Here is a 57,671-nt window from a genome sequence, read left to right as displayed (position 1 = left end):
ACTAAAAATAGTTATGAGAAATCCACCTTTCATGACTGAGGTCAGATATCCGAATAATGAATAATGAATTTTTAAACCAAATTTTATAGATATGAAAACGTTAAAACTCACATTCACGATGCTCTTAATTAGTGTAGTCTGGTCATACGCTCAAACTATTCCAATGACCATGTTCGAAAAAATCAAAGATCAGCAGGTTCCTGCAGCAGTACTCAAAACATTTGAGACGGAGTTTGGCCAAATCAAGAGCAGTATTCAAAAAGGGGCATGGTATGCCCACTTCGAGCATACAGTGAATAAACCGGCCGATCAAGGGACTGCGGGAACATCACGGGCGATTCCGTTACACTATAGTTATATAGGCAAAATCGATGGAAAGAAAGTTGAAATCAAATTTACACCTAAAGGAAAGCTAGCCGCTACCAAAGGTGTAGAAGAGAAAACGTCTAACTGATAAATTAACAGGTCTCTTTTCAGGGGGTGTTAGAAGATAGACTTTTCTAACACCCTTTTTTTGTAATAACGAGCTAGTATTTGGCCGAAAACTGGATCACACGAATTAAAAGATTGGCAAATCACCTCCTGTCATAATTTCTTAAATCATTGCCATAATATGGTAAACCGGGGGTAAGTCCTTTTCCTAATTTTGAGAAGAATTACCGAGTACTCAATACTAATAAAAAAATAATATTATGAAAAATCTTATCAAATTATTTTCAGTTTTCTTTATGGTCCTATTATTGGCCGCTTGTGATAACGACAAGGTCGAGCCTGGTGACCCTGTAGTAAAAGACAATGTATCCCTCGAGCTGGATATTCAACCCATTCTGACAGCTAAATGCGCTACCTGCCATAATCCAACAGAAGTCGAACCGGATTTTAGAGAAGGTATGGCCTATGCCTCGTTTGAGGAGTTGATTGACCTTGGGGACGTCATACCTGGAGATGCAGAAGGAAGTGAGCTAGTCGAAATGCTGGAATTTCGCAGTGAAGATGGTAATAACATGCCTCCCGCTGGCCCTTTGACACCCACGGAAATTGCGCTCATCAAGAAATGGATCGATGAAGGGGTAAAGGACAACTAACCGTATTTATAGCTAATTACTAGTCACATCAATTTTACTATTCACATTAAGTATATGAAAAACACTACCTTACTTCTCATGCTGTTTTGCTTTATGACTTTTACAGTAGCGGCTCAGGAGGAGGATTCCATTCAGTCAAAAAAAGTAGATAAACCCGAGCGAGCAGCTTTTCAAAGCGGTTGGTTGATTGACAATCCTACAGGATTGATAAATTCAAAAGGCACCTTTCAATTCGACATCCAGCACCGGTTTGGGGTCATAGAAAGTGGAAATCGCGACCTTTTGGGGATGTGGGGGCCAGCCAACATTCGTTTGGCACTAAGCTATGCCATTTCAAACCGAATAACCCTGGGATTCGGGACGTTGAAAGATAGCCGTATGCAGGACTTCAACTTAAAAGCCGGCCTGCTACAACAGACCCGTTCCGGTAGTGTACCGGTAAGTCTCGCTTATTATGGCAATGTGGCTATAGATGCACGGGAATCGGAATTTTTTCCCGAGTCTTCCAACCGGTTTGCCTACTTTAATCAGCTGATTTTTACCCGTAGGTTTAATAGAATTGTCTCTATGCAAATTGCTCCCAGCTACTCTCATTACAACCTGGTTTCCCCAGAACTTGATAACAGTCAGTTTGCGGTGGCTCTGGGAGGCAAAGTCAGTATCAGCGACAAAACATCTATCCTCATTGATTATAGCCAGCCATTAAGTCAAAACACTGACAATCCAGGCCTTTCGCTGGGTATAGAAATGTCTACAGGACTTCATGCATTCCAGGTCTTTGTCGGTAATTATAACGGGATTTTACCTCAAAGAAACTATATACTGAATAAGAACAGGCTCTCCGAAAACCAATTCTTGATTGGGTTCAATATTAATCGACTATGGTTCTAAAAACAAATGACTTATGAAGTCAGAATCTAAAAACATTCAGATCTCCCGAAAGAAATTCTTAGGCCTTAGTCTGACGTTGCCGTTTTTGAACGATGCCACTTCTCTGGCAGCGGAACCTGCCCGCCAACAAGCGAAGGACGATGAATTCATAACGATGCTCACAGCAGATGGCAAAGCTGTGAGAGTGAGAAAGGATGCAGTTAAAAACGCAAAGGTGATCGAAAAGAAGATGTCCAATCAGTCACTGCTGAACTGGCTGAAGCCAAAAGATTTCACAAAATAAGAATAAGCATGGTACCCGAAAAAGATAATCAACAAGAGTCGAGACGCACTTTCGTGGAGCAGAGCCTTAAATATGGTTTGCTCACGGTGGCCAGCGGGGCATTGCTCGCAAAGGTTTTTGGCAAATTGGAAAGTGCGGAGTCAGAAGAGACCATTGAGGTGATGTCAACAGACGGAACGCTGATGCAAGTGCCTGCTTCAGCAGTGTCGCATACTCATGAAAGCAAATCGGCTTACAATCCGCGGGAAGGTTTTGCTAATCGCAAGTTTGTGATGGTAGTTGATCTTGCCAAATGCCGCAATGCCAAAAAATGTCAGAGTTCGTGCAATAAGAACCATTACATCACGGGCGAAAATGCATGGATCAAGATCTATAAAATGCAGGAAACGGAGAAGACCGCACCTTACTGGCAACCAACCCTGTGCCAGCATTGCGACCAGCCTCCGTGTGTCAAAGTATGTCCGGTAGACGCTACTTTCAAAAGACGTGACGGGATCGTACTGATCGACAATAACAGGTGCATAGGCTGCCGATTCTGCATGGCTGCCTGCCCTTATTCCGTAAGAATATTCAACTGGTCTGATCCTTGGCAGGGAGAAACAGCCGAAAATATGGAGTATAACCCTGATCATGCCGGTGTGCCTAGCCAGAAGGGCACAGTAGATAAATGTGATTTCTGCCCACACATGATTGATAAGGGAGAATTGCCGCATTGCGTAAGCGCATGTCCGAACGATGTATTCAGCTTTGGTGATATGTACGAAGACACGGTGACAAATGGCAGTGGAGAGTCTTTCAAACTCAGCAAACTGCTAAAAGACCGGGCGGGTTACAGACTGATGGAAAGCTTGGGAACCGAACCCAGTGTTTATTATTTACCGCCATCCAACAGGGTTGTTGACTTTGAGGAGGGCCTGGACAATTATACCGAATTTGAATCAGTGGATAAAGCGGAAACACCATGAACCCATCTTACGATCAGTTAATTCAAGACCTCTCCCCTAGAAAATTTGGGTGGAAAGGTAAGGTGTGGATCGCCGCTCTTGTAGTGATCATTTTTATTGGATTGTACTCCTATATCCAGCAGCTAAGGCAAGGGCTCATAATAACCGGTATGAGAGACTATGCACTATGGGGTGTCTATATTTCAAACTTTGTGTTTTTTGTAGCTATCAGCCTCGTTGGGTCTCTGGTCACCGCCATTTTGCGTTTGTCAGGCGCGCAATGGAGCACCCCACTGACCCGTATTGCAGAAATCATCGCTGTTGCTGCCATCATTATGGCTGGTCTGACAATTATCATCGATATGGGGAGGCCCGACAGGATGTTGAACCTGTTTGTGCATGGCAGGCTTCAGTCACCGATTATCTGGGATGTAATTGTGATCACCACCTACCTGGTCATCAGTATTTTACTACTGTACTATCCGTTATTGCCTGACTTCAACATACTAATAGATCGACCCTCAACTAGCGAAAAAATGAGAAGATGGTATAGAAGGCTTGCGCTGAACTGGACAGGCAATGAGCATCAGCGTAGAATTTATGCCCGGTCTATCAAAGTCCTCTCCGTATTGATCATACCCGTTGCTTTTGCTATACATACCGTCACGGCCTGGCTATTTGAAACCACCTATCGGCCAGGATGGGACAGTACCAATTTTGGTCCCTACTTTATTGCCGGTGCATTTGTAGCAGGGGCAGGAGCCGTGATTGCCGTGATGTTTGTCTTACAAAAGGCTTATAAGCTAGACAATTATATCACCGATGATCATTTTGACAAAATGGGAAAAATCCTGGTTTTACTGTGTCTGATCTACCTGTACTTCAACATCAACGAGTACCTCATTCCCTTCTACAAATCTACTGAAGAAGAGGCCGTCCATCTCCAGAGCCTGTTTTCAGGACAATATTCGGTACTGTTTTGGACAGCCATTATTGGTGGGCTCATCCTTCCTGTGGTTATATTGTTATTCCCCCGGGGAAGGAAGCCTTTACCTCTCTTCATCGTAGCGCTTGCAGTAGTGGCGGGCGCCTGGTGGAAACGGTACATCATCGTTATCCCTACGCTCAGCCACCCTTTCCTGCCTATAGAAGGAGTACCTGAGTCATGGCGCCATTATTCTCCTACATGGATGGAATGGTCCATTACCTCTGCCACCTTGGCTGCAGCGCTGCTCATCATTACGTTGCTCATTCGGTATTTGCCCATTGTGCCCATACACGAAACAGCGGAGGAAAGAGGATTGATCTATTCTACCCAAACAACTCCGCAACCATGAGATACCCATCAAAATTCAAGGCCTCATTCTTTGTACTTCTCCTACTGGTTGCAAGCTTTTCTGCCTACTCACAAGATGAAAAGTACAGGGCAAGGGTCTCCCTGGAGCACGTTAAAGTGATGAATGGTGAAGCCTATATCGACATTTCGGCTAAGTATAAGGGAGAAGATGGTTTTGAGACGGCCACCGATCTTGAGTTCAACGTTTATCGGCTGATGAATGAAGACTCACTGATGTACCTTGGGCAGGCAAGAACAAATGATGCAGGTAGAGCAAAATTTTTCTTGAAAGACACCATGAAACACTCAGATACTACCGGTATTTACACATACACGGTAGCTATAGAGGACAATGACAGATTCAGGGATACCGACCAATCCATTAGTTTTTCAGAAGCCGGTCTATCGGTTGATATCACCATGGTCGATAGCGTTTACTACATGTCGGCTATCTTAACAGATGCCGCCGGCAATCCGCTGCAAGGTGAGTTTCTTAAAGTAGGCCTTATACGATTGTACGGTTCATTGCCCATAGGCGAGGATAATTATGAAACGGATGAAAACGGATCCATTCTTGTTCCAATCGAGGAGCGGATGCCTGGCCTGGGTGGCGAACTTACATTTGAAGTAGTCTTAAAGGAAAGCGAAGCTTATGGAACAATCAGAGCTGCGATCAGCGCTCCTATAGGAATTCCGATAGTAGATGAATCTACTTTTGATGAGAGAACCATGTGGTCTCCCCGTGTCAAAACCCCATACTACCTTTTGATTTTTCCAAATTTAATTATCTTTGGTGTGTGGATACCGATCGTATTCCTTATATTTAACTTGTACCGAATTTTAAAATCTAAAACGAACCAATTATGAACAAACCGACACTATTTACGCTTGCCATTTCCCTTACCCTGGTGCTTTACTCCTTCATCCTGCCAGATCAGTCCACAGACTGGGTGGTACCCGAATCGGCTAAAAAAGTTAAAAATCCCACCGATGCGCAGGACAAAGAAAACCTTGCTATCGGTAAGACATTGTACTCCAAATACTGCCAGTCCTGCCATGGCAAGGAAGGGTTTGGCGATGGACCCAAGGCCAAAGAAATGAAGGGTGACATGGGTGATTTCTCCTCAAAGGATTTTCAAACGCAAACAGATGGCACATTATTCTACAAGATCACAAAAGGAAGAGCTGATATGCCAAGTTTTGAAAAAAAGATCATTGATGCGGAAGATCGGTGGCTAATTGTCAATTATTTGAGAACGTTGAAAGAGTAAGGCTACTTCCGCTGAGTTCGAAATTCCTTAAAATATGAAAGAATCAGGTTCTAAGATATCCCGTGCTGAGATGGCAGACAAATTCATTGAAGTGGCCAATGAATTTATCAAATCAGAATCAAAAGAACGGATAGGTGCCGCTATCATGTTTGCTGCCGCCAGGTACAACGCATTTGAAGCGCACTCTAAATCAGACAATTTAGTGAAAGATAAAATGGATGCCCTGGAGTGGTACAGTAACGAGTATAAACGGATGTTGGAAGCCAATCTGGATGATCTTATTCAAACAATGGGTTAATCAAAATGCATCAGAATAGGGAACCAATATGCCAGCCAGTCTTAAATATATCATTCTGGGATTTATTTTACTTATTGGCAAAGTGACGCAGGCACAGCACAAAGTGAGTGCCCCCAAAGCCTCAGCGAGCCAAAGCTTATCGATACGAATTGTAAACAAGGCAAGTGGTTTCCACTTGTCTGTTGCTAATGAAAGTTCTCCTGAAGAACGGAAAACGGAATTTAGCATTGATATTTTTAGCGGGGCTACTTCTATCGTTACCGGCCTTTCTCTAAGCAACAACGGAATTTACCAATATCATTACACGCCCACTTTTGGTTTTGCAGGGGATTTGGGATATCCCCTTACATCCGAACTCTCCTTGCATGCAAGTTTAGGTTACCTGCAGCGAGGGGCTGAATTCGATAGTGTAGGCTTTGCTGACCAAAGCCGCTACCGCCTATCCTATATTGACTTGTGGGAATACCTGGAATACGCTTCTGGCAGCCAATCAAAGTTTACTTTTTTGGTGGGCATGTCTCAGAGCACCCTGGTGGCCGCCAGTTTGAGTTCTTCGGATAAAAAGAATAATGCGATGGACGATTTCAAAAAGTTTGATGTGGGATTGGTGGCTGGTCCGGGAATTCTCCTCCCAACTACACAAGACAATAAAATTCGTTTGCGCTTCATTTTTAGCTATGGCTTCCGGGACGCTTTTGCAGAAGGCCACTTTAATGATGATATCAAAGCCCATAATCATGCAATCCTGATTTAACTGGGTTATGTGTTTAACTGATAAGATGTCATTTCTTTTACGTAACTGATAAATCGGGACTACCCGAAAGAAATATGTTGGAAGGAACCCCATTTGAAAATCAATGCACGATACTTTATAATCATCATTTTCCCACTCCAGGTAAACGTGATGGCCCGATGGCGACCACAAGTGTTACCAGATAAGCCTCATCAGGAAGGGTATCCTGCAAGTTGTAGGAGGTTTTCATCTACAGGAAAAATTCCGTCAATCATTGCCACAATATGATAAAACAAGATGTCGGCTTGGTAGTAAATTTAATTGAGCTCAATGTAAAAGAAACGATTATGAGACCAGTCATCTTTTTTATCAGCATTCTGTTTTTGCAAGGGATCTTATCCTACACTGCCCATGCACAGCGTACCTACATTACCCGAAAAGGAACGCTGGTTGCCAAAACGCTCAAGGGAGATTCATTGGTAACACATGAGTTCAATAACATCAATGTGCTGCTGGACTATGACAAAGCCGAAGTAGTCATAAATTTCAAGCTGGACGACAGCCTCGATGATCACATCCCTTCCAACCGGTTTTTTTATGACTATGATGTCGCCATCAATTCCAGGCTTTCTCTTTCTGAGATAGAAACCCAATCCCACCCGGACCGGAATTTTAATATACAGGGTCATCTGATCTACAACGAGGCTGCCTACTACCTCACAGGCGATGGTGTACTGGAGCATATTGAAGGCGGTGAAGCACTTGCCTGCCTGCTGACCATGAATATCAAGCTGATGGAGGGAACCACCCTCGTGCTGGACAACTACGGACAGGTGGAAGATATTTTCCTCTTACAAACTGTATTGAACCAGGAAGTACTGGACGAGTGGGGAAAAGTTGGGTATTGATATGAACGTGGTGAAGTACTCGGGCGAATCGGAGCTGTTTTCGGAAGAAAAGCTGGCAAGGAGCCTGCTGAATTCAGGAGTGGATGATCATCAGCTCGCATCGATCATATCAGGGATTAAGAGCGACATCTACGAAGGAGTAACCACAAAGAAGTTATTTCAGATCGCCACGAAATGGATGAAGAAATATGCTCCATCCTCCGTGCCCCGTTACAAGTTAAAAGCAGCGATCCTTGAACTGGGCCCCTTAGGTTTCAGGTATTTCATCGGCGAACTGCTGAAAGACCAGGGATTTGACGTAATGACGAAGCTTTCCATTAAAGGCAGATGCATTACACATGAAATGCCCATGAGAATGGCTTCTCACACAGGGGAATGATTATCTAGGGCATTCCATCTGACCATTGAAAATCAAATTATAAACAGATGAAATTGACATGGTTGCCGAAAAAGCAAACCAACATTTCATGATTGGGTGTAAGTTTCACAACAGGCCAAGGATGGCCTCCTCCCAATCTATGCCAGGGTCACCGTTGATGGCCGCAGAGTTGAAATATCATTGAAACGCTGGATCAAACCAGGTGACTGGAATGGCAGCAAAGGCATGGCCAAGGGCAGCCGGGAAGAAATCAAATCGCTCAATCATTATTTGGATGAGGTCCAGGCCAGTATCATGGAATGCTACCAGGAGATGCAAGTACAAAAGCGACTGATCACCGCAGATGCTATCAAAAGCATGTTCCTGGGTACAGACCAAAAGGACTTCACCTTATGCAAGCTGGTGGATTATCACAACCAGGCTATGCGAGATACACTGGCTTGGGGCACGATGAAAAACTACTTCACCACTCAGAAGTACATCCACAGATTTTTGAAAGAGCGGTTCGGTACAACTGACATGTTCCTTTCGGAATTGTCGTACAAGTTCATCACAGACTTTGAATTCTACCTCCGTAACTACAAACCCAAGGATCACCAGAAACCACTTGGGAATAATGGAGTGATGAAGCACTTGGAGCGTTTCCGGAAAATGGTGACCATGGCCGTAAAAATGGAATGGGTAAGCCGGGATCCATTTGATAAGTACCAACTCAAATTTCACCGAGTGGATAGAGGATTCTTAGATGCTGAAGAATTGGAAACATTGGAAAGCAAGGACTTCAAGATTGTTCGTTTGCAGTGGGTAAGGGATCTGTTTGTATTCAGCTGCTATACCGGACTGGCCTACATCGATGCTATGAACCTGACGCCTTCCAACATCACCATAGGCATAGACGGAGAATACTGGCTCTCCACCTGTAGGCAAAAGACTGACCAGCCAGTAAGGGTTCCTATCCTTCCCAAAGCCTGGGAAATAATAGAGAAGTATAAGACCCATCCAAGGGCATTGCAGAAAGGATCGGTATTTCCAATGATCTCTAACCAAAAGTTGAACTCTTACTTGAAAGAAATTGCCGACCTGTGCGGGATTGAAAAGAACCTCACCTTTCATCTGGCCAGGCATACATTTGCTACCACTGTTACCCTTTGCAATGGTGTGCCTTTGGAAACTGTGAGCAAGATGCTGGGTCATTCAAAAATCACCACTACTCAGGTTTACGCCAAGGTGGTGGAGAAGAAAGTGAGTGAAGATATGCAGGCTCTCCGTGAAAGGCTGGCAGCACCAAAACTGATGAGAAGGGCAAAGTAGCCCTTTTCCGTATTTAAGTGCTTGCTTAAATAAATTTCATTCCATAGCTTTGTTAAGCAAATGCTTAAATAAAAAGTTATGAATACATGTATCCGTGTCTTTGCCGATAGCGACCAGATCAATAGGTGCAGGGAGGACTTGAAAAGCAAGGAGAAAGGTCTTTTAGAACTGGCAGATGTACTGAATCTTGCCGGTAATGCTGTCCGCCTCAAAATCCTGTACCTCTTGAAACAGGAAAATGAACTTTGTCCGTGCGACTTGTCAGACATCCTGGGCATGACCGTGCCGGCCGTCTCCCAACATCTGAAAAAGCTGAAGGATGCAAGAATCGTGACGACTAAAAAATCGGGACAAACCATCTTTTATTCAGTGGAAGGGCAAAGTCAGCGAATCATTTCGTCAGTGCTCGATTTGTTTAAGCTCCCAAATTCAATTCCTACCTTATGAAAAATTCCCTTTTAACCAGCGGCCTTTTAGCTGCTTTAGTAAGTTCACTTTGCTGCATCACCCCGGTGCTTGCATTAGTGGCCGGTGCAAGCGGGATTGCGTCCACTTTCTCATGGCTCGATCCGGCAAGGCCTTTTTTTGTCGGCATCACAGTGGTTGTATTAGGCTTTGCCTGGTATCAGAAATTCAAACCAAAGGCCAAAGAGGAAAAAGAATGTGCCTGTGAGGAGGACCTTCAGCCCTCCTTTTGGCAAACAAAAAAGTTCCTTTCAATAATCACGGTCTTTGCTGCCCTGATGTTGGTGTTCCCGCTTTATGCTCACATTTTCTACCCTAAATCTGAAAAGCAAGTGATCATCGTTGATAAGTCAGACATTCAGACCGTAAATTTTCAAATCAAAGGCATGACTTGTCAGGGGTGCGCAGCGCATGTAGTGCATGAAGTAAATAAGCTCAGCGGCATCCTGAATGTAACCGCCTCCTACGACCAGGGCAATGCCATCGTGGAGTTTGACAAGTCCAAAACAAGTATCCCGAAAATTGAGGAAGCCATCAACTCAACCGGATATTCCGTGACCAATAAAACAGAGAAATAAATGGAAATCATATTAGAATCAACCATCACCTGCCCCAATTGTGGCCATCAGAAGGAAGAAACCATGCCCAATGACGCCTGTCAGTATTTTTACGAATGCGAAAACTGCCACCAGGTGCTAAAACCAAAAGAAGGAGATTGTTGCGTGTATTGTAGTTATGGAACAAAGGCTTGTCCTCCGATTCAAGAGGGTAGTAAAAAAACTGCTGTTAAACGGCAAGGATTATGGAGGCCTTCAGATTGTTTTTTAAAGACGGTATTGGTGTATATTCAGGACATGTTGCCACTACTAAACTTCACGCACATCATGCCACAGAAATAATCTATTGCACTCAGGGTCAACATAAAATAATTGATAATAGTGGCAAAGAAAATTTTAGCGTTTTGTCTATAATCCCTCATGACATAAAACATCAATTTAGCTGTCATGGAAATAGTATTCCTGTTTTCATTTTTATGGATCCTTTCCATCAGTTTTCAGAACGTTTAAAACAGACATATCAACTTGATAAGGAAATTATTGGTCTTCAAAAATTACCGAATGAACAAATCATGAATGAATTCAAGCATTGGATCATGGGCAAGGAGATTGATGTCATGCATTATACCAGACTATTAGTGGATCAATTGACTGGTCATCATACTTATTCAACTCAATCAGATCAAAGGATTGTCAATTCCATTCAACACATTAAAGAATCACTTAGTCAGGAAATGAGAATTGAAGACATGGCTTCAAAGGTTCACTTGTCTGCGTTAAGGTATGCTCATTTATTTAAAGAGCACGTGGGAATTCCATTTCGGAGGTATATTCTGTGGGCAAGAATGCAGTCCACAGTCGAATCAATCATATTAGGAAATTCATTGACCATAGCTTGTTATGATGGTGGCTTCTCAGACCTTCCACACTTTTCAAAGACGTTTACTGAAATGTTTGGCGTTGCGCCTTCCAGTGTTCTGAAAGGTTAGCAGGTTTATACAAGTAATTCAATTTAAGGCTATTCATCTTTGTAGGGTAAAAAATCTACAGGATGAAAAGAATACTGCAATACAGCCTCTACCCAATATTCATGCTTTCGGCTTGGTGCCTGATACTGTTGGGTGTACAATCAGGGTTGAACCAATACCTTGTGACTATCCCGATCATTGCCCTGTTTGGCATAATCGCTTTGTTTCTTGAAAAATGGATGCCGTTCGAGAAAAACTGGCTGGACGGCAAAGACTGGAATCTTGATTTTACCTATTATATCATAAACTACCTGATCAAAATATCAGCGCAGTTTAGCTTTATCTGGGTCTCTGCTTATTTTACTTTCTTCAAATGGTTCCCTACGAATATATCACTATGGATACAGGTAATATTTGCACTAATAATCATTGATTTCTTTTTATTTTTTGTACACTGGCAAAGTCACAAGTACCAATGGTTGTGGAAGCTTCATGCCATTCATCACAGCTCGGAACGGCTATATTTTCTCAATGGCGAAAAACGCCATGCACTCCATCAGATATTAGAAGGTGGTCCGGGAATCATCGCTTGTCTGATTATTGGTGTGCCCCAACAAGTTGTTGTACTCGCACTTGCATTCCTGGCAATCAATATGATGATGCAACATACCAATCTGGATTATAAAGCAGGGATACTAAAGAAGTTCTTTTGTGTGGCAGAGTTACACAGGTGGCACCATCGAGCTGACTTCAAGGATGCACAGGTAAATTACGGGGCATGGTTGACCATTTGGGACTACATCTTCAAAACCAGCTTTGATGATCCGAAAATTTACACATCCGAAGGTATTGGGGAAATTGGTATAGCAGAAGAGCCAAACTTTCCGAAATCTTATCTAAAGCAGATAGCATATCCATTTCGAAAATAGATAGCGACTCTCTTTATCATCTTCACGCACCTGTAACAATCCCAAAGAGTACTGATTTCAGTTGGATAAACCCGCCTTTGTTCAAACATGATGTAAGTCATGTTTTGACATGCGCAATGTCATAGCCCTCTCAATAACCGTTGCGTACTTTTGAGTCATATTGAAGGGGATACAAATGGATGCCCCTTCAATGGATGGCATTTTCCATCAAAAAGGCTCATGAAACGCAACTTATATATCGTCCTGCTCATTGCAATGCTCCTCCCTGGCAAAGGGATGGCAGTGTTTCAACACTTTTGCGGGGGCGAACTGATTAGCTTCGAGCTTTTTCTAAAACACCACGAACCATGCTGTGACGATCACAGCAACCCTTGTGATGGTTGTGAGGATCAGGAAACCATCTTCTCTCTCGATGATTTCAGGACACCTCATTCTGACATTCCTGTCATTGCTTCTTCACCAGCGGCAATGGCTCAGCCATCTTTCCATTTGCCTTCTACACATTTTTTCGAGTCAAGAAACTACACAACTCCTAAAAAGGCTCCCCCCGGCTGGTCAGGGCGGTATCGCTCTATCCTGTTCCAGTCATTTCTTCTTTAGCTGACATCTGATTATCAGTTAGTTGCCTGGGTACGAAACCTTTGGACAATGTCGGAAATGGTTCTGTGTAATATAGCTGTTCCGGGATATTCGAACAGCATTAGACACGATCTATCCGACAAAACTATCATCAAGTTTCTTTAAACAGACTTTCAACAAAATGTTAAAATCATGAAAACGTTTTATAAAATTCAATTGGTATTCATTGCCTTGACACTGATGGTGATCAATACCACATACTCCCAACAACCAGGCTTGCAGTATTTCAGGCCAAACGATAAAAACGGCCTGAATGTATTCGAGCCCTCAAAAGAGGATACAGTTATCTTTGATGGATTAAAAGTGAGGGTTGGTGGCGATTTCGCCATGCAGTTTCAAGGTATTAGGCAAAGCAATACGGCAGGTAACCTGACCAAACTGGGATCAGACTTCAATTTGCCGTCTGCCAACCTCAACCTGGACGTCCAGGTATTGGACGGAGTTCGCATGCATCTTAGGACCTATCTTTCTTCCAGAGCACACAACGAAGCATGGATTAAGGGTGGATACATGAGAGTGGATAATCTTGACTTTGTTAAACCTGGGTTTCTGGAGGGAGTGATGAAATATGCAAGTATTACCATAGGGTTAGATGAGTTCAACTATGGGGACGCACGTTTCAGGAGAACAGACAATGCCAGAGGTATTTTCAACCCCTTTGTGGGGAATTATCTTATGGATGCATTCTCGACCGAGGCATTCGGAGAGCTTACAGTTCAAAAGAATGGTTTATTGGCGGTGGTTGGGCTCACAAACGGTAAGCTCAATCAAAATGTAACGGTTACCGATAATACCGACAACAAGCCATCATTTTATGGCAAACTTGGATTTGACAAGCAACTTAATGAAGACTTCAGAGTGCGGTTAACAGGTTCCTGGTATATCAATAATGGTACATCAACTGGAACCTGGTTATATGGTGGTGACAGGGCAGGGACCAGGTATTATAATGTATTGTACACATTACCTGATGCCAATGGAGTTGCTGAAGGAGGTCCAAGAGATGGAAGGTTCAATGCCAGATTCACAAAACTTACCGCCTTACAGATCAATCCATTCATCAAGTACAAAGGCTTGGAGTTCTTTGGTATTTATGAGTTGGCCAATGGTAATAATGAATTTACCCAACCTGGGCCTGATACTGAAGGAGGTTTTACACAGCTTGCCGCTGAACTCTTGTATCGTTTTGGTGCAGATGAAAGGTTTTACATAGGTGGAAGGTACAATACAGTAAATGGCAAGATGAGAGAAAGTGCCACTGAAAACCTGGATATCAGCAGACTCAATCTTGGTGGCGGTTGGTTTATTTCCAAAAATATCCTGACCAAATTGGAATATGTGAAGCAAAGCTATAATGGCGAGGCATGGACTGGCAGATTTGCCGGTGCACAGTTTAATGGTGTAACACTGGAAGCGGTGATTAGTTTCTGACGGAACTCCCGTGTGGGTGACTCATCCACACGGGATTCTTTTTACTGCTGTGTAAAAGATAATGACTACAAAAATAAGTGTCAGGAGACTAAGATTTTTCAAGAGAAATACAGCATGAAAATTCACATATTGAAGTATTTGAAATACAAACCATCATTTTTGATATTAAAATCGAACATTCTGAAATAAATTCCGTAGATTCGTATTAGACTTTCTCCAAACTGCAACGTTTTAGAAAAATATCGGCCATAATGCTTTCAGCCTTGGTGCTGCTCAGTTCCACGAGCTTCACCCTTGGTATGCATTTTTGCATGGGGCAGTTGGAGAACATTGCATTCTTTTCAGGAGCTGAGCCATGTGAAATGGTCACACAGAAATCACCTTGTGCCACGGATAAGCATGATCCAGATTGCGAACGTCAGCAGGTCACTAAAAAGGGTTGCTGTGAAGACCAGACTTTAGTAATTGAGGGTCATGAAGATCTTACGCAAGTGTCCAAAGTTGCGGTTCCTGATTTTCAAATGATCGCAGTTTTCTACGCTGTGGTATCCTTTCTTTTCAGCGCTCCTGCAGTTGATTATTATTCGTATAACAATTATTCCCCCCCTCTGATTGAGCGTGACATTATTGTACTCGTTCAGTCCTTCCTTATTTGATTTTTGATGACCTGAACCTCCGATAATTTGATTACCGGCCGGGTTCAACTATGCTACGTGGTATGTTGGATTTATTCCATCAGAACATCAAATCATTGTATTCATCACAAAATCAAAATATGCTCAATTCCATTATCAAATTCTTTCTCGAGAATAAGCTCGTTACCGTTCTCGTATTGCTACTCATTGTAGCCTGGGGCATAGTCACTGCTCCTTTTAACTGGGAGGCAAGTTTCCTCCCACGTGATCCCGTACCCGTAGATGCCATCCCGGATATTGGAGAAAACCAGCAAATCGTTTTCACCGAGTGGATGGGTCGTTCCCCGCAAGATGTGGAGGATCAAATCACCTACCCGCTTACCACTTCCCTACTTGGCTTGCCCGGTGTAAAAAGCGTTCGAAGTAGTTCTGCCTTTGGCTTTTCCAGCATCTACATCATCTTCAACGAAGACATTGAATTTTACTGGAGCCGGTCAAGGGTACTGGAAAAGCTCAACTCGTTACCTGCCGGCTTATTGCCCTCGGGTGTCCAACCCAAGCTTGGTCCTGATGCCACCGCCCTGGGGCAGGTGTATTGGTACACGCTGGAAGGCAGGGACAAGGACGGAAACCCTACCGGAGGATGGGACTTACACGAACTGCGCACCATCCAGGACTATTACATACGCTACGCCCTCACGGCAGTGGAAGGTGTGGCCGAAGTAGCTTCTGTAGGTGGGTATGTCCAGGAATACCAGGTGGATGTGGATCCTGCTGCCCTCAAGGAGCATGGGGTTTCCCTGGTGGATGTGTTGCAGGCCGTAAAAAACAGCAACATCGATGTTGGAGCCAATACCATTGAGGTCAACCGGGTAGATTATTTCGTCAGAGGACTCGGGTATGTTAAAAAACTAAGTGATTTGGACGAGGCAGTGGTAAAAGTCACGGATAATGTACCGCTTCGCATAAAAAACATTGCAAAGGTCAATATCGGCCCTCAACCACGGAATATGAGCGGCTTACTAGACAAATCAGGTGCCGATGCTATTGGTGGAGTGGTAATCGCCCGATATGGTGACAATCCGCTTAAAATCATTAATAGTTTAAAGGAAGAAATTGAAACGATAGCCGTGGGTTTGCCCACTAAAACCCTGGAAGACGGTACGGTATCAAAGGTTACTATTGTTCCCTTTTATGACCGTTCCGGCTTGATTTACGAAACCCTGGGTACACTTAGCGAGGCAATAAGCTTACAGATACTCATTACGATCATCGTCATTATTGTGATGTTGTATAACCTGAGGGCCTCTATTCTCATTTCCGCTTTGTTGCCTCTGGCGGTGTTGATGTGCTTCATTTTCATGAAATACGTTGGGGTAGATGCCAACATTGTGGCCTTGTCGGGTATCGCCATTGCCATAGGTACTATGGTTGACCTGGGCATTATCCTCAATGAAAATATACTCCGTCACATGGATGAGGCTCCTGATGGCCAATCCAAACTGAAAACTGTCTATGACGCTACAACAGAGGTGGCTTCCGCCATCCTGACAGCAGTAAGCACAACCATTGTCAGTTTTTTACCTGTCTTTACACTTCAGGCAGCAGAGGGAAAACTTTTCGGACCATTGGCCTACACAAAGACTTTTGCATTGGTATCGGCTCTGATTTTTACGCTCATCATTATGCCCGCTTTTGCCCATTGGATTTTCTCTATGAAAAAAGGTAAAGGACGATTTGGGCAATATTTCAATTACCTTTTGATAATAACAGGCCCTATTGTAGCATTTACGGTTTGGAACTGGGCAGGATGGGTACTCTTTGGTTTTGGGGTAATCAATGTATTATTACACCATTTTCCGGAAAAATTCGGAAAACACCGGAACCTGATGCTTGTCGGTTTTACGGTAGCCATGGTTGCCTGGCTACTGACTGTCGAATGGGTTCCATTAGGTGTTTCCAATAGTTTGCTAGTCAATTTCCTATTTATTGCAACCATTATTGCAGTGGTGCTGGGGGGCTTTTCCTTGTTCATCCGCCTATATCCCCGAATACTGATGTGGTGCCTTGATCATAAAGCACTGTTTTTTACACTTCCCGCCATCATTCTTTTACTTGGAGCCACTATATGGATGGGTTTCGATAAAGTATTTGGCATCATTCCAAAAGCAACAGAAAAAATGGGCTGGGATATAAGAGAAAGTTCTGGCTGGTCAGCGATGGCAAAAGCTTTCCCTTCAATGGGCAAGGAATTTATGCCTTCACTAGATGAGGGAACCTTCCTGCTAATGCCAACATCTTTGCCTCATGCAGGTGTGGAAGAAAACAGGGAAGTATTGAAAGAGCTGGATATGCTGGTAACCGCTATTCCCGAAGTAGAGATGGTAGTAGGTAAGGCCGGTCGGGCAGATACGGCAATTGACCCTGCTCCCATTTCCATGTTTGAAAATACCATCAGCTATAAAAGTGAATATGTTTCTGATATCAATGGGACTAAACTTCGCTTTAAAGTTAATAGAGATGGGCATTTTGAACTGAAGAACGGAGAGCTATACAACCATGAAACCATGTCTCCAGAGCAAATAGATGTCGGGATGCTCATTCCTGATTCAGATGGTGAGTATTTCCGTCAATGGCGTGACCATATTAAATCCCCGGATGATATATGGAATGAAATTTTAGGGGTGGCCAATATTCCGGGAGTAACCTCCTCTCCCAGATTGCAGCCCATTGAAACCCGCCTGGTGATGTTACAAACCGGAATGCGGGCACCTATGGGTATAAAGGTCTATGGGCCGGATCTCGCAACTATTGAAGGATTTGGACTTCAACTGGAAAAATACCTGAAAGAAATCCCTTCTGTTAAGGCCGAAGCAGTGTTTGCGGATCGAATTGTAGGGAAACCCTATTTGGAAATTGATATCGACCGCATACAGATTGCCAGATATGGTCTAAGTATCAGAGATGTTCAGGACTATGTGGAAACAGCCATTGGCGGCATGCAAATCAGCAGGACTGTTGAAGGAAGGGAGCGTTTCCCCATCAGGGTACGCTACGCAAGAGAATGGAGAGATGATCCTTCTTCCATAGAAACCATGCAGGTACCAACCCCCACAGGATCATACATTCCACTGGGGCAATTGGCCAATATTACTTACCGTCCAGGCCCTGAAATGATCCGTGGGGAAAACACTTTTCTGGTTGGGTACGTGCTGTTGGACAAAAAAGAGGGATTTGCAGAGGTGACGGTAGTGGAGGATGCCCAGCGGTATCTTAAGGAAAAAATAGATTCGGGAGAATTGACAGTTCCGGCCGGGGTACGATACGTTTTTTCGGGCAGTTATGAAAACCAAATCCGCGCAGAAAAACGTCTGGCCATTGTAGTCCCCCTGTGTTTGATAGCCATTTTCCTCATCCTGTACTTCCAATTTAAATCTGTGGCTACCAGTATGATGGTTTTCACTGCCATCGCAATGGCCTTTGCAGGAGGTTTCATGATGCTCTGGCTCTACGGGCAGAGCTGGTTTTTCGACTTTTCAGTCTTTGGTACCAATATGCGGGAATTGTTCCAGATGAAAACCTACAACCTGAGTGTGGCGGTCTGGGTTGGCTTTATTGCCTTGTTCGGGATTGCCACTGATGATGGTGTGGTGGTGGCCTCCTACCTCACACAAAGCTTTGAAAAGCACAGCCCGAAAAATATCAAAGAGGTACGAAAAGCAGTTTTGGAGGCGGGTATGAAAAGGGTAACGCCATGTCTGATGACCACTGCCACAACCCTGCTGGCGCTGCTACCTGTACTCACTTCTTCAGGCAGGGGTTCAGACATTATGATTCCCATGGCGATACCATCGTTCGGGGGAATGGTGGTTGCCTTAATCACCCTTTTGATTGTACCTGTTTTGTATAGTTGGTGGGGGGAAAGAAGGTTAAGGAACAATCCTGAAGTATTTTCGGAATCATAAAAAAGAAGACATGAGAAAATTAGTAATAATAGCGCTTTTCTGTCTGGGGGTACAGGTTCCCGGACTTTCACAAAGTCTGGAAGAATACCTTCGGATTGCCGCAGAAAATAATCCGGAGCTGAAGGCATACTTCAATGAATACCTGGCAGCTATGGAGAAAGTGCCTCAGGTGGGCGCATTGCCCGACCCTGAGTTGAGTATGGGCATTTTCATTCAGCCAATGGAGCGCTTTATGGGCAACCAGCAGGCAGACATTCAACTGATGCAGACGTTCCCTTGGTTTGGGATGCTGAAAACCCAAAAGGATGAAGCCAGCAAAATGGCTCTTGCCCGGTATGAGCTCTTCCGTGATGCCAGGAACAGCCTCTTTTTTCAAGTAAAAGCCACTTGGTATGAGCTATATCGGCTGGAAGAGGAAATCAGGATTACCGAAGAAAACCTCGAAATCCTGAAACAGTATGAGCGACTGGCACTTATCCGTTTTCAGAGTCCAGGTACAGGGGGTGGTTCAAGTTCTTCCGGTATGTCGGGGAATGCTACGATGAGCAGTGGTAACTCCACCTCATCAACATCTTCTACTGGTGGTATGGGAGGAAGTATGAACAGTGGTTCTACAAGTAAAAACAGCGCAAAGAGTAATTCTTCGATGAACTCATCCGCATCAATGGGCGAGGGTAAATCTGGTATGAGTGATGTGCTTAGGGTAAGGATCGAAATCAAGGAGCTGGAAAATACACTGGCTCTACTAAGAGATTCCAGGGTACCACTTGTCGCAGAATTCAACCAACTCCTCAACCGTAACTTCGATGAGCGTGTGTCACCAGTGGATTTACTGACTGATACAGCACTGCCTTTGGAACGATTGGCAATACTGGACAGCATCACCCAAAACAACCCGCTGCTGAAAATGCTGGATGCCGAGGAACAGGCGTATGAAGCACAAAAGAAAATAGCCAGACTGGAAGGCAGACCCATGCTGGGGGCTGGGGTAAACTATATCCCTTTTTCTCCACGAATTGAAGATGGTATGCCAATGGGTGGCAATGACATGGTGATGCCTATGGTCAGGTTAACCATACCCATTTACCGTAAAAAGTACAATGCCTTGCAAAAGGAGGCGGAGCTAAGGCAATTGGCAGTGCAGCAACGAAGAGAAAACACGGTCAACCAACTCTCAACGCAATGGTCAAGCGCCATGCGTGACCTGGATGATGCAAATAGGAGAACAAGGCTGTACAGAGAGCAAACCGATCTGGCAAAGCAAACCCTGAACCTGCTCATGACCAGCTATGCCACCGATGGGAAGGATTTTGAGGAAGTGCTAAGGATACAGCAGCAACTATTGGACTATCAGCTCAGCCTGATTACTGCCATTGCGGATCAGCACACCACCATTGCTACACTGGAAAAGCTTGCTGCTACCGAACTATAATAAATCATTATCAAAAATACAAAACGATGAAATCGAGCATGTCAAAAATTACACTCAAAGGCATGAGTATAGATATGCGAGATTCCATGTGACAGTTAAAAAACAAAATATATACACATGAAAGAGTTATTTAAAAATAAAAAAGTCCTCCTCGCCTTGCTGATGGCATTAGTGATCGGAGGCACTTTGGGTTGGTTAGTAAAACCTTCTCCAAATCATGAGGATACAGAAATGGCCGTTCATGATCACGATGAATCTATCGATGAAGTTTGGACATGTTCCATGCACCCACAAATCAGGCTCTCGGAACCGGGGAGCTGTCCGATTTGCGGAATGGATTTAATACCTGCTGCTACCAGACGGTCATCAGCCAGTTCGAATCCATTGGTTCATGAAATGACACCCGAGGCGGTGGCCATGGCCAATATCCATACCTCCAGGGTTACAGGAGTGTCACCTGAAGGTGAGCTTTTCCTTACCGGTAAAGTGAAGGCCGATGAACGCCAGTTGGCTTCCGTTACGGCAAAATTTCCCGGGCGAATAGAGCAGCTCTTTGTAAACTTTACCGGGCAGGTGGTACGAACCGGGGAGCGATTGGCCACCATTTATTCGCCTGAGTTGGTTACAGCCCAAAAGGAATTATTGGAAGCTGCCTCTACTAAAGAGACCTACCCAGAACTTTACACTGCTGCACGTGAGAAGCTCAGGCTTTGGAAACTCAATGAAAACCAAATCGATGAAATAGAAAAAACAGGAAAAGTAAGGGATCAATTTGATGTTCTCGCAGACAAAGGAGGTATAGTGACCCAGCGAAACATTGCAGTAGGCGATTATGTAAACACCGGATCCATACTGTTTGATGTTGTGGATTTGAGCAGGGTGTGGATCATGATCGATGCATATGAAACAGACCTTCCGTTTGTGAAGATTGGTGATGAAGTGAGCTTTACTGCCGTTGGCATTCCAAGTCAAACATTTACAGCCAGGGTAACTTACATCGATCCGGTCATCAATCCCGGCACCCGGGCAGCCTCCGTTCGGGCAGAAGCTAATAACAGAAGTGGAGAACTGCGGCCTGAGATGTTCATCAATGCACGGGTAAAAACTACGCTTCGGAAAGGACAATCATCTTTGGCCATACCACGTACAGCTTTGCTTTGGTCAGGAAAACGATCCATTGTGTATGTAAAAGTGCAGGACTCAGAGTTTCCAGTATTTGAAATGCGGGAAATCACCATAGGTTCCCGTATGGGCGAAATGTACTTGGTGGAAGTTGGCCTTGAAGCTGGAGAAGAAATAGTAACCAATGGAGTATTTTCCATTGATGCTGCCGCACAGCTTTCAGGGAACTACAGCATGCTCATGCGACCAAAAACCAAAACTATGGAAGTTCCCCAGTCTTTCCGTCAACAAATCACAGCCTTGGCTGATGCATATTTCAAAGTAAAGAATGGTTTGGTCGCTGATGATGCTAAGGCGACAAAATCCGCATTGGAACAGTTACGGGAAGCCTTGAACCAAATTGCCATGGACGAACTGAAAGGCCAGGCACATGATCATTGGATGGCTTTGAAACAGCAGCTTTCAGAAGCAACTAAAATGATGCAGGATGAAGAAAACCTCGATGGCCTGCGGCAACACTTCTCGATGCTTTCAGAAAGCATACTGGAAGTGACAGAGTCCTTCGGGTTGGAGAAAGATAAAGTATACAAAGATTTCTGCCCCATGGCTTTTGACAAGAAAGGGGCTTTTTGGCTCAGTGAATCGGAGGAAATCCTGAACCCCTATTACGGAGAGGCCATGCTGTCTTGTGGAGAGGTGAAAAAGACTTATCTCAAAGGCCAAAAAGTCTTTGAGGAAGGAGAGCCAGCCAAGCAAGTAGCTGGTGGGCATAATCACTAAAGCAATGAAATCTTGCTGCAAAACAGGAGATGAATCATCTCTATCTAAAATAAAAAAATGGGGCAGCCGGATTACTTGGGGAATAGTCATTCTTCTGGTCACTGGTCTCGCACTGATTCAAGTATTTAACCTTTAAACAAATAGAAAAATGAAAAAAACAATGATCATGCTATGCCTGGCTTTAGTAAGCTGGGGAGCAACCGCACAACACGACCATGCAGCGCATGGCGCACAAGCAAGCAGTGAAAAGATGGAACCCATGTTCAAAGACAAGGCGCTGGGATCTTCCTACACGCACTACATTCATTTGAAGAATGCTTTGGTGGCCTCTGATTTTCAGCAAGCAAAATCTGCTTCTGAATCTTTGGTGAAAGCTCTTCACAATGTAAAAGGAAGTGATAAAGTCCATATAGAGGCGGCCAAAGTTGCACAGGCAGGTTCACTGGAAAACCAGCGAAAGGCTTTTACCGCCTTAAGCAACGAAATGGCCGCATTGGTGAAAAGCGGGAAACTCACTAAAGGAAAAATCTACCTGGACTATTGCCCCATGGCTTTTAACAACCAGGGCGCCTACTGGCTCAGTGAAACCGAAGAGATCAGGAATCCTTATCTCGGCGAGTCCATGCTGAAGTGCGGTGAGGTGAAAGAGGCTTACATCAAGGGACTGGGAACTTTGGAAAAGAAAGAACCCATGCCGATGCCATCGGGAGGTGGGCATAACCATTAGGATCAAAATACCAGGAGAAAAGGCAGCCACGAAGGAGTTTCTGCTCCTTCAGGCTTTTTAACAAGCAAATTTCTAGATCATGCGAATGGCCACAGCTAATTTCATAATAAAGAACAATAAGGAGTTGATCCTCCATTCCCTGTTTGGATTATTAATTGGGTATTTCTTTCTACATCCGGTAAGTATGGTCATCCATTGGGTGGAGACGAACAACTCGGCGTTCAGCTGGACTGAAGTGGAACGGGTTTTCTATGATAGCATGGTTCATTCTTTCAGCTTTCACATGATGCCCATGTCCTTAGCCTTTACAACTTTGGGATTATTAGGCGGTTTGGGATCAGGTATTTATTACAAATCCATCAAAAAGAAGAAATATCTTTTGTATGGAAGGCACCAATTGCTTCAGCAAAGTATCCCCAGCCTGATTGCTAACGGAAAAACTGAATTTGTTGAATTCAAGCCCTCTTTACGGCACGATTACAGACAGGTAAAAACCGACAAAAACATTGAATTGGTTGTATTAAAGGAAATTGCCGGCTTCCTGAATGCAAAAGGGGGAACTTTGATCATCGGGGTAGATGATTATGGTGAAATACTAGGACTTGCCAATGATTACTGGTCTTTAAAAAAGCAAAATAAGGATGGATTCCAGGAACGTATTATCCTGCTGGTGTCCAATTCATTCGGTAAAGATATTTGCTCAAGGATCCATTTTGCTTTCCACACCATTCAGGACCGGGAAATTTGTGCACTCTATATTGATCCCTCCTCGCGGCCGGTTTACCTGAGCGAGAGGAATAATACCGTCTTCTATCTAAGAGCAGGAAACGTAACAACCCCGCTTACAACAAGCGAAACTGTCAAATACCTGCAAACGAGAAGGAAAATTTAAAAACGAGAGACATGCATGAAAGATGCAAAATCCTGTAAATCAAAAGTGAATTCAAGTAAAATAATATCAAGATGAAAACAAGAACTTATAATTATTTGTTGTTATCCTTAATTTTTTCCCTAGGACTGTCAGCCTGTTCGGTAGTCAAATCAGGTCAACAAGCCATGAAATGGAAACCATATGGTAAAGGTTTGATCACGGAAAAAGTTTACAAGGATGGTATCGTATGGAACTGGCCATGGAATGGTATGGTAAAATACAATGTTCAATGGCAAACCTATAAAGAAAATGTGGCTGTTCTGACCAAAGATGAACTCCATATAAATTTGACCGTCTCAGTTACGTTGCGGCCAATAGAAGCCGAATTGCCGGAACTGGAACTGGAGGTCGGACAGGATTATTACAACAAGGTTGTTCGTCCGGAGTTTATCAGCCTCACCAGAAATGTGTTTTCCAATTACAAGTATAGTGATGTTTCACCTAAAAGTCCGGAGATAGAAAAAACAGTTTTCGAACGATTGGTTGAAGATACCAGAGCAAAGCACCTGGAATTTGATAATGTGACAGTCGATCACATAGAGTATCCCGAAGTGGTAACGAGCGCCGTCAATAAAAAACTGGCAGTCGAGCAGGACATAGAACAGAAGGACTATGAAATGAAAATTGCCGACAAGGAGGCTGAAATCCAGAGGATCAGGGCTAAGGGGCAGAGAGATGCACAGCAAATCATTGATTCAGGTTTGACTAAAACTTATCTCCAATATAAGGCCCTCGAGGTTCAGGATAAATTAACTGGCAGCAATAATGCAAAATTTTATTTCATACCTGTTGGAGCTGATGGTTTACCTATCATCGTCAATACTGATGAGTAAAGCAAGTATGAGTACTTAAATCAAAAAAAACAATAATTAAAAATCAAAAAATGAAAAACAATGAAAACGATAGTAATAATAATAGGATTATTAACGGCAGCATTTACCCTGAAGGTAAATGGTCAGCATGAGCATCATAATATGGATCATTCATCCTTGGATCACGGCGATATGGTCATGAAACATGATGTGGACAAGGCTTTTCGGGAACAGCTCGCCAGTGTCATGACAGCCAATCAAAAGTTGAACGACGCTTTTGTAACCGGTGAGGCCGAAGACGTTAAAAATGCAATTGAAAATGTTACGACAACTTTAACAGCCGTGGATATGAAATTGCTTTCAGGTGAGGCACACATGGATTGGATGAATCAATCAAAAGTTCTGAAAAGCCAAATTGAAGCTATGAAATCTGCAAGTTCGATTGAGGATCAGCGAAAAGTTTTTATCACTTACAACGAAACATTATATAAAAGTGTAAAAGCATTTGGAACGGAAGATCAAACAGTTTTTTATCAGTATTGCCCAATGGCCAATGGTGGTAAAGGAGCTACATGGCTGAGTCTCATTCAAGAAATAAAGAATCCTTATTTAGGACAAAAAATGCTAACCTGTGGCTCTGTAAAGGAGACTATTCAGTAAGCAGATCATTGTCCATTGAGGATGTGATTTATATGACAGTCAAACATAAAGAGATGAAAAAACATTTCATCATGAGCATCGCGTTCCTGGTAGGAATGCTGCTCGCAGCAAGTATTTCTTTTGCCCAGCAAAAGAGCGGTTATAAAGCGCATAATTACAAGCTTAGAAACATTAATGCCCAAGGAGAGATCCTGGACGAACATGGGACAAAGCTTGGTTACATCAGCAAAGAAGACATTGTGTACAACAATGAAGGCAAAAAATTAGGTTTCATTGAAAATGGCAAGGTTTACGATGCCGATGGAAAACCTCTCGGAAAAGCAAAGAAGAACGGAAGCTATTACAACAATCAGGGTGAAAATGTGGTAACTGTGAAAGGTAATTCGGAGATATGTGAAATTCTTGATCCGGAAGGTCACAAAAAAGGCACGGTACACAAAAACTATAAACTACATGCGTGTGCTGCTCACTGTTTCTTCTTGGAACAGGAAATGAAAAAAGAGGAAGATAAGTAAAATTAAAGCCCTGTTGGAGAGTGGCCCTTGTGTAGGTTGTCATTCATACAATCCTGCCGCCACTCTTCCATCAGGCACCAAACGGAAAAGTCATGAAGAAGAAAAGCAACAAAGACAACCCTAAGACATCTACCCGGAATCTGGTGTATGTCTACCTGACCATTGCGGCATTATTAGTGACAGCCACAGCATTGGTGTATTGGATTAACCATCAGCAGCTACAGCCTTCTATAGGCTATAGCCCAGATGAAATTGAGCGACCGGTGGAACCAAGCCTGGTATGCATGGTGAATGACGCCTACATGGGCAAGCCGCAAATCCCGGTACCGGTCAATGGCAAAACCTATTTTGGTTGCTGCGAAATGTGCGTGGATAAGCTCAACAATATAGAAAGTGCAAGGATCGCCATCGACCCTTTTAGTGGTAATCCGGTAGATAAATCAGAAGCATTTATAGTAGTGACTAACCCGCAAGGTGCAGTTGCCTACTTTGAATCAGAGGCCAATTACAACGCATTTAAGAAAAACTAAAAACAATCCTGTAACCCCAAATCTATGAAATTGAAACTGCTTTTTTAGGTCTTGCTGCCATAGTGGCCGTGAAGACTCAAGCGCAACAGTCGGATGAAATTAACCAGGTAAAACAAGTCCTGGAATCATACAAACAGGCCATTGAAAGCCTCGACACAACGGGCACAGGTAATTTATTTGTATCGCAATCAATTGTTGTTGAATCAGGCAAAGTTGAAGGCCGATATCAGGACTATCTGGCTAACCACCTGGGCCCGGAGCTCCATCATTTCGAATCTTTCAAGTTTAGTGACTATGAAGTAGCCATTGAAGTCGCTTTGCCATTTGCCTTTGCCACTGAAACCTACATATACACAATTGTGATAAGCAATGACAAATCAGTTATTGAGCGAAAAGGTGTTGCCTCCAGCATTTTGAAAAAAGAAAACGGTCAATGGAAAATATGGCAAACCCATTCATCAGCAAGAAAACCACAGACCAATCATTAACCAACTAAATAATATGACAATGAAAAATACTCTAAAAGCAGTTGTACTGGTACTATTTGCTACAGCAACCGTATCGGCTCATGACGGCCACAAAAGCAAACAAGACAGTACCGCCCAACAAGCGGATACCGTGATGAATGCTCATTCCACCGAGGAAGGGCATAAAGACCACACCCATACCAGCGAGGCAGACAGCCATGATGCGCATCCACAAGATGCACACCACGAAAAAAAGGTTACGGCTGACCTTGCGGATTTTCCTACAATCCACCCGCTAATTGTCCATTTCGCTATCGTATTGCTGATTGTGGGAGCCCTTCTGGCGGTTGTCAACATCTATTTCATCAAAAAGGAATTGGCGTGGACAGCCTTTGCCCTGGTGCTGGTAGGTTTTATTGCTGCGTACTTGGCCGGCAGAAACTTCCATCCGCATACGCACGGACTAACCGAACATGCCAAGCTCGTGCTGGAACAACACGACTTCTGGGCTGACTGGACAATCAATCTTGGATTTATCGGCTTGCTATTGCAAGGAATCAACCTGTTCATTTTCCAATCAAAAAGATGGGCTATGGCTATTGTGGCAGTTGTGTTATTGAGCGCAGCTTATGCCGTGGCACAGGCAGGACATTACGGAGCACAATTGGTACACATAGAAGGTGTAGGGCCGCAAGGTAATTTTTTGGAATTGGAACATGGACATTAACTGATTTTAAATCACCTGTATGCCCGGATTGTTTTTTGATTCGGTACTTACCTGTCCGGTATGCGGCCAGCAGCAGGTTCGCAGAATACCTTATAACGAGCAGCTAAATAGCTTCTATTGTAAGGGCTGTGAATGTAAGATTACTGTTCAGGGTGATCAGTGTTGTATTTTTTGTGCATTTGGTTCACATAAATGTTTGGTCTACCAAGGCTGGGAGAAATTAGAACAAAAACAATTGAGAGAAAAAATGAAAGATCATGTACATAAAACTGAGAAGAAATTCATACCCGCACTCGGGTATGATTTTCTTACAGCATGGTACGATGCTACCATACGCATCACCATGCCGGAAAAGAAATTTAGAAACGAGTTAATTAACCGTTTAAAACCCGAACCTCTGGAGCAAATTTTTGAATTTGGTTATGGTACAGGAGCCAATCTGGCGATTGCCTCTTCACAGTCTCCCAACTCTTCATTTTTCGGATTGGACATTGATCCGAAAGTAAGGGAAATAGCTTTTTCAAAACTCAAAGACAAAGACATCTTGGTTGACCTCCAACTCTACAATGGAGATATTTTTCCCTATGATGATGCTGTTTTTGACAAGGCTTACAGTTGTCTGGTATTTCACCAATTGGATGATGAAACCAAGGCCACATTGTTTCAGGGAAATCTACCGTGTATTGAAGCCGGGCGGCAAGCTCATCATTGGCGATTGGGGCAAAGCAAAGAACCGATGGATGCGCATGGCCTTTTACACTGTGCAGTTGCTGGATGGTTTCAAAACCACTACGGCCAATGTAAAGGGTTTGCTGCCTGATTACATACGTGAGGCCGGTTTCTCAGATGTGAGGGAGACTGGCTTTATTAATACCCGTATCGGGTCATTTTGCTATTACGAGGGCACTAAATCGTTAACAATCAAAAATCAAATTTAATTACGGAAATCATGAACTTAAGATTCTACTATATTTTGACCATTTCTTTTTCGTTGCTTAGCCTGTCTACGAGGGCACAAAACCTCACTGAAAAATCAGTCGAAGGCAACACTGATAATCTTCCTGTAAGAGAATATGCCATTTCCATAAATGAGCTGGCAGTGAACAAGGCAGGCAAAGAAGTCATGGGAATGGCCATTAATGGCAGTGTCCCGGGACCCACACTTACTTTTACTGAAGGTGAATATGCCGTAATATATGTAAAAAACGAGATGGATGAAGAAACTTCCATTCACTGGCACGGTTTGTTGTTGCCAAATTTTTATGACGGGGTTCCTTACCTCACCACTCCGCCCATCGCGCCTGGGGAAACACAGAAGTACGAATTTCCCCTGAAACAAGCCGGTACCTATTGGTATCATTCACATACCATGCTACAGGAGCAGAGTGGTGTTTTTGGCTCTATTGTCATCCATCCCAAAGAAGAAACCCTGGCTTACGATAAAGAACTTGTCATAATGCTATCTGACTGGACAAATGAAAAGCCCATGAACGTACTCCGTTTTTTGAAACGAGGAACTGAATGGTACAATTGGCGAAAAGGTACGGCTACCCCCTTAAATCAGGTTATTGCCAGAGGCGCTTTGGCAGCACAGTTAAACTTCTGGAGGCAGAGAATGGAAAGTGCTGACATTGCCGACATTTATTACCCGGCCTTTTTAGTAAATGGAGAACAAATTCAGGAATATCCCAATTTCAAACCGGGAGAAAAGGTTAGGCTAAGAATTATTAACGGGGCAGCTTCTACCTCGTTTTGGATGACGTTTGGTGGTGAGGAGCCCACTTTAGTTGCGGCTGATGGACTAAACGTTGAGCCGGTCAAGCGCAATAAAACATTTATTGCCATTGCGGAGACCTACGATTTTATTGTAAATATTCCGGAAAGTGGAAAGATGGAATTTCGGGCCACCGCTCAGGATGGTTCGGGAACAGCCTCTGCTTTTTTGGGCCAAGGTGAAGTTTTAGCAGCCGAAGATGTTCCCCGCCCTGATAAAATAGGGATGATGATGCAAATGGCAAAAATGGACATGCGCATGGGGGCTCCTGCCCTAAAATTTAATCCTAAAAAGGACGATCCCCAAAAAATGATGGAGAACTGGGGAATGCAAATGAAAGGCGACAAAAACCCGGATAATGATATGCCGGGTATGAATATGGCCGGAAATAAGGAAGAGGGCTCCAAAATGGATCATTCCGGAATCAATATGTCTAATGATAAAAGCTCCCAAATGGATTCGTCAAGTGACCCTATGGCTGACATGGCCGGGATGGAAAACATGGAAATGTTTTCAGAATACAATTATAATTACCTCAAATCACCTAATAAAACGGTTTACGAAAAGGATGTTCCAGTCAATGAAATCCTGCTCAATCTTACTGGGAATATGAACCGCTACATCTGGAGCATGAATGGGATTCCACTGTCAGAAACTGACAAGATAAAAATCAAAGAGCGGCAAATTACCCGAATCACCCTCAATAACCTGACTATGATGCACCACCCTATGCACTTACACGGCCATTTTTTCCGTGTCATCAACGAAAACGGGGACTACTCGCCCCTGAAGCATACGGTGAATGTACCCCCGATGCAGAAAGTTACAATTGAGTTTTACGGGAACGAATATGGAGATTGGTTCTTTCATTGTCATCTTCTTTATCACATGATGGGAGGAATGGCACGTGTAGTCAGCTATGATACCCCGGAAGACCCTAGAATGAAACCCTTTCCCATTTCCAAACTGATTCACGAAACCAACCGCTTCTATAGTTGGGGAATGGCAGATGTTGCTTCACATAATACAACCGTAAATCTGACCACCTCAAACATCCGCAATCAATTCAATTTATCAATGGAATACGGATGGAATCAGAACCTGGAAGCTGAATTTTCTTATGAGTATTATCTGTACGATTATTTGAGGGTTTTTGGAGGTATTAATGTTGAGAATACCACCAGGAATAGTTTGGATGATATGAAGACAATTGCCGTGGCTGGTATCCGGTGGTTTACACCTTATATGTTCAATGTTGACCTAAGGATAGATAATGAGCTTCGGCCTAGAATTGGAATCGGTCGATCGCTGATGATATTTCCGAAGTTATCAATTTTTGGCTATTACGAATATCAAATTGATGCAGGATTGGTAAACGGTCTGGAGGCCGGCCAAAATTACAAAGAAGAAATTGTATGGAGTGCCGGTGCACAATACATGCTTTCTAAGAATTTTTCACTGATGACAAGCTATGACAACCGCTTCGGAGCAGGGGGCGGATTATCTGTCATGTTTTAATTAGGAAGTTATGGAAGAAAGTTATAAAAAAGGAAGTTTAAGTTTATTAGGATCAATTGCTTTAGGCACTGGTGTAATGATCGGTGCAGGAATCTTTGCATTATTGGGCCAGGTGGCTGAACTGTCAGGGACCTGGTTTCCTTACATTTTCGTTTTGGGAGCTCTCATTTCAGCATTTAGTGCTTACTCCTACATCAAAGTTTCAAATACGTATCCTTCGGCTGGGGGGATAGCCATGATTTTGAAAAAAGCTTATGGTAAATCAACCATAACAGCTTCTGCATCATTATTAATGGCACTATCCATGGTAATCAACGAAAGCCTGGTTGCCAGAACTTTTGGCTCTTATACCCTACAACTGTTCGAAGTTGAAAACAAGGAACTTTGGATTCCCATATTGGGTGTTGCTCTTTTGGTTAGCGCTTTTTTGATTAACATATCTGGCAACAAGCTGATAGGAAAGTCATCACAGTTCATGTCATTTATCAAAATTATCGGAATTCTGATTTTTGCCATAGGAGCTCTCTGGGCAGTGGGCTTTTCTCTGGAAGGGTTGATACCAAAAGCCATCGAAAACACTGATTATTCAGCAACCAGTTATATTGGGGCCTTAGCACTTTCCATTTTGGCCTACAAAGGATTCACTACGATTACTAATAGTGGTGGCGAAATTACAGAACCCAAAAAAAATGTTGGCCGGTCTATTATTATTTCTTTATTGATATGCACAGTGGTGTATTTTATGGTTGCTTTCGCTGTGAACTCAAGCCTTACAATCTCTGAAATTATTCAGGCCAAAGATTACTCACTTGCTGAAGCTGCCAAGCCTGCTTTTGGAGATTTTGGTCTTCATTTTACCGTTGCTATTGCCATAATAGCTACTATTTCGGGAGTGATTGCCAGCATTTTTGCAGTCTCTCGTATGACGGCTATGCTTACAGATATGGAACTTATTCCACATAGTCATTTGGGCATGTCAGGCCGAATACAGAAGCATATGTTGGTGTATGTGGTGTTTATCGCTATCATCCTGACTATTTTCTTTGATCTGTCCAGAATTGCTTCCATAGGAGCCATTTTTTATTTGGTGATGGACATCATTATTCATTGGGGTGTATATAAGTATTTGAGGAAAGAGGTGAAAGCCAATGGAACAATTGTACTCACAGCGATGGTGTTGGATTTCATCGTATTGGCAGCTTTCTTATGGATCAAGGCATCATCTGACCTTTTGGTTCTTATTGTTTCTGCATCTGTGATGCTACTAGTTTTTGCAGGTGAAAAATGGTTCTTAAGTCGAGCAGATAAATCTACCCAAAAATGAAACGAAACAGAAACTACTACATCCGAAAAACACACCGGTATCTGGGGATTTTTATAGGCATTCAGTTTATTGGGTGGACGGTCAGCGGCCTCTATTTCAGTTGGACGGATATTGACGAAATCCATGGAGACCAGTTCCACCATGAGCATGTCACGACCCATTCACCCCGGAACCTGATCAGTCCGGCACAATTGGATTCAACGATTGGTATTTCATCCCTTGAGCTTCGCTACATCAATCACCAACCGCATTATTGGGTCAACGATAGTCTGCTTTACAATGCCCTGACCGGGCAAATCAAAAAGGGCATAACCGAAACGGAGGCGGCCGAAATCGCACAGAACCATCTCGTGAAAAACCTGGAAATCCTAAAAACAGAATGGATTACTGAAACCGACAACCATCATGAATACCGTGGCAGGCCGCTACCAGCCTGGGCTGTCCACTTTGAGCATCCCGAAAACCTTACGGCCTACGTAGATGCCCGTAACGGCAACTTCGAACGGGTACGCCACAGCCGTTGGCGTTGGTTCGATTTTCTTTGGATGTTCCACACCATGGATTATGCCGGGCGGGACAACTTTAACAATTGGCTGCTCAGGGCATTTTCAGTCTTTGGCCTATTTACAGTGCTATCAGGCTTTACACTTTACGCAGTATCCTCTAAAACTTTCTTAAAAACCACTTCAAAACTTAAAAAGAATAAATGATGAACAAACTAATTTACACACTTGCACTGGGATTGCTGATCGTATCCTGCCAAAACAAAAAAGGTGAAAATGGTGGTCACGAACACCATCAGCCGGAAGCCGCAACCTCTACGGTCGACCAATCGGATAATTCGAAAAAGAGCATCCCTCAGGAAGCGCATGGCAATGTGGGTGATGCCCACGTTTCTGTGTACTACCACTCACCTGCGGTTCGAAGTAGGGTCATTTGGGGCGGCCTGGTACCTTTTGACGAAGTTTGGGTTGCGGGTGCCCACAGTGCCACCAGCATAGAATTTTCCAAAGCAATCGAGATAGAAGGTACGACCATACCCAAAGGGAAATATGCATTCTTTACTATCCCCGGACAGGAACGCTGGACGTTGATCCTAAACAAAAACTGGGAGCAGCACCTTGCTGATGATTACGATCAGGCAGAGGATATTATCAGGATCGAGGTAACACCTGAAACAGAAATGCCGCTATCAGAACGGCTTACTTATACCATTGAAGACAAAAGAGAGGGTTCGGGCGCTATCCGCATGTCTTGGGAAAAGCTAAGTGTTTCCCTTCCATTTAAAACAGATTAACCACTAAAATTTTTACTCATGGAAAAGCATAATCACGAACATCACAAGCACCATCACCACGATGATGACCACCAAAAGAGCCAATCATCAGATGATCAAACCGTCAACAAATCAGACCATCAGCATGGACACCACGACCATCATGCCATGATGATCGATGATTTCAAGAAGCGTTTTTGGATTTCTCTGGTGCTCACGGTACCGATCCTGGCATTATCTCACATGATCCAGCAATTACTGGGATTTGAGCTGACCTTTTTTGGTGATCAGTACGTCCTTTTTGGGCTTTCTACTATTGTCTTCTTTTATGGGGGCTGGCCTTTTCTTAAAGGACTTTGGGACGAGCTAAAAGACAAAAACCCGGGTATGATGACCCTGATCGCAGTGGCCATTACCGTGGCTTACGTATACAGCTCGGCAGTGGTTTTTGGTTTGGAGGGAATGGACTTCTTCTGGGAGTTGGCGACACTGATTGTCATCATGCTGCTAGGGCACTGGATCGAGATGAAATCAGTAATGGGAGCATCGAAGGCTCTCGAATTATTAGTACAGATGATGCCGTCCGAGGCGCATTTGGTACAGGGTGACGATATCAAGGACATCAAAGTGGATGAACTGAAAAAGGAGGATATCATCCTGATAAAAGCCAATGAAAAAATACCTGCGGACGGTACAGTGGTGGATGGGGAAAGCCACCTGGACGAAAGCATGCTCACCGGTGAGAGCAAGCCGGTGAAAAAATCCAAGGGCGACCCGGTCATTGGCGGATCAGTAAATGGCAGCCAATCCATCAAGGTGAAAGTGTCCAAAACCGGGAAAGAAAGCTACCTCAATAAAGTGATCACGCTGGTGGAAGAGGCTCAGAAAGCCAAATCGAAAACCCAAAACCTGGCCAACATTGCCGCCAGATGGCTCACGTTCATCGCCATTGGTGCCGGTACAGCTACGCTGGTGACCTGGATCAGCTTGGGTAAGCCTTTAGATTTTGCATTGGAACGAATGGTGACCGTCATGGTTATATCCTGTCCACATGCGTTGGGTTTGGCCATACCACTAGTTGTAGCCATTTCCACTGCTGTTTCAGCAGGAAAAGGCTTGCTGATCCGCAACCGTACTGCTTTTGAAAATGCTCGGAAGATTACCGCAATGGTGTTTGACAAAACAGGCACGTTGACCGAAGGCAAATTTGGTGTCTCACGATATGAGAGCCTTTCTGATGATATGAACAAAAATGAACTGCTGTCCTTTGCCGCTTCGCTGGAGCAGCAATCGGAGCACCCAATTGCACAAGGCATTGTGAAAGCAGCGAAAGAGGCAGGCCTGGCATTGAAAAAGGTTGAAAATTTTGAATCGCTGACGGCCAAGGGCATTCAGGGCAAGATCGATGGACAAAACTGGAAAGTGGTCAGCCCCGGCTATCTGAAAGAAAACAACATAAACATCCCTGAACAGGCAGGATCTGATGCCGCAGAAACCATAGTTTTTGTGCTTTTGGAAGAAAAGTTGATTGGCTTCATAGCCTTGTCCGATCAAATCAGGGAAGAAAGCCCTAAGGCCATCGAAACGCTTCGGGAAAAAGGCATGAAGCTCTACATGGCTACCGGGGACAATGAGAAAACCGCCAAGGCAGTCAGTGAAAAACTCGGGCTGGATGGCTACTACAGTGAAGTACTGCCCCATCAAAAAGTGGAAATCATTAAGAAACTCCAAAAAGAAGGGCACTTTGTAGCCATGACGGGTGATGGGGTAAATGATGCCCCTGCACTGGCACAAGCCAATGTGGGTATTGCTGTAGGTTCAGGTACCGATGTGGCAGCCGAAACAGCCGATATCATATTGGTTAACAGCAACCCAAAGGACATTGCCAACCTGGTACTGTTTGGCAGAGCCACCTACAACAAGATGATCCAGAACCTCGCCTGGGCTACCGGCTACAACGCAATTGCATTGCCTTTGGCCACAGGATTTATTCCGGGTCTGGTGATTAGTCCTGCTATAGGCGCAGTATTCATGAGCCTGAGTACGGTCATAGTGGCCATTAATGCGCAATTGCTGAAAAGGAAGATGTTGTTATAACGCTGCTATTTTTTTGAAATAAGGATAGTGCAATGGTAGTGAAAAAAATGCACTACCCTTGCACCTTTATTTTGCGTATATTTGCAGGTAAATGAATTCCATCTTATCCATATCGTTCAGTTTTCTGTTCCTGATGCAGGCAATGGCACCTGGTATGGATTTATGTTGCGAGCTGCAAAAGCTCCCCAACCTTTTTGATCACTACGAAGAACATCAGGAATTTGATGGGGATTCATTTTTGGATTTTTTGGCTGAAGTTTATTTCAATGATACGGGTGATGCTCAAGGGCACCACGATGATTCTGATCACGATGATCTACCCTTTCATGGCCAGCACCAGTGCTGTCACGTCCACATTTTCATGACCCCTTTACTGGGGCAGCCAGAAATAGCCACTTTACACTTTTCTACCCAAACCAAGGGTAGTCATTATAATTTTTCTCTTTGTTCTGAGTACTCAGAATCTTCTTTCCAGCCCCCCAAGGCCTGATTTACCGGACACATTTAAATGACTTTTACTTCGTTGCACTGCGTAATGAAGTAAAGTGTAGTTTTTCTATTGCCGTCCGGCATTCCACCGATGGGCATTTTTGCCCCAATCAATTCATTAAATCAGGATTCAAAATGCAAAATAAATGCTGGATAAAATCATTCAATTTTCAGTCAAAAACAAACTGATCATTGGCCTGCTCACGCTGGGCCTGGTCATTTGGGGAGGCTACTCGCTTACACAGCTTCCCATTGATGCCGTACCGGATATTACAAACAATCAAGTACAGGTTATCACCTCTTCCCCATCTCTGGCGGCAGAAGAAGTAGAACGTTTAATCACATTCCCCATCGAAATCACCATGGCCACCATCCCAGAACTGGACGAGATCCGTTCATTCTCCCGTTTTGGGCTGTCTGTGGTGACCATCGTGTTCAAAGAAGATGTGGATGTGTATTGGGCACGTCAGCAGGTAAACGAACGCCTGGCCGATGTGCAAGCCCAAATCCCACCGGGAGTGGGGCAGCCGGGTATGGCCCCCATTACTACCGGATTGGGGGAAATTTATCAATATGTGGTAGGTACCGAACCGGGCTATGAAGATCAATATGACGCCCGTGAACTACGAACCATTCAGGACTGGATAGTTCGCAGGCAGTTGCTGGGTACGCCCGGTGTTGCCGATGTAAGTAGCTTTGGTGGCTATCTCAAGCAGTACGAAATCGCCATAGACCCGGACAGGCTCAAGGCCATGAACGTTTCTATAGCCGATATTTTTCAGGCACTGGAAGAAAACAACGAGAATACCGGAGGGGCTTATATCGAGAAAAACCTCAGTGCCTATTTCATCCGAAGTGAAGGTCTGGTAAGCGACATGGATGACATCCGTAACATGCTCATCAAAAATAATCAGGATGGAATTCCTGTCCTCATAAAAGATGTGGCAAAGGTACAGCTTGGGAATGCAGTACGGTATGGCGCCACTACTCGGGATGGTGAAGGCGAGGTGGTTAGCGCCATTGTAATGATGCTGAAAGGAGAAAACTCAGCTGAAGTTATCGAGAACGTAAAAAGCCGGATTGCGGAAATCCGCAAAACATTGCCGGAGGGAGTTACCATTGAGCCTTTTCTGGACCGTACAAAATTGGTAAACACTGCCATCGGTACAGTGAGCAAAAACCTGGCTGAAGGAGCCTTGATCGTGATCTTCGTTTTGTTGCTGCTGCTGGGAAATCTCCGTGCAGGTTTGATTGTAGCATCGGTAATTCCCCTTGCGCTCATTTTTGCCTTTGGCATGATGAACCTCTTTGGTGTGTCGGGCAACCTGATGAGTTTGGGAGCTATTGATTTTGGGTTGATTGTGGACGGAGCGGTGATCATTGTGGAGGCTACCCTCCATCACCTGGGTTTACTGAAACTTGGAAGAAAACTTACCCAGCAGGAAATGGACCAGGAGGTTTATCAATCTGCAAGCAAAATAAGGAACTCAGCCGCATTCGGGGAGATCATTATTCTCATCGTGTACCTGCCCATCCTTGCTTTAGTGGGGATAGAAGGCAAAATGTTTGGCCCTATGGCGCAGACGGTGAGCTTTGCCATTTTGGGTGCTTTTATCCTTTCACTTACTTATGTGCCCATGATGTCCGCTCTTGTGCTAAGTAAAAAGACAGAATACAAGCCTAATATTTCAGACAAGATCATGGCTTTCTTTCACAGGCTGTACGACCCGACAATCCGATGGGCGATGCATAAACGGTCATTAATGTTAGCCATTGCGCTTGGATTATTTGGCACTTCCCTATGGGTGTTTTCCAATATGGGTGGGGAATTTATTCCAACACTTGAGGAAGGCGACTTTGCGGTAGAAACCCGGGTGATTACAGGGAGTTCTTTACAAAATACGGTTGAAGCAACTACCCAGGCGGAAAAAATTCTACTCGAACAGTTTCCGGAAGTAAAGCAAGTAGTATCAAAAATTGGTGCAGGAGAAATCCCGACCGATCCCATGCCGGTAGAAGCTGCTGACATGATGGTGATTCTAAAAAACAAAGATGAATGGGTCACAGCCTCTAACAGGGAAGAACTGGCCAACAAAATGGCCGAAGCTCTGGAGGTCATTCCGGGAGTTACTTTTGGATTTCAACAACCCATCCAGATGCGTTTTAACGAACTCATGACAGGGGTTCGTCAGGATGTAGCGGTTAAGATATACGGAGAGGATCTCAATGAGCTTTCGGAGTATGCCGAACAGATAGGACGGCTGGCTTCTGGTGTGGAAGGAGCTGAGGATTTGTACATAGAAGAGGTAACCGGTGTTCCGCAAATTGTCATTAATTACAAACGGGATCAATTGGCTAAATACGGCCTGACCATCCGGGACGTAAACCGCTCGGTACAGGCTGCCTTTGCCGGAGCGTCTGCAGGGTTGGTTTACGAAAACGAAAGGCGCTTTGATCTGGTGGTCCGATTGGATAAGACCAATCGGGAGGATGTAGAGTCCGTTCAGAACCTTTACATCGCCCGGAAGGACGGACACCAAATACCGCTCTATCAGGTGGCTGAAGTGGAAATCCAGGAAGGTCCTTACCAAATCCAGCGAGACGACACCCGCAGACGGATCATCGTAGCTTTCAATGTGCGTAACCGGGACGTCGAAAGCATAGTAACAGAGCTTCAGCAGAAAATTGAGGAAACGGTCGTATTTGCACCCGGTTATACCGTGTCTTACGGTGGCCAGTTTGAAAATCTCGTGGAAGCCCGTGAACGACTCTCCTTGGCCGTACCCTTGGCTCTGCTATTGATATTTGTCTTACTCTATTTCACTTTCGGTTCCATTAAGCAGGGCATCCTGATTTTCACAGCCATCCCACTTTCTGCCATCGGGGGAATCCTCGCTTTATGGCTCAGGGATATGCCATTCAGTATTTCTGCAGGCGTCGGTTTCATTGCCTTATTTGGGGTAGCAGTGCTGAATGGCATTGTCCTAATTGGCGAATTCAATCACCTGAAAAAAGAAGGTGTCTCCGATATTTTCGAACGGATCTACAGAGGCACGAGTGTACGTCTGCGCCCGGTAATCATGACGGCTGCCGTGGCTTCCATGGGCTTTCTGCCAATGGCGCTTTCCCAGTCCGGTGGCGCAGAAGTTCAGCGTCCGCTGGCCACTGTGGTGATTGGCGGGTTGATCACTGCTACTTTCCTGACACTGGTTGTATTGCCTATCCTTTACTATTATTTTGAAAGAGGGATTAAAGTAAAACCCGGAGCAGTAGCACCTTTGTTGATTATCGGTCTCTTTTTCTTCCAGTTTCAAGAAGTAAAGGCACAGGAATCACCTGCTTCCTTTCAGTCACTGGATGAGGCGATACAAGTAGCGATTCAAAACAATCCTAACCTGAAAGCAGCAGACCTGCAAACCCAGCAGGAACGGGCGCTAAAAGGGGCAAGTTGGAATCTGTCTAAGACCAGTTTCAGCCTCACGCACGGGCAGTACAACAGTATTTACAATAATGACAACCAGTTCAATATTTCACAATCCATAGCCTTTCCAACGGTTTATACCAACCAAAGCAAGTTGGCCAAAGCGAGAATGGAAGCCAGCGAGTGGCGAAAAAACGCTACGCAAAACGAACTGGTGCAGCAGGTAAAAGCTACTTGGTATATTCTTTGGTTTGAAAAAAGCAGAAGACAGTTATTGCTGGAGCAGGACAGCCTTTACCAGCGCTTTGTGAGGACAGCAGGTCTTCGTTATCAAACCGGGGAAAGCAACTTGCTTGAGAAAGCAACAGCAGAGTCGCAGGTGGCGGAAATAAAAGTCATGTTGCAGCAAAACCAGTCCGATATTGAAATCTATCAGACCCAGCTACAAACCTTACTCAACCTGGAAAGCCCGATAGATATCACCGTGGGCAACCTGAAAGCAAGGGAAAGCAGTGTATTACTAGATACGCAAGGCATTGCGAATAACCCAACACTTGCCTGGTTCCGCCAACAAATGGAGGTAGCTGAAAGAGAAAAGTCGGTGGAGAAATCACGGCTACTACCGGATCTCACGGTAGGTTATTTCAACCAGTCTCTCAATGGACCCCAGGATGTGGACGGCAATCCGGTCACCTTCACCTCCAGCGACCGTTTCACCGGTTTTCAGGTGGGTGTGGCCATTCCACTTTTTGGAGCAAAGGCACAAGGCTCGGTCATCAAAGCTGCTGAACTCAGAAAACAGGAAAGCGAGGCACGACTGCAGGCTGTGACTAACGAACTGCAGGGCAGGCTAAGGTCACTCATACAGCAGTATCAAAAATTTCTGACAAGCCTCGATTATTACGAGCAAAACGCCCTGCCTCAGGCAGAGCTAATTCTTAAACAAGCGCAAAAGGGGTTTGAAAGCGGGGAAATTGGCTATGTGGAATACATCCAGGGACTCAATCGTGCTTTAACTGTCCGGTTCAACTACCTGGACATCCTCAACCAACACAACCAGACCATTATCCAGATCGAGTTTATCTCAGGCGTTCAATAAAAAGAAATCAACAAATGAAAAATACAATCAAATACATCAACAGAATCTCAATAGTTTTTATACTGGGATTGACTATTGCCTCCTGTGGTTCAAAAAATGAAGGAACAACAGAGGAGCATCACGAAGAAGGTGAGAATACGGTAGAACTCACTGAGGCACAATACGATCAGGCAGACATTCAGATTGGAAATGCCGAAAGAAAGGTTATCGGTTCTGAGCTACGGGTTAATGGAGTGATTGGCGTGCCTCCTCAGAGCAATATTTCCATCAACATGCCCTATGGTGGCTTTGTGAAATATACCGAAATGCTGCCGGGCAGCAAAGTGAAAAAAGGTCAGCTTTTGGTAGTGATTGAAAATCCGGAGTTTATCCAGTTCCAACAGGATTATCTTGAGGGCTTGGCCAATCAGGAATTTCTGAAAGCAGAATATGACCGTCAGAAGGAGTTGTTTGATGAAAAGGTGGCCTCTGGCAAAACCTTTCAACAGGCTAAAAGTGACTACCTGGCCAATGAGGCACGAATTAAAAGCATGGAAGAACGTTTGAAAATTATCGGTTTCAATCCAGCAAAAATACGTCAAGGTACCGTTTCAGCGTCTGTCAATATTTATGCCCCGGTAAACGGTTCAGTTCGAGAGGTGTACACCAATGTAGGCAAGTACATCAACCCACAGGATGTGATCATGGACATCACCAATGCCGAGGATCTGCATGTGGAACTGACGGTATATGAAAACGACATCCCACGGGTAAAGGAAGGCCAGCGCATCCGGTTTGCCCTTGCAAATTCACCCGAAGAATGGCGGGAAGCCGAAGTGTTCCTTGTGGGCAGTGGAGTAAGGGAAGACCGTTCCGTAACCGTACATGGACATTTAAGAAAAATGCATGAAGACCTGAAGCCAGGCATGTATGTAGCTGCCAGAATCGAAACCGACAGCAATGAAACCTTGACTGCTCCGGAAGCCTCTATTGTGCGGTTTGGTGGCAAGCAGTACGTTTTTTCATATGCGGGTAAGAAATCAGAGAACGGTGAAACCGTGCACGATTTTGAAATGCTGGAAGTCATCAAGGGATATACCGAAGACGGTTATACACAGATTTCTTTGGCCGATACAGCGGAGGACTTGAGCAACATTCAACTGGTCACCAAAGGTGCCTTTACCCTCTTGGCGAAGGCCAAAAATACTGAAGAAGAAGGCGGTGGACATGGGCATTAACAGAATTAACAATTATGATCAAAGAACTTGAAAATAAACTCAAGCAAAAGGATATCCGACCAACAGCCATGCGGCTGTTGGTGCTGGAAGCCCTGACCAGTCAGGAGGCGGCCATCAGCCTTTCTGACCTGGAAAAAGCATTTGAAAAGTCTGACAGGGTGACACTATTCCGCACCCTGAAGACCTTTCAGGAAAATGGACTGGTACACAGCATTGATGACGGTAACGGAGCGCCAAAGTATGCGCTTTGCGAAGAGGGATGTGAATGCAATATCGAAAGGGACTTGCATGTGCATTTCCATTGCCGGGTGTGCAGCGAAACCTTCTGTTTACCCAAATACAAAATCCCGGAAATTAATCTGCCGACCAACTTAAAAAGCGAAGAAGCCAACCTGGTGGTAAAGGGTGTTTGTGGGAAGTGCACAGGTTGAAAATTGCAATTACTGTGCATTGGGTTTACACGTATTTTCAGATAAAGCACTTAACGAGATGAGATCAATACAAATTATGAACACAATAGAATATGATCGTGATCCTTAAATCAATCAGCATTTTCATACTGGCCGGTCTTTGCGAAATAGGCGGTGGCTACATGATCTGGCTCACTTTACGTGAAGACAAGCCTTGGTGGGTGGGGGCATTGGGCGGCCTGATCCTGATAGGCTACGGCATAGTGGCCACCTGGCAGCCGGCCAATTTCGGAAGAGTATATGCTGCCTATGGCGGGATCTTCATCATCATGGCGCTTATCTGGGGCTGGAAAGTAGATGGTATCGTGCCGGATAAATATGACCTGATCGGAGGAGCTGTTGCCCTCCTCGGGATGCTCATTATCATGTATGCTCCCAGGACTTCTTAAAACAAACACAATGGACAAAAACAAAATCAGCTGCAAGCTCACTACTCCGGAACTGAGGCAAAGAAAAGCTACAGTGATAGCTTCATTAAAAGTGCGGGTATTGGAAAAACAGGAACTTGCCAACGGGTTCAGGTACAGATTTGACAGCTCGGATCAAACACTAGATCTGCTGAACAATTTCATCAAGACCGAACGGCTTTGTTGTGACTTTTTAATACTGGGTCTTACAGTTGCCCATCAGGATTCTCCGGTCTGGCTCGAATTATCAGGCCCGGAAGGCGCAAAGGACTTTATCAAAAACGAGATTGAATTTTAGAATTTAACCCAGGCCGATCATGACCACCTTACTAACCGGCACCATCATGCTTAGCCTCCTCCACGGACTGATCCCCAGTCACTGGCTGCCGGTCCTGGCTTTGAAGGAAAGATTCGGCTGGCATGGAAGCAAGACCCTCCGTATTGCATCTGTGGCGGCTTTGGCCCATTCGCTGAGTACCTTTCTGTTGGGAGTATTTCTGGGCTTATTTAGCCTTTCATTGGCAGGAACGCTTAACAGCTACACCCGTTGGGTCATTCCCTCATTGCTTATCGCCATCGGCTTGTATTTCATCATCCAACACCACAGGCACCATCATTTTCACTTCAATGAAAAGCAAAAGCTGGATCAGGCCGGAGCAACACAAGTAGTGACCTTACTGGTATTCATGATGTTTCTTTCGCCCTGCCTAGAAATTGAAGCCTACTTTCTGATAGCAGGGACTCATGGATGGCCGATGATCCTGACAGTGGGCTTGCTCTACACCATCGTTTCCGTGTTAGGGATCACCTTTTGGGTGTACCTCGCACAGAAAGGCCTTCACCGGTTCAACTGGCACAAGCTGGAACACAATGCAGGACTGGTTTCCGGTAGCATACTTATTCTTACAGGAATCATTTCCTTTTTCACCCATTAAACAGATAGGACTATGGCATTTACAAACGATATAGAAAATAAAGCTTGTTGCAATACCGATCCGCAACCAAACAAACAAACGAAACAAGTAGAAAAAGCCCCCTCCACTTTCCTGCAAACCTGGGGCAGTGGCATTGTGAGCCTTATCATGCTTCTGGCCGGAATTGCGGCTGACCAGTTGGAACAACCTGCATTTTTCAACGGTTGGATTCGCATCGGCTGGTATGTGCTGGCCTATTTGCCTGTGGGTTGGCCGGTATTGGTCAAAGGCTGGAAGTCCATACTGAGAGGTGATGTGTTCACCGAATTTTTCCTCATGGGCATAGCCACTCTGGGAGCTTTTGCCATAGGCGAATATCCCGAGGCGGTGGCGGTGATGCTTTTCTATGCTATTGGTGAGTTGTTTCAGGATGCAGCTGTGAACCGAGCCAAACGCAACATCAAAGCCTTGCTGGACATCCGCCCCGATTCGGCCTCTGTGTATAGAAGCGGGCAAATGGTGTCTGTACACCCGGAAGAAGTACAAATTGGGGAAACCATACAAGTAAAACCCGGAGAAAAAATACCGCTCGATGGGGAAATGATCAGTGAAAAAAGCAGCTTCAATACTTCCGCCCTGACTGGTGAAAGTAAACCAGCCACCTACAACAAAGGAGAAAATGTGCTGGCTGGGATGGTGAACCTCGACAGGCTGATTGAATTGAAAGTGACCAGACGGTTCAACGAAAGTTCACTTGCCCGCATCCTGGAGCTGGTGCAGAACGCCACCGCCCGCAAGGCAAAAACCGAGCAGTTTATCCGTAAGTTTGCACGAGTTTACACACCCATCGTCACCTTTCTGGCAGTGGGATTGACCTTCCTGCCTTATTTCTTTGTAGAAAACTATGTGTTTGAAGACTGGCTTTACAGGGCTTTGATCTTCCTGGTGATCTCGTGTCCCTGTGCGCTGGTCATCTCAATACCGCTCGGCTATTTTGGAGGAATAGGCGCAGCTTCCCGCAAAGGGATACTGTTCAAAGGCTCCAACTTCCTTGACCTCATGACAAAAGTCAATACTGTGGTGATGGACAAAACCGGAACGCTTACCAAGGGAGTGTTTGAAGTTCAGAAAGCCGTGACCATGGAGGGTATCACTACAGATTGGCTTAGTCTGGCGGCAGCTATGGAAAGCAAATCCACCCATCCCATCGCAAAAGCCATTACAGAATATACTAAAAAGCAGGGAGGGAAAATTTCAGAACCCGAGCAACAGGAAGAAATAGCCGGGCACGGCCTGAAAGGAAAAGTAAATAGTAAGCATGTGCTCATTGGCAATCAAAAACTGATGGATAAGGAAGGGATCGTTACCTGTGCTGATGCTGCCGAGGAGGTCAATACCGTCATTCATGTAGCGGTTGACCAAAAATATGCCGGTTACCTGGTGATAGCCGATGAACTCAAAGAGGATGCTGCCCAGGCAATCAATGCATTACACAAATCAGGAGTTCGGGAACTGATCATGCTGTCAGGAGACAAGAATGCAGTGACTCAACAAGTCGCAAAATCACTCGGAATAGATAAAGCCTTTGGTGATCTGCTGCCAGAGCAAAAGGTGGAAAAGGTAGAAGAACTGAAAAAAGATACCAGCCGTGTCATCGCATTTGTAGGGGACGGTATCAACGATGCGCCCGTCCTTGCTCTGGCAGATGTGGGCATGGCAATGGGTGGTTTGGGTAGTGATGCCGCCATCGAGACAGCCGATGTGGTCATTCAGACCGACCAGCCCTCTAAAATTGCTACTGCTATTCAAATAGGTAAACAGACTAAACGGATCGTATGGCAAAATATCGGCCTGGCTTTCGGTGTAAAAGTCATAGTCCTTGCCTTGGGTGCCGGAGGCCTGGCCACTATGTGGGAAGCCGTATTTGCCGATGTGGGAGTGGCACTACTGGCAATATTGAATGCGGTGAGGATGCAAAAGTAATTAGGAATATTTAAAGCTATGGAAATGATAAACTCACTTTTTAAATGTCTGATAACTATAACCAACTATATGAAGATTTAGAAGAAAAGCTTAGAATGATCGATTTGGAGGAAGATAACCTCCTCAAAAAATCTGAACAGAGCTTTCAAATGGTCCTGATTGCCATTAACCAGTTAAGGGAGGGCTTGACTAAAAACCCATTAGATTCTCAAGCTAGCGAAATCCTGTTTTTCAAGGAGATCAAACCGAAATTCGTTAGTAAGCTCATCTACCACCTCAGTGTATTCAATATCGAAACCAATAAACCCAACGGAGGAATCAAGGTAAAACGTAAATACTATCAAAATGAGTTGGATAAGCTCAAACGGTACTTCGACAACAACCTGGAATTTTACCGCTATTACCGTACCCACAGCAACTACCTGGACCACAAGTATTTTGTCCGTGGCAAGCAAGATATACGCTTAACCCTTGATTCATTTTTTTTTCGAGACCGATCCAAATTTCTCTACCAGCCATGATTTTAAAGTTTCCAACATCCTGGCCAATGATCTGCTCAACGTCTATTTGGAAGATGAATTGAATAAGCTGGATATGAGGGACTTAAGCAACGGAAAATCACAAGTCGAACCGAAGGGGAAAATGGCATGGACAGACTCCAAAGTAGCTCTGATTGAGCTGATGTACGCCCTCCATGCCCGTGGGGTCTTTAACCATGGCAGAGCAGACTTGAAAGAAATTTCCAAATGTTTGGAAGACACATTTGGAGTAGATTTAGGGCAATACCACCGCACATTCCTCGAAATACGTATCAGAAAGACAGGAAGGACGAAATTCCTCGATTCCCTGCATGAAAGCCTTATCCGCAGAATGGATGAAGCTGATGAGAAATAGCACAAAATCTTTCCCAACTTCGGTTTGCCTTGTGAATAAAACCCACTAAACGGGAACATCTTCGCTATTCAATCAACATTTGTTAAGATATGGCAGCAGAAGTTATTACTACGGATGACCTTCGTGAGTTCAAGATTGAACTCCTGGAAGATCTCAAAAGGCTACTCAAAGAACATTCCGGACAGCCAACCAAGAAATGGCTGAAATCCTATGAGGTTCGCAAGCTCCTGGGCATTTCGCCCGGCACATTGCAGAACCTACGGGTAAACGGCACATTACCTTTTACCAAGATAGGAGGAGTGATCTATTATGACTATGCAGACATTCAGTCCATGCTCCAGTCCAATAAGTTTCAAAACCGCTTGAGGTAAAAGCACATGGCCGGGCATGAACTACATCAAGCACCTTTCCGCAGCGTTCCAGCAGATGGATGCAGATACCAGGCTCACGCCCTACCACATCAGTTTGTATATGGCCTTGTTCAGGCGGTGGAATCTCAACTTTTTCAGGAACCCGATTTCTGTATCCCGGGACGAACTGATGAGGTTGTCAAAAATCGGTTCAGTGAACACCTACACCAAGTGTCTGAAGCAGTTGGATCAATACGGGTATGTCCGCTACGAACCGTCATACAATCCGCATCGGGGTAGCCTCATTTACCTGTACAGTTTTGATAAAGGTAGTGAGACAGGTGCTGATACAGGTAGTGAAATAGCCGTGAGACCTTATACAAACAATACAAACCCTTTAAACAGTGAAAACGAAACAAACTTGGGTGAGCAAGCTGAAAATTTTGATAACGCTTCAAATGATTCGAAAATGAAGAAAAAAGAAAAGTTGCGGCAAAAGAAAAAAGAAGTCTCGGGCTATGGCCCGGATATTCCTCCACTGGAAGCCCATGTGAAAATCTACTTTGATGAAAAGGGCTACCCACCTGTGGAGGCCGAGAAGTTTTACAACTACTTCCAGAGCAATGGCTGGCTGGTAGGTGGCCGCTCCAAGATGAAAGACTGGAAAGCAGCCGCCCGCAACTGGATGCTGAACGCACAAAAATTCAATGCCTATGCAAAAGATCAGCGAAACTATCAGCCAGGTCCTAAACCCGGAAACCTCCACTCAGGAACCGGCAAGGACTATGGCGAGCCACTCTAAGTCTCACTCAGAGAGTGTTCGAAGCAATGTCATCCAATTCGACAAATGCCTTGAATTCCTGGAGAAAGCAGGCAAAGAATACATCAGTCCAAAATTCCAGATATGGAAGGAAGACCACTTGATTATATTCAAACTTTTGGTCTACTTTTATCAGGACAAACCCAATGCTGAAAAGCACGGCATTGACCTCCACAAAGGCATTTTGCTGACCGGCCCTGTCGGTTGTGGCAAAACCTCCCTGATGACCTTGCTCCGATTCATGCTTGCTCCCAAAAAACAGTACATCATCAAATCCGCTCGTGACATCACCCTGGAATTCATTCAGGACGGCTATTCTACTATTAACAAATATTCCAAAGCAGCCTTCCAGCAGACAGGTGGAGAGCTGATCCCGAAAGCCTATTGCTTTGATGACCTGGGAGTAGAGTCCAACATCAAATATTATGGAAACGAAACCAACGTAATGGCTGAGATCCTTCTAAGCCGCTACGATATGTTCATCAGCCGCCACATGCTCACCCATGCCACCACCAATCTTTCAGCCAGTGAGATTGAGAACTGTTATGGGAATAGGGTAAGATCAAGGATGAGGGAAATGATAAATGTGATTGCTTTTGACAAAGAAGCGAAGGATAAAAGAGTGTGACATGTCCCAGCGTGGTACATATGCAGGTTTTCATATCCTATTCTTCAGGTTTTTGTCTCATGTCCCATCATGGTACATATAATTTGTTTCATGTCCCAATTTTCGTATTTTTGTCTCATGTAATTTACAAATGAAAAATATCGATCCATCTAAACCATTCAATGATTTGCCTCTTTTACCCGCTCCGGTGGAAAAAGTGGAGACTATCGAAATACTCAAACAGGAAAGTAAAGCAGCGGTTGCCCTTGCTGAGTTGAAGGGATTGGCAAGAACACTACCCAACCAAGGTATTTTGATCAATGCCATTGTACTCAAAGAAGCACAGGCCAGCTCAGAGGTGGAGAATATCATTACCACGCATGACAAGCTCTACCAGGCTTTAGCCGCCAAGTCAATAACAATTGATCCTTCGACAAAGGAAGTCCTACGTTACAGGGAAGCCCTGCTCTATGGCTTTGAAGAGATCAAAAAGAAAGGCTTCCTGAATACCAATGGTATTACTCGCATTCAGGCTATACTGGAAGAGAATGAGGCTGGGATCAGGCAGCTACCAGGTACTTCTTTGAAAAATGATCTGACAGGGAAAACAATTTATACACCGCCAGATGATAAGGAAATAATCGTCAGACTGATGAAAAATCTGGAAGACTTTATCAATGATGAACCCGATGGCATGTCACCTCTGATCAGGATGGCCATACAACACTACCAGTTCGAAAGCATCCACCCATTCTATGATGGAAATGGCCGAACAGGAAGGATTATCAACGTGCTTTACCTCATCCTTCACAACCTATTGGAAATACCCATGCTGTACCTCAGTGGCTACATTATTGGCCACAAAGGAGCTTATTACAAATTGCTACAGGAGGTGAGGACTAAAGACAATTGGGAAGGCTGGATATTGTTTATGCTCAAGGCCATTGAGGATACTGCGACAAAGGCCATTTCCCAGATCCAGGGGATCAACAGCATCTTCAATGATATCCAGGAAAAAGTGAAAGCAGAAGCTCCGAAAATCTATTCAAAGGATTTGATCGAGCAATTGTTTGTCCACCCCTATACCAAAATAGAATATATCTCTAATGGGCTGGGCGTAGAAAGAAAAGCCGCTTCCAGGTACTTAAAGACTTTGGAATCCATTGGAATCCTAAAACTCGAACCTATCGGGAAAGAGAATATTTTCATCAACCAGCAATTGTACCAACTACTGAAGCAAAGTTAGACCATGGCCAAAGCTCGAAAATCCATACCCCAAAAAACGAAATCTCTCTTACAACAAGAGATTAACTCCCAGTGCCCAATCTGTGATGATCAGAATGTGGATCATTTTGAAATTCATCATATTGACGAAAATCCCGAAAACAATTCCCCTGACAACCTTTTGATGCTTTGCCCGATTTGCCATTCCAAGATTACTAAAGGAGATATTAATGTGGAGGAGGTCAAACAAATCAAGACCTATCTTATGATTAAAGCCAAAGGCAAATCCAGTGCAAAATCATCAAATACCATCAACATCAAAGGCAATGTATCCAACTCAACGGTAGCCAATTCGATCAGTGCTCAGACAATTGTCTATAAATCCCGAAGCAAACCCAAGATGGAATTCGCAGATGGTGCCATTGGTAAAAAAGCGGAATTGAAAAACTATGTGAAGCATCTGATTGATCGCTATAACGAATACAAGGAAGGAGATGTTGGTAAATCCAAAATGAACTATGCTGCCATTTGGGGCATCATCAAAAAGGAATTTAAAGCCAGTGCCTACCAAGTCCCAGAAGCCCAGTTTGAGGCTCTTTGTTCCTTCCTTCAGTATCGCATAGACAACACAAAACAAGGCAGGATCAACAGAGGGAGAGGACACAAAAATTACTCAGGATTCGATGATATTTACGGGTGAACCTCCCTACACCCATGCATGTAAATACTAAAAAAGCAACCATTCGTAAATCCCGAACAGTTGCTTCATTTGTAAATGTTGAGAAGGTATTACTTCCGCTTCGTTACCAACTCATACACACAAGGTATCACCACCAGATTGAGCAAAGTAGCAGAAAGTAATCCTCCCAAGATCACCACTGCCATCGGGCTTTGAATTTCATTACCCGGCTCCCCGCCTTTCAAGGCAAGCGGAATCAAAGCAAGTCCTGTGGTAAAGGCCGTCATGAGAATTGGATTCAATCTGTCCAATGCTCCTGTTTTGAGCAGTTCAAACCCTTGCTTTCCTTCCTTTCTCAAATCCTCATAGCGAGACACCAACAAGATGCCGTTACGGGTAGCGATACCAAACAAACTGATAAAGCCAATAGTAGCGGCAATGCTGATGATACCGGAAGTGAAGTACACAATCAAAATCCCACCGATCAGAGCTAATGGCAAGTTGATTAAGACAATGAAGGAAAGCTTGACATCCTGAAACTCATAATAGAGCAATAGAAAGATGATGAGAATAGCCACCACCGCAGTAATTAACAGCAATTGAGAAGCCTTCGCTTCACTTTCAAATTGTCCGCCATATTCAATCCGATAGCCTTCCGGTAGTTCAATATTCGCTTCAACAATCTGCTGAATCTCGTTGACCACACCACGCAAATCACGGCCTTGTACGTTCGCAGCTATCACAATCTTTCGTCTTACATTCTCTCGTGAAATCGTATTCGGAGAACTTAAAGACGTTACATCTGCCAACTGATCCAGGGTGATTTCACCACCATTCGGCAAAGCGATCAAAGCAGACTGTAGGGCTTCCATACTATTTCGCGACTCCTTTTGAAAGCGGACGACTAGGTCAAATACATCTCCGCTGCTCTCATATATGGTACATCACCAACAGAAGATGCACCACCTTGAGCGATAAACTTCCTGTTCATGTAATCAATTTTAGAGAAGTTTGATGCGGTGATCTCGTCAATAAACGGATCTCTCATAGCTGGATCAGATGCATTTGGATCCCACAGCCCTTTTCTTGCATCAGTATCAGAAATCTGATCATATAGCAAACTATTGATTGCTTTAGGATTACCTCTGATATTAGTAGAACTGAAATTTACAGAAAGATAAGCAAAGAATGAAGCAAAGAAAGTCTGCTGATCATCTTGCTGTCTGCTACCCCAAATCCACTCTGGATTATCAACATTGTTGAATCCATCATAAAGCTGAGTTTGAGACATCAAAGGATATCCATCTCTAGCTAAACTTGCTTGCTGCGCAGCTACTGTGTAGTTCCCTTGCGTCAAGGCGATTCTTGCTTTGATTCCTCTAGCAACATTGATGTTCAAATGAGATTTAGCAGCTCTACTTGTACCTAACAAAGCAATTGCAGCATCTATATCAGCATTCACTTGCGTATAAACTTCAGCAACCGTATTTCTAGCTTGACCTTCGGTGATTGGTTCAGTTACGATAGGTACACCCAATTGTGAATTGGCACCTCCTGCATCAAAACGCTCAGCAAATAATTGAACCAAATTCCAATGTGCCCAAGCCCTGTAAGCCAAAGCTTGACCTTTGATCTCATCTTTATCTGCTTGAGGACCTTCAGCATCATCAATATTCGCAATGATCATATTCGCATTTCCGATGATTCTGTAGTAGAATCTCCAAACAAAACGAACATCTCCATTTGTTTCGTCATTATGCCTTAACCATCTTGAATAAGATACAAACCAACCATTTCCTTGAGTTGTCATAACTAAGTCTTCAGCCATCACATCTCTAACGATCATTACGCCACCTTCTCCAGGCTGACCTTGGCTATCCCAACGAATAAACATGGCTCTGTGAATACCATTTAAGGCAGTTCTAGCATTTTGTGTAGTCGTAAACACAAGTCCCTCTGAAACTGCATCAGTAGGAATCGTGTCTAAATAATCTTCAGCGCATCCAAAACTTAAGAATGCTGCTAATAGGAATATTTTACTTATTATTTTTTTCATGATCTTTATCTATTAAAGGTTCAGATTTACACCTAAAGTAAAGGTTCTAGCTACCGTATAGACGTTGCCAGTAGTACCAGCAAATGAACCAGAAACGTACATTCCACTTCTAGCAGACCACCATCCAAGGTTTTCTCCTGCTAGATAAACAGTAGCTGATTTCATTTTTAACTTATCCAACAATGGCTTAGGCACATTGTAAGACAAATTCACCGAGCGCAAATTGAGGTAGGAAGAAGATACCAACCATCTGTCTGATTGAACATCTGTTTGAGCAGCTCCTGTTACATCCATTTTTGGTACATCTGTGATGTCACCTGGCTGTTGCCATCTGTTCAATATATCTACATGTGCTGCTCCTCCATTTGGGTCTGCTCCCATTAAACTAGCATAAGCACCATCATAGATTGTTCCACCAAGAGAATAACTCAATAACACATTTAATGAAAATGCTTTGTATCTGAAAGTATTTCCGATACCACCAAATAGCTTAGGAATTGCATTTCCATTGAAATGGAATCTAGCATTTTGGAACCTTGTAGTCAAAGTATCAGCTCCAACAATTTTGATGTTGGCATCATCTGGATCGTACACGTCAGCTCTATAAAGACCTTCACCTGTCTCAGGATCTACTCCGTACCAGTCTCTCAACCAGAAATCGTAGATTCCTCTACCTACTACAAGCTTTTTCGTACCTGTAATTTGCTCTTCGAAAGGAAGTTCTTTGAACTCATTTTTGTAAGAAGAAGCGTTGATATTCGCATTCCAAGAAAAATCTCCTCTTCTCATCACTTCACCTTGGATATTGAATTCAAAGCCTTGATTAGCCATGGTACCAATATTTTGGAATACACTAGACAGACCAGTAGTCAAAGACAAAGGAACTGAGAACAACAAGTTTCTTGATTCTCTATTGAAGAATTCTAATGTACCTGAGAATCTTCTACCGAAGGCAAAATCAATACCTAAGTCATATGTTGCGTTAGTTTCCCACTCCAATTCTCTAGCAGATAATGAAGACTGGAATATACCTGGTTCAGTAGCGTTGTTGAAACCTAAGTCATAAAGTGCTTGCCATGGATAGAATCCACCCACACTGTTATTCCCTACTTCACCATAAGAAGCTCTCAGTTTCAACATTTGGAAGAAGTTAGAGCTAAAGAATGCTTCTTTGTCAATATTCCAAGCACCACCTACAGAGAAGAAAGTTCCCCATCTTGATTCAGGAGCGAATCTAGAAGAACCATCTCTTCTCAAAGAAGCAGAGAAGGAGTATTTATCATCGAACACATAATTTAATCTAGAGAAATAAGACTCAATTCTGTCTCTATCTACTCTACCGTTTGCAGAACTGATGGTTACAAAATTATCCAATTCAGTATTTCCAGCAAGAATTTGATCTTGTTTAGAAATAGTTTGTACTGCAAATGTATAGTCATAATTCTCGTGACCTGCCAACACTTCAACGAAATGCTTGTCATTAAATGTATTGGTATAAGACAAGAGTTGGTTGACCGTGAATGAGTTTGTACGGCTGTTGTTTCTTCTTGATCTACCAGCAGGAGCACCATCACCTACAATTGTATTGTCATATCCAATACTTAATAGAGACGTGAAGTCATTAGAAGCATTAATTCTAAAGGTGAAATTTTTCAAGAAAGAAGCTTCTACATAAAATCTTGTAGATACGGCGTCTCTATCAAAAAGGTCATCATTCAATAAAGTCTCCTGAACAACATGTCTTCCAGGGAATGAACCTGAACCTCTATTTGGCAACCCAAATTGAGTCAAATCACCTGTGTCAAAAATTCTATTTCCATCAGGATCCAAGATAAATCCACCTGTTTGCATATTTTGTGCATATACAGGATAGATAGGACCTACTGCTCTAGCAGTAAAGAATGGGTTCACAAAAGAAGAACCTCCATCAGCACGAGCATTGTTACCATCACTCATAGTTGCTGATAAGTTAATTCCAGTTTTCAACCAGTCAGTAGCTTGCGTATTGATATTAATACGACCAGTGAATCTTTCGAAATCAGACTTTAAAATGTAACCATCTTCTTTCAAGTAGTTGATAGAAGTATAAAAATCAGTTCTATCTGAAGCACCTGAATAAGTCATGTTGTATTCACTTCTGATTCCTGTACGCTCGATTTCGTCCCACCAGTTAAGGCCTTCGAAATTATTAACTGCATTAGGATTCAATTGGCCATCCACACCTACTACTTGATCATTTGGCACATTGTAAATGTTGTACCCTAGTACATTGATCAATTCATTTGAAGCAAACTGAGCAGCAGGGCCTGGTTCAATACCTTGACCCAATTGAGAATTTCTCAAAGCTTCCCACTGAAGTGGATAGTATTGATCTGCATTGACTCTATCATACTCTGGAAGAGCTCTTGAAGAAGTCCCTTGCTGACCTTTGAAGCTGAAATTTGATTTTCCTTTAGTACCTTTTTTAGTTGTGATCATGATCACACCATTAGCTGCTCTTGATCCATAAAGTGCAGCAGAAGAAGCATCTTTCAATACCGTCATATCTGCAATATCTTCAGGGTTCAAATTTGAAAGGTTACCGTCAAAAGGAACACCATCAACCACATATAAAGGTGAAGATGACGCATTAACAGAACCAACTCCTCTAATTCTCACTGCAGGAGTAGATCCTGGCTGACCGTTAGCTGAAGTTGTGATTACACCTGCTACTTGACCTTCGATTGCGTTTACCACGTTGTTGATTGGTCTATTAGCAATTTGATCACCTTTCAATGCTACCGCAGAACCAGTAAAGTTTCCTTTGTCGGCAGTACCATAAGCTGTAATGATCACTTCTTCCAGATTTTGTGTGTCTGGATTTAGGGTAACATTTAAGATTGATCTGTTACCTACTACTTCTTGATAAGTAGTGTAACCAATAAAACTAAAAACAAGGGTAGCATTGTCACCTTGTACCGCGATGGAGAACTCTCCATCTAAATCTGTATTACACCAGTAGTTGTACCTTTTAAGACAACGTTTACACCTGGCAATCCTGCTGGCTCCTCCTCTGAAATTACCTTACCTGTCACAATTCGCGTTTGCGACCATGCCATCGAGATAGTGAAGAGCACTAAGACGAAACTTAGTAAACCTTTTCTCATAAATATTGTGGGATTAATTTAATAAATTAAAGATTGATCACTCGACCAACCCCAATTAAAGTTGCCTAATTATAATAGAGGTTTTTGAAAAATTTCACAAATATTAACATCATTAGGTAAAAATTTATGTGCTTTTTATTTCAATGGTGCTGAATGCTTGAATTTTGGCTTAAACTAAAATCAACTGCGGAAAACTAAAAAACCAAAGTGTTCATATATGGTCAAATTATCGTTTTTGACACTAATTTGAAATTATAGAGACAGCAAAACATTTTATGATAAGAAACTCATTTTGATCAGAGGTTATCAAATAAGTCGGGCTTTTCTCTATTTTAGCATTTAGAAAATAAACTCATAAAAATAAGATGTATCTATTGAAAAGAATATTGAGCGTTGCATTGGTCATGCTCATCTGTATGGGAGCTTCTGCTCAAAATAAAAAGAAAGTAAGTTTAGAAGATGTTTTTAAATCCAATACTTTCTCTTCCAAGTCTGTGTATGGGATCAATTGGATGAATGATGGTCAGTATTATAGTTCCCTAGTCCGAGGAGCTAATAGCTCGTCTGTAGTCAAAATCAATGTAGCTTCAGGCAAAGAAGAAAAAACATTAATTGATGGCTCAAAAATAGGCGTAAACTTTTCCTCCTACAGTTTCAATTCAGATGAAACAAAAGCACTTATTGCTTCCTCTACTGAAAGAATATACAGAAGGTCAAGTAAAAGTGTCTATCACGTAGTCGATCTGGAAACTGGAGATGCCCAACTTCTAGTCAATGGCGAGAAAATCATGTATGCAAGTCTTTCTCCAGACAATGATAAAGTAGCTTATGTGAAGGACAATAACCTGTTTTTCGTTGAATTGGCAAGTAATAAAATCACCCAAGTGACACAAGATGGAAAATGGAATCAAATAATAAATGGTTCTGCAGATTGGGTTTATGAAGAGGAGTTTTCTATGGCCAAAGCTTTTGATTGGTCACCTGATGGGAAAAAATTGGCATTTATCCGATTTGATGAAACTGATGTTCCCGAATTCAATATGCAAACATGGGGAGAACTTTATCCTCAGGATTACAAATTCAAATATCCTAAAGCTGGAGAGAAAAATGCAGAAGTGAGCATACATGTTTATGATTTAGCATCACAAAAAATCGTAAATGTAGATTCAGGAGATGAAAAGGACATCTATCTTCCTAGAATTTACTGGACCAATAATACTAATACTTTGGCCTTTTTGAGATTGAACAGGCTGCAGAATCAGCTTGACTTGTTTTATGCAAATACTGCTACAGGAGAAAGTCAACTGGTCTTGCAGGAGAAATCTGATACCTATGTGGATTTAAATTACAATGACAATCTCTATTTTTTGAAGGACAATAAAGGCTTTATCAGAACTTCTGAGCAAGATGGGTTCAAGCATATTTATCATCATGAGGAAAATGGTAAGCTGATTCGTCAGATTACTTCCGGCAACTGGGAAGTAAGCAGCATGGTTGGCGTTGATGAAAATGCAAACAAGATCTACTTTGTTTCTACGGAAGCTTCACCTTTGGAAAGAAACTTATATGTCATCAATCTGAATGGCAAAAACAAAAAAATCCTAACTGCAGAAAAAGGCACCCATTCTGTGAACATGAGTAAGGATTTCAAATATTTTATTGGATATCACAGCGATGCAAATTCTCCTTCAAAAGTCACTTTAAACCAAGCTTCAGGTAAGCAATTACAAGTTTTGGAAGATAATCAGGATTTAAAGGATAGATTGAAAAATTTTGCCATCTCTGAGAAGGAGTTTTTCGATTTCCAAACGGTGGAAGGCACTTCTTTAAATGCCTACATGATTAAGCCTTCCGATTTTGATCCTGCAAAAAAATATCCTGTATTGATGTATGTATATGGAGGTCCAGGTTCCCAAAATGTAACCAATTCCTGGGGTGGCACACGTGATTTCTGGCATCATCATCTTGCCGCTGAAGGCTACATTGTAGTTTGTGTAGACAACAGAGGCACAGGAGCAAGAGGTAGAGATTTCAAACACAGTACTTACGCCAATTTGGGTAAAATTGAAGTAGAAGATCAGATTGCTGGAGCTAGGTATTTGGGAACTTTGCCTTATGTTGATAAAGGAAGAATTGGAATTTGGGGCTGGTCTTATGGTGGCTATATGTCGTCGC

At 43.6% G+C, this 57,671-nt stretch carries 56 protein-coding genes and 3 pseudogenes (1 of these 59 only partly in view); 56 read left to right on the top strand and 3 right to left on the bottom strand.

Annotation, left to right across the window (positions count from 1 at the left end; translation table 11 throughout):
* The first annotated feature begins 91 nt into the window (after window positions 1-91).
* From BELBA_RS06430 to BELBA_RS06180, 55 genes and pseudogenes are all read left to right on the top strand, one after another.
* Complete coding sequence (locus tag BELBA_RS06430) at window positions 92-454, top strand: hypothetical protein (RefSeq protein ID WP_014771931.1); 363 nt, start codon at window positions 92-94, stop codon at window positions 452-454.
* Window positions 455-692: 238 nt separating this feature from the next.
* Window positions 693-1,085, top strand: a complete 393-nt coding sequence (locus BELBA_RS19060; RefSeq protein WP_014771930.1) for a c-type cytochrome domain-containing protein — start codon at window positions 693-695, stop codon at window positions 1,083-1,085.
* Window positions 1,086-1,139: 54 nt separating this feature from the next.
* Window positions 1,140-1,976: a DUF5777 family beta-barrel protein gene (locus BELBA_RS06420; RefSeq protein WP_014771929.1), complete on the top strand. Its 837-nt coding sequence runs from the start codon at window positions 1,140-1,142 to the stop codon at window positions 1,974-1,976.
* Between the two features lie 13 nt (window positions 1,977-1,989).
* Window positions 1,990-2,259 (top strand): hypothetical protein, encoded by a 270-nt coding sequence (locus tag BELBA_RS06415; RefSeq protein WP_014771928.1) that lies wholly within the window; start codon window positions 1,990-1,992, stop codon window positions 2,257-2,259.
* A gap of 8 nt (window positions 2,260-2,267) precedes the next feature.
* Window positions 2,268-3,224: a 4Fe-4S dicluster domain-containing protein gene (locus tag BELBA_RS06410; protein ID WP_014771927.1), complete on the top strand. Its 957-nt coding sequence runs from the start codon at window positions 2,268-2,270 to the stop codon at window positions 3,222-3,224.
* Entirely contained in the window at window positions 3,221-4,540 is a 1,320-nt protein-coding gene (gene nrfD, locus BELBA_RS06405) for an NrfD/PsrC family molybdoenzyme membrane anchor subunit (protein WP_014771926.1), read from the top strand. The genes BELBA_RS06410 and nrfD overlap by 4 nt, the downstream gene beginning before the upstream one ends.
* Window positions 4,537-5,406 (top strand): hypothetical protein, encoded by an 870-nt coding sequence (locus BELBA_RS06400; protein ID WP_014771925.1) that lies wholly within the window; start codon window positions 4,537-4,539, stop codon window positions 5,404-5,406. The genes nrfD and BELBA_RS06400 overlap by 4 nt, the downstream gene beginning before the upstream one ends.
* Window positions 5,403-5,810: a c-type cytochrome gene (locus tag BELBA_RS06395; protein ID WP_014771924.1), complete on the top strand. Its 408-nt coding sequence runs from the start codon at window positions 5,403-5,405 to the stop codon at window positions 5,808-5,810. Before BELBA_RS06400 ends, BELBA_RS06395 begins: the two co-directional genes overlap by 4 nt.
* 70 nt (window positions 5,811-5,880) lie before the next feature.
* On the top strand, window positions 5,881-6,108 hold the full coding sequence (locus tag BELBA_RS06390; protein ID WP_169315100.1) for a DUF3144 domain-containing protein: 228 nt from the start codon (window positions 5,881-5,883) through the stop codon (window positions 6,106-6,108).
* Window positions 6,109-6,136: 28 nt separating this feature from the next.
* Complete coding sequence (locus tag BELBA_RS06385) at window positions 6,137-6,862, top strand: outer membrane beta-barrel protein (RefSeq protein ID WP_014771922.1); 726 nt, start codon at window positions 6,137-6,139, stop codon at window positions 6,860-6,862.
* A gap of 263 nt (window positions 6,863-7,125) precedes the next feature.
* Window positions 7,126-7,749 carry a hypothetical protein gene (locus tag BELBA_RS06380; protein WP_014771921.1) on the top strand — a complete coding sequence of 208 codons (624 nt, stop codon included), beginning with the start codon at window positions 7,126-7,128 and terminating at the stop codon, window positions 7,747-7,749.
* Window position 7,750: 1 nt separating this feature from the next.
* A complete protein-coding gene (locus BELBA_RS06375) occupies window positions 7,751-8,128 on the top strand; it encodes a hypothetical protein (protein ID WP_157466064.1) in 378 nt (125 codons plus the stop codon).
* A gap of 126 nt (window positions 8,129-8,254) precedes the next feature.
* Window positions 8,255-8,470 (top strand): annotated as a pseudogene (locus BELBA_RS20320) (Arm DNA-binding domain-containing protein); the annotation flags it as partial.
* 15 nt (window positions 8,471-8,485) lie between these two features.
* Window positions 8,486-9,439: a site-specific integrase gene (locus BELBA_RS06370; RefSeq protein WP_280956345.1), complete on the top strand. Its 954-nt coding sequence runs from the start codon at window positions 8,486-8,488 to the stop codon at window positions 9,437-9,439.
* Between the two features lie 78 nt (window positions 9,440-9,517).
* Window positions 9,518-9,886, top strand: coding sequence for an ArsR/SmtB family transcription factor (locus BELBA_RS06365; RefSeq protein WP_014771920.1), 369 nt, complete (start codon window positions 9,518-9,520; stop codon window positions 9,884-9,886).
* On the top strand, window positions 9,883-10,482 hold the full coding sequence (merTP, locus tag BELBA_RS06360; RefSeq protein ID WP_014771919.1) for a mercuric transport protein MerTP: 600 nt from the start codon (window positions 9,883-9,885) through the stop codon (window positions 10,480-10,482). The genes BELBA_RS06365 and merTP overlap by 4 nt, the downstream gene beginning before the upstream one ends.
* A pseudogene (locus BELBA_RS20095) lies at window positions 10,483-10,671 on the top strand (GDCCVxC domain-containing (seleno)protein); the annotation flags it as partial.
* 35 nt (window positions 10,672-10,706) lie between these two features.
* A complete protein-coding gene (locus BELBA_RS19055; protein WP_014771917.1) occupies window positions 10,707-11,450 on the top strand; it encodes a helix-turn-helix transcriptional regulator in 744 nt (247 codons plus the stop codon).
* A 62-nt stretch (window positions 11,451-11,512) separates the two neighbouring features.
* On the top strand, window positions 11,513-12,358 hold the full coding sequence (locus BELBA_RS06350; RefSeq protein ID WP_014771916.1) for a sterol desaturase family protein: 846 nt from the start codon (window positions 11,513-11,515) through the stop codon (window positions 12,356-12,358).
* A gap of 219 nt (window positions 12,359-12,577) precedes the next feature.
* Complete coding sequence (locus tag BELBA_RS06345; RefSeq protein ID WP_041779258.1) at window positions 12,578-12,958, top strand: HYC_CC_PP family protein; 381 nt, start codon at window positions 12,578-12,580, stop codon at window positions 12,956-12,958.
* Between the two features lie 171 nt (window positions 12,959-13,129).
* Window positions 13,130-14,428, top strand: a complete 1,299-nt coding sequence (locus BELBA_RS06340) for a hypothetical protein (protein ID WP_014771915.1) — start codon at window positions 13,130-13,132, stop codon at window positions 14,426-14,428.
* Between the two features lie 221 nt (window positions 14,429-14,649).
* Window positions 14,650-15,084, top strand: a complete 435-nt coding sequence (locus BELBA_RS06335; RefSeq protein WP_425358383.1) for an HYC_CC_PP family protein — start codon at window positions 14,650-14,652, stop codon at window positions 15,082-15,084.
* Between the two features lie 119 nt (window positions 15,085-15,203).
* Window positions 15,204-19,028: an efflux RND transporter permease subunit gene (locus BELBA_RS06330; protein WP_014771913.1), complete on the top strand. Its 3,825-nt coding sequence runs from the start codon at window positions 15,204-15,206 to the stop codon at window positions 19,026-19,028.
* A gap of 10 nt (window positions 19,029-19,038) precedes the next feature.
* On the top strand, window positions 19,039-20,460 hold the full coding sequence (locus BELBA_RS06325) for a TolC family protein (protein WP_014771912.1): 1,422 nt from the start codon (window positions 19,039-19,041) through the stop codon (window positions 20,458-20,460).
* 117 nt (window positions 20,461-20,577) lie between these two features.
* On the top strand, window positions 20,578-22,362 hold the full coding sequence (locus BELBA_RS06320) for an efflux RND transporter periplasmic adaptor subunit (protein WP_014771911.1): 1,785 nt from the start codon (window positions 20,578-20,580) through the stop codon (window positions 22,360-22,362).
* Between the two features lie 148 nt (window positions 22,363-22,510).
* On the top strand, window positions 22,511-23,089 hold the full coding sequence (locus BELBA_RS06315; protein ID WP_014771910.1) for a DUF3347 domain-containing protein: 579 nt from the start codon (window positions 22,511-22,513) through the stop codon (window positions 23,087-23,089).
* An 85-nt stretch (window positions 23,090-23,174) separates the two neighbouring features.
* On the top strand, window positions 23,175-23,981 hold the full coding sequence (locus BELBA_RS06310; protein ID WP_211208404.1) for an AlbA family DNA-binding domain-containing protein: 807 nt from the start codon (window positions 23,175-23,177) through the stop codon (window positions 23,979-23,981).
* Window positions 23,982-24,052: 71 nt separating this feature from the next.
* A complete protein-coding gene (locus BELBA_RS06305) occupies window positions 24,053-24,853 on the top strand; it encodes a prohibitin family protein (RefSeq protein WP_014771908.1) in 801 nt (266 codons plus the stop codon).
* Window positions 24,854-24,913: 60 nt separating this feature from the next.
* Window positions 24,914-25,492 (top strand): DUF3347 domain-containing protein, encoded by a 579-nt coding sequence (locus BELBA_RS06300; RefSeq protein ID WP_014771907.1) that lies wholly within the window; start codon window positions 24,914-24,916, stop codon window positions 25,490-25,492.
* Between the two features lie 53 nt (window positions 25,493-25,545).
* Entirely contained in the window at window positions 25,546-26,007 is a 462-nt protein-coding gene (locus BELBA_RS06295) for a 5-fold beta-flower protein (RefSeq protein WP_169315099.1), read from the top strand.
* 92 nt (window positions 26,008-26,099) lie between these two features.
* Entirely contained in the window at window positions 26,100-26,537 is a 438-nt protein-coding gene (locus BELBA_RS19050; RefSeq protein WP_014771905.1) for a hypothetical protein, read from the top strand.
* 68 nt (window positions 26,538-26,605) lie between these two features.
* On the top strand, window positions 26,606-27,025 hold the full coding sequence (locus tag BELBA_RS06285; RefSeq protein ID WP_157466061.1) for a YybH family protein: 420 nt from the start codon (window positions 26,606-26,608) through the stop codon (window positions 27,023-27,025).
* 19 nt (window positions 27,026-27,044) lie between these two features.
* Window positions 27,045-27,731 (top strand): DUF2231 domain-containing protein, encoded by a 687-nt coding sequence (locus BELBA_RS06280; protein WP_014771903.1) that lies wholly within the window; start codon window positions 27,045-27,047, stop codon window positions 27,729-27,731.
* A 19-nt stretch (window positions 27,732-27,750) separates the two neighbouring features.
* A pseudogene (locus BELBA_RS06275) lies at window positions 27,751-28,335 on the top strand (class I SAM-dependent methyltransferase); the annotation flags it as partial.
* On the top strand, window positions 28,298-28,669 hold the full coding sequence (locus BELBA_RS20450; protein WP_425358380.1) for a class I SAM-dependent methyltransferase: 372 nt from the start codon (window positions 28,298-28,300) through the stop codon (window positions 28,667-28,669). The pseudogene BELBA_RS06275 and the gene BELBA_RS20450, both read left to right, overlap by 38 nt.
* Before the next feature lie 11 nt (window positions 28,670-28,680).
* Window positions 28,681-31,023, top strand: coding sequence for a multicopper oxidase domain-containing protein (locus BELBA_RS06270; RefSeq protein ID WP_014771901.1), 2,343 nt, complete (start codon window positions 28,681-28,683; stop codon window positions 31,021-31,023).
* A 10-nt stretch (window positions 31,024-31,033) separates the two neighbouring features.
* Window positions 31,034-32,347, top strand: a complete 1,314-nt coding sequence (locus BELBA_RS06265; protein WP_014771900.1) for an APC family permease — start codon at window positions 31,034-31,036, stop codon at window positions 32,345-32,347.
* Window positions 32,344-33,057: a PepSY domain-containing protein gene (locus BELBA_RS06260; protein ID WP_014771899.1), complete on the top strand. Its 714-nt coding sequence runs from the start codon at window positions 32,344-32,346 to the stop codon at window positions 33,055-33,057. The genes BELBA_RS06265 and BELBA_RS06260 overlap by 4 nt, the downstream gene beginning before the upstream one ends.
* Complete coding sequence (locus tag BELBA_RS06255) at window positions 33,054-33,644, top strand: DUF2911 domain-containing protein (protein WP_245531142.1); 591 nt, start codon at window positions 33,054-33,056, stop codon at window positions 33,642-33,644. Before BELBA_RS06260 ends, BELBA_RS06255 begins: the two co-directional genes overlap by 4 nt.
* Window positions 33,645-33,662: 18 nt before the next feature.
* Window positions 33,663-35,720 (top strand): copper-translocating P-type ATPase, encoded by a 2,058-nt coding sequence (locus BELBA_RS06250; protein ID WP_014771897.1) that lies wholly within the window; start codon window positions 33,663-33,665, stop codon window positions 35,718-35,720.
* A gap of 91 nt (window positions 35,721-35,811) precedes the next feature.
* Window positions 35,812-36,210 carry a hypothetical protein gene (locus BELBA_RS19045; RefSeq protein WP_014771896.1) on the top strand — a complete coding sequence of 133 codons (399 nt, stop codon included), beginning with the start codon at window positions 35,812-35,814 and terminating at the stop codon, window positions 36,208-36,210.
* A gap of 145 nt (window positions 36,211-36,355) precedes the next feature.
* The gene (locus tag BELBA_RS06240) at window positions 36,356-40,729 is read left to right on the top strand and encodes a CusA/CzcA family heavy metal efflux RND transporter (protein WP_014771895.1); all 4,374 of its coding nucleotides are present in this window, start codon (window positions 36,356-36,358) and stop codon (window positions 40,727-40,729) included.
* A gap of 14 nt (window positions 40,730-40,743) precedes the next feature.
* Window positions 40,744-41,946: an efflux RND transporter periplasmic adaptor subunit gene (locus BELBA_RS06235; RefSeq protein ID WP_014771894.1), complete on the top strand. Its 1,203-nt coding sequence runs from the start codon at window positions 40,744-40,746 to the stop codon at window positions 41,944-41,946.
* 14 nt (window positions 41,947-41,960) lie between these two features.
* Entirely contained in the window at window positions 41,961-42,377 is a 417-nt protein-coding gene (locus BELBA_RS06230; protein ID WP_014771893.1) for a Fur family transcriptional regulator, read from the top strand.
* A 92-nt stretch (window positions 42,378-42,469) separates the two neighbouring features.
* Window positions 42,470-42,805, top strand: a complete 336-nt coding sequence (locus tag BELBA_RS06225) for a YnfA family protein (protein ID WP_014771892.1) — start codon at window positions 42,470-42,472, stop codon at window positions 42,803-42,805.
* Between the two features lie 10 nt (window positions 42,806-42,815).
* On the top strand, window positions 42,816-43,121 hold the full coding sequence (locus tag BELBA_RS06220; protein WP_014771891.1) for a hypothetical protein: 306 nt from the start codon (window positions 42,816-42,818) through the stop codon (window positions 43,119-43,121).
* 19 nt (window positions 43,122-43,140) lie between these two features.
* Complete coding sequence (locus BELBA_RS06215; protein WP_014771890.1) at window positions 43,141-43,758, top strand: hypothetical protein; 618 nt, start codon at window positions 43,141-43,143, stop codon at window positions 43,756-43,758.
* Between the two features lie 12 nt (window positions 43,759-43,770).
* On the top strand, window positions 43,771-45,720 hold the full coding sequence (locus BELBA_RS06210) for a heavy metal translocating P-type ATPase (RefSeq protein WP_014771889.1): 1,950 nt from the start codon (window positions 43,771-43,773) through the stop codon (window positions 45,718-45,720).
* A gap of 44 nt (window positions 45,721-45,764) precedes the next feature.
* Entirely contained in the window at window positions 45,765-46,241 is a 477-nt protein-coding gene (locus BELBA_RS20090; protein ID WP_245531141.1) for an RteC domain-containing protein, read from the top strand.
* Entirely contained in the window at window positions 46,192-46,614 is a 423-nt protein-coding gene (locus BELBA_RS20085) for an RteC domain-containing protein (protein WP_245531140.1), read from the top strand. Before BELBA_RS20090 ends, BELBA_RS20085 begins: the two co-directional genes overlap by 50 nt.
* Window positions 46,615-46,703: 89 nt before the next feature.
* Window positions 46,704-46,985, top strand: a complete 282-nt coding sequence (locus BELBA_RS06200) for a helix-turn-helix domain-containing protein (RefSeq protein WP_014771888.1) — start codon at window positions 46,704-46,706, stop codon at window positions 46,983-46,985.
* Between the two features lie 16 nt (window positions 46,986-47,001).
* Complete coding sequence (locus BELBA_RS06195; RefSeq protein ID WP_014771887.1) at window positions 47,002-47,766, top strand: hypothetical protein; 765 nt, start codon at window positions 47,002-47,004, stop codon at window positions 47,764-47,766.
* Window positions 47,750-48,412, top strand: coding sequence for an AAA family ATPase (locus BELBA_RS06190; RefSeq protein WP_014771886.1), 663 nt, complete (start codon window positions 47,750-47,752; stop codon window positions 48,410-48,412). The genes BELBA_RS06195 and BELBA_RS06190 overlap by 17 nt, the downstream gene beginning before the upstream one ends.
* A gap of 130 nt (window positions 48,413-48,542) precedes the next feature.
* Entirely contained in the window at window positions 48,543-49,637 is a 1,095-nt protein-coding gene (locus BELBA_RS06185; RefSeq protein ID WP_014771885.1) for a Fic family protein, read from the top strand.
* 3 nt (window positions 49,638-49,640) lie between these two features.
* Window positions 49,641-50,315 carry an HNH endonuclease signature motif containing protein gene (locus BELBA_RS06180; RefSeq protein ID WP_014771884.1) on the top strand — a complete coding sequence of 225 codons (675 nt, stop codon included), beginning with the start codon at window positions 49,641-49,643 and terminating at the stop codon, window positions 50,313-50,315.
* 89 nt (window positions 50,316-50,404) lie between these two features.
* Here BELBA_RS06180 and BELBA_RS19040 read toward each other — a convergent pair whose 3' ends face one another.
* The 3 genes from BELBA_RS19040 to BELBA_RS06170 are packed head-to-tail and all read right to left on the bottom strand — an operon-like array spanning window position 50,405 to window position 55,314.
* The gene (locus BELBA_RS19040; RefSeq protein WP_052307614.1) at window positions 50,405-51,166 is read right to left on the bottom strand and encodes an efflux RND transporter permease subunit; all 762 of its coding nucleotides are present in this window, start codon (window positions 51,164-51,166) and stop codon (window positions 50,405-50,407) included.
* A gap of 32 nt (window positions 51,167-51,198) precedes the next feature.
* Window positions 51,199-52,350, bottom strand: a complete 1,152-nt coding sequence (locus tag BELBA_RS06175; protein ID WP_014771883.1) for a RagB/SusD family nutrient uptake outer membrane protein — start codon at window positions 52,348-52,350, stop codon at window positions 51,199-51,201.
* A 12-nt stretch (window positions 52,351-52,362) separates the two neighbouring features.
* Window positions 52,363-55,314, bottom strand: coding sequence for a SusC/RagA family TonB-linked outer membrane protein (locus BELBA_RS06170; RefSeq protein ID WP_245531166.1), 2,952 nt, complete (start codon window positions 55,312-55,314; stop codon window positions 52,363-52,365).
* A gap of 547 nt (window positions 55,315-55,861) precedes the next feature.
* Between BELBA_RS06170 and BELBA_RS06165 the strand changes: the two genes are divergently transcribed.
* Window positions 55,862-57,671: the 5' portion of a S9 family peptidase gene (locus tag BELBA_RS06165; RefSeq protein ID WP_014771882.1), read on the top strand. The gene runs 371 nt beyond the window's last position; the window shows 1,810 of its 2,181 coding nt (coding positions 1-1,810); its start codon is at window positions 55,862-55,864; its stop codon lies off the right edge, out of view.

The organism is Belliella baltica DSM 15883 (genome assembly GCF_000265405.1).
Classification (GTDB): Bacteria; Bacteroidota; Bacteroidia; order Cytophagales; family Cyclobacteriaceae; genus Belliella; species Belliella baltica.
The sequence above is the reverse complement of the archived record's forward strand: the minus strand, read 5'-3'. Positions and strand labels throughout refer to the sequence as shown.

Bases quoted from the DNA above. Each gene is read 5' to 3' on its own strand.
- BELBA_RS06340 (WP_014771915.1), top strand. From the start codon at position 13,130: ATGAAAACGTTTTATAAAATTCAATTGGTATTCATTGCCTTGACACTG.
- BELBA_RS06330 (WP_014771913.1), top strand. From the start codon at position 15,204: ATGCTCAATTCCATTATCAAATTCTTTCTCGAGAATAAGCTCGTTACC.
- BELBA_RS20090 (WP_245531141.1), top strand. From the start codon at position 45,765: ATGTCTGATAACTATAACCAACTATATGAAGATTTAGAAGAAAAGCTT.
- BELBA_RS19045 (WP_014771896.1), top strand. From the start codon at position 35,812: ATGAATTCCATCTTATCCATATCGTTCAGTTTTCTGTTCCTGATGCAG.
- BELBA_RS06175 (WP_014771883.1), bottom strand. From the start codon at position 52,350: ATGAAAAAAATAATAAGTAAAATATTCCTATTAGCAGCATTCTTAAGT.
- BELBA_RS19060 (WP_014771930.1), top strand. From the start codon at position 693: ATGAAAAATCTTATCAAATTATTTTCAGTTTTCTTTATGGTCCTATTA.
- BELBA_RS06215 (WP_014771890.1), top strand. From the start codon at position 43,141: ATGACCACCTTACTAACCGGCACCATCATGCTTAGCCTCCTCCACGGA.
- BELBA_RS06410 (WP_014771927.1), top strand. From the start codon at position 2,268: ATGGTACCCGAAAAAGATAATCAACAAGAGTCGAGACGCACTTTCGTG.
- BELBA_RS06400 (WP_014771925.1), top strand. From the start codon at position 4,537: ATGAGATACCCATCAAAATTCAAGGCCTCATTCTTTGTACTTCTCCTA.
- BELBA_RS06315 (WP_014771910.1), top strand. From the start codon at position 22,511: ATGAAAAAAACAATGATCATGCTATGCCTGGCTTTAGTAAGCTGGGGA.
- BELBA_RS06255 (WP_245531142.1), top strand. From the start codon at position 33,054: ATGATGAACAAACTAATTTACACACTTGCACTGGGATTGCTGATCGTA.
- BELBA_RS06305 (WP_014771908.1), top strand. From the start codon at position 24,053: ATGAAAACAAGAACTTATAATTATTTGTTGTTATCCTTAATTTTTTCC.
- BELBA_RS06390 (WP_169315100.1), top strand. From the start codon at position 5,881: ATGGCAGACAAATTCATTGAAGTGGCCAATGAATTTATCAAATCAGAA.
- BELBA_RS06240 (WP_014771895.1), top strand. From the start codon at position 36,356: ATGCTGGATAAAATCATTCAATTTTCAGTCAAAAACAAACTGATCATT.
- BELBA_RS06370 (WP_280956345.1), top strand. From the start codon at position 8,486: ATGTTCCTGGGTACAGACCAAAAGGACTTCACCTTATGCAAGCTGGTG.
- BELBA_RS06270 (WP_014771901.1), top strand. From the start codon at position 28,681: ATGAACTTAAGATTCTACTATATTTTGACCATTTCTTTTTCGTTGCTT.
- BELBA_RS06350 (WP_014771916.1), top strand. From the start codon at position 11,513: ATGAAAAGAATACTGCAATACAGCCTCTACCCAATATTCATGCTTTCG.
- BELBA_RS06210 (WP_014771889.1), top strand. From the start codon at position 43,771: ATGGCATTTACAAACGATATAGAAAATAAAGCTTGTTGCAATACCGAT.
- BELBA_RS06325 (WP_014771912.1), top strand. From the start codon at position 19,039: ATGAGAAAATTAGTAATAATAGCGCTTTTCTGTCTGGGGGTACAGGTT.
- BELBA_RS06280 (WP_014771903.1), top strand. From the start codon at position 27,045: ATGAAAAATACTCTAAAAGCAGTTGTACTGGTACTATTTGCTACAGCA.
- merTP (WP_014771919.1), top strand. From the start codon at position 9,883: ATGAAAAATTCCCTTTTAACCAGCGGCCTTTTAGCTGCTTTAGTAAGT.
- nrfD (WP_014771926.1), top strand. From the start codon at position 3,221: ATGAACCCATCTTACGATCAGTTAATTCAAGACCTCTCCCCTAGAAAA.
- BELBA_RS06260 (WP_014771899.1), top strand. From the start codon at position 32,344: ATGAAACGAAACAGAAACTACTACATCCGAAAAACACACCGGTATCTG.
- BELBA_RS06395 (WP_014771924.1), top strand. From the start codon at position 5,403: ATGAACAAACCGACACTATTTACGCTTGCCATTTCCCTTACCCTGGTG.
- BELBA_RS06250 (WP_014771897.1), top strand. From the start codon at position 33,663: ATGGAAAAGCATAATCACGAACATCACAAGCACCATCACCACGATGAT.
- BELBA_RS06310 (WP_211208404.1), top strand. From the start codon at position 23,175: ATGGCCACAGCTAATTTCATAATAAAGAACAATAAGGAGTTGATCCTC.
- BELBA_RS06380 (WP_014771921.1), top strand. From the start codon at position 7,126: ATGATAAAACAAGATGTCGGCTTGGTAGTAAATTTAATTGAGCTCAAT.
- BELBA_RS06385 (WP_014771922.1), top strand. From the start codon at position 6,137: ATGCCAGCCAGTCTTAAATATATCATTCTGGGATTTATTTTACTTATT.
- BELBA_RS06375 (WP_157466064.1), top strand. From the start codon at position 7,751: ATGAACGTGGTGAAGTACTCGGGCGAATCGGAGCTGTTTTCGGAAGAA.
- BELBA_RS06225 (WP_014771892.1), top strand. From the start codon at position 42,470: ATGATCGTGATCCTTAAATCAATCAGCATTTTCATACTGGCCGGTCTT.
- BELBA_RS06235 (WP_014771894.1), top strand. From the start codon at position 40,744: ATGAAAAATACAATCAAATACATCAACAGAATCTCAATAGTTTTTATA.
- BELBA_RS06265 (WP_014771900.1), top strand. From the start codon at position 31,034: ATGGAAGAAAGTTATAAAAAAGGAAGTTTAAGTTTATTAGGATCAATT.
- BELBA_RS06430 (WP_014771931.1), top strand. From the start codon at position 92: ATGAAAACGTTAAAACTCACATTCACGATGCTCTTAATTAGTGTAGTC.
- BELBA_RS06300 (WP_014771907.1), top strand. From the start codon at position 24,914: ATGAAAACGATAGTAATAATAATAGGATTATTAACGGCAGCATTTACC.
- BELBA_RS19055 (WP_014771917.1), top strand. From the start codon at position 10,707: ATGGAGGCCTTCAGATTGTTTTTTAAAGACGGTATTGGTGTATATTCA.
- BELBA_RS06365 (WP_014771920.1), top strand. From the start codon at position 9,518: ATGAATACATGTATCCGTGTCTTTGCCGATAGCGACCAGATCAATAGG.
- BELBA_RS20450 (WP_425358380.1), top strand. From the start codon at position 28,298: ATGGAGATATTTTTCCCTATGATGATGCTGTTTTTGACAAGGCTTACA.
- BELBA_RS06420 (WP_014771929.1), top strand. From the start codon at position 1,140: ATGAAAAACACTACCTTACTTCTCATGCTGTTTTGCTTTATGACTTTT.
- BELBA_RS06220 (WP_014771891.1), top strand. From the start codon at position 42,816: ATGGACAAAAACAAAATCAGCTGCAAGCTCACTACTCCGGAACTGAGG.
- BELBA_RS06195 (WP_014771887.1), top strand. From the start codon at position 47,002: ATGAACTACATCAAGCACCTTTCCGCAGCGTTCCAGCAGATGGATGCA.
- BELBA_RS19050 (WP_014771905.1), top strand. From the start codon at position 26,100: ATGAAGAAGAAAAGCAACAAAGACAACCCTAAGACATCTACCCGGAAT.
- BELBA_RS06415 (WP_014771928.1), top strand. From the start codon at position 1,990: ATGAAGTCAGAATCTAAAAACATTCAGATCTCCCGAAAGAAATTCTTA.
- BELBA_RS06320 (WP_014771911.1), top strand. From the start codon at position 20,578: ATGAAAGAGTTATTTAAAAATAAAAAAGTCCTCCTCGCCTTGCTGATG.
- BELBA_RS06295 (WP_169315099.1), top strand. From the start codon at position 25,546: ATGAAAAAACATTTCATCATGAGCATCGCGTTCCTGGTAGGAATGCTG.
- BELBA_RS06230 (WP_014771893.1), top strand. From the start codon at position 41,961: ATGATCAAAGAACTTGAAAATAAACTCAAGCAAAAGGATATCCGACCA.
- BELBA_RS19040 (WP_052307614.1), bottom strand. From the start codon at position 51,166: ATGGAAGCCCTACAGTCTGCTTTGATCGCTTTGCCGAATGGTGGTGAA.
- BELBA_RS06180 (WP_014771884.1), top strand. From the start codon at position 49,641: ATGGCCAAAGCTCGAAAATCCATACCCCAAAAAACGAAATCTCTCTTA.
- BELBA_RS06200 (WP_014771888.1), top strand. From the start codon at position 46,704: ATGGCAGCAGAAGTTATTACTACGGATGACCTTCGTGAGTTCAAGATT.
- BELBA_RS06345 (WP_041779258.1), top strand. From the start codon at position 12,578: ATGAAACGCAACTTATATATCGTCCTGCTCATTGCAATGCTCCTCCCT.
- BELBA_RS06185 (WP_014771885.1), top strand. From the start codon at position 48,543: ATGAAAAATATCGATCCATCTAAACCATTCAATGATTTGCCTCTTTTA.
- BELBA_RS06190 (WP_014771886.1), top strand. From the start codon at position 47,750: ATGGCGAGCCACTCTAAGTCTCACTCAGAGAGTGTTCGAAGCAATGTC.